General features: G+C 68.3%; 47 protein-coding genes and 1 pseudogene. 31 read left to right on the plus strand and 17 right to left on the minus strand.

From position 1 onward, the window contains the following. Window positions 1-538 precede the first annotated feature (538 nt). On the minus strand, window positions 539-2119 hold the full coding sequence (locus ABZS66_RS27155) for a helix-turn-helix domain-containing protein (protein WP_354762333.1): 1581 nt from the start codon (window positions 2117-2119) through the stop codon (window positions 539-541). A gap of 177 nt (window positions 2120-2296) precedes the next feature. Here ABZS66_RS27155 and ABZS66_RS27160 point away from each other — a divergent pair, with 177 nt between their 5' ends. From ABZS66_RS27160 to ABZS66_RS27195, 8 genes are all read left to right on the plus strand, one after another. After that, window positions 2297-4126, plus strand: a complete 1830-nt coding sequence (locus ABZS66_RS27160; RefSeq protein WP_354762335.1) for a siderophore-interacting protein — start codon at window positions 2297-2299, stop codon at window positions 4124-4126. A gap of 38 nt (window positions 4127-4164) precedes the next feature. Next, a complete protein-coding gene (locus ABZS66_RS27165; protein ID WP_354762337.1) occupies window positions 4165-5148 on the plus strand; it encodes an ABC transporter substrate-binding protein in 984 nt (327 codons plus the stop codon). A gap of 74 nt (window positions 5149-5222) precedes the next feature. After that, window positions 5223-6188 (plus strand): iron chelate uptake ABC transporter family permease subunit, encoded by a 966-nt coding sequence (locus tag ABZS66_RS27170; RefSeq protein ID WP_354762339.1) that lies wholly within the window; start codon window positions 5223-5225, stop codon window positions 6186-6188. A 68-nt stretch (window positions 6189-6256) separates the two neighbouring features. Then, on the plus strand, window positions 6257-7294 hold the full coding sequence (locus tag ABZS66_RS27175; protein WP_354762341.1) for an iron chelate uptake ABC transporter family permease subunit: 1038 nt from the start codon (window positions 6257-6259) through the stop codon (window positions 7292-7294). 35 nt (window positions 7295-7329) lie between these two features. Next, window positions 7330-8145 carry an ABC transporter ATP-binding protein gene (locus ABZS66_RS27180; RefSeq protein ID WP_354762416.1) on the plus strand — a complete coding sequence of 272 codons (816 nt, stop codon included), beginning with the start codon at window positions 7330-7332 and terminating at the stop codon, window positions 8143-8145. Then, window positions 8142-9899 carry an ABC transporter ATP-binding protein gene (locus ABZS66_RS27185; protein WP_354762343.1) on the plus strand — a complete coding sequence of 586 codons (1758 nt, stop codon included), beginning with the start codon at window positions 8142-8144 and terminating at the stop codon, window positions 9897-9899. The genes ABZS66_RS27180 and ABZS66_RS27185 overlap by 4 nt, the downstream gene beginning before the upstream one ends. After that, a complete protein-coding gene (locus ABZS66_RS27190; RefSeq protein WP_354762345.1) occupies window positions 9896-11665 on the plus strand; it encodes an ABC transporter ATP-binding protein in 1770 nt (589 codons plus the stop codon). The genes ABZS66_RS27185 and ABZS66_RS27190 overlap by 4 nt, the downstream gene beginning before the upstream one ends. A 169-nt stretch (window positions 11666-11834) precedes the next feature. Continuing rightward, the gene (locus tag ABZS66_RS27195; RefSeq protein WP_354762347.1) at window positions 11835-12137 is read left to right on the plus strand and encodes a hypothetical protein; all 303 of its coding nucleotides are present in this window, start codon (window positions 11835-11837) and stop codon (window positions 12135-12137) included. A gap of 152 nt (window positions 12138-12289) precedes the next feature. Here ABZS66_RS27195 and ABZS66_RS27200 read toward each other — a convergent pair whose 3' ends face one another. The 3 genes from ABZS66_RS27200 to ABZS66_RS27210 all read right to left on the minus strand — a co-directional run bounded on the left by ABZS66_RS27200 (window position 12290) and on the right by ABZS66_RS27210 (window position 14124). Continuing rightward, entirely contained in the window at window positions 12290-12604 is a 315-nt protein-coding gene (locus tag ABZS66_RS27200; RefSeq protein ID WP_354762349.1) for a hypothetical protein, read from the minus strand. Beyond that, on the minus strand, window positions 12601-13449 hold the full coding sequence (locus ABZS66_RS27205) for an alpha/beta fold hydrolase (RefSeq protein WP_354762351.1): 849 nt from the start codon (window positions 13447-13449) through the stop codon (window positions 12601-12603). Before ABZS66_RS27205 ends, ABZS66_RS27200 begins: the two co-directional genes overlap by 4 nt. Before the next feature lie 483 nt (window positions 13450-13932). Further along, window positions 13933-14124 carry a hypothetical protein gene (locus ABZS66_RS27210; RefSeq protein ID WP_354762353.1) on the minus strand — a complete coding sequence of 64 codons (192 nt, stop codon included), beginning with the start codon at window positions 14122-14124 and terminating at the stop codon, window positions 13933-13935. Window positions 14125-15021: 897 nt separating this feature from the next. Here ABZS66_RS27210 and ABZS66_RS27215 point away from each other — a divergent pair. Beyond that, entirely contained in the window at window positions 15022-17877 is a 2856-nt protein-coding gene (locus tag ABZS66_RS27215) for a COR domain-containing protein (RefSeq protein WP_354762355.1), read from the plus strand. A gap of 326 nt (window positions 17878-18203) precedes the next feature. Here ABZS66_RS27215 and ABZS66_RS27220 read toward each other — a convergent pair. Then, a pseudogene (locus ABZS66_RS27220) lies at window positions 18204-18338 on the minus strand (phosphotransferase); the annotation flags it as partial. Between the two features lie 391 nt (window positions 18339-18729). After that, a complete protein-coding gene (locus ABZS66_RS27225) occupies window positions 18730-19920 on the minus strand; it encodes an acyl-CoA dehydrogenase family protein (protein ID WP_354762357.1) in 1191 nt (396 codons plus the stop codon). A gap of 120 nt (window positions 19921-20040) precedes the next feature. On the opposite strand from ABZS66_RS27225, the gene ABZS66_RS27230 reads away from it, so the two are divergent. After that, the gene (locus ABZS66_RS27230) at window positions 20041-20625 is read left to right on the plus strand and encodes a TetR/AcrR family transcriptional regulator (RefSeq protein ID WP_354762359.1); all 585 of its coding nucleotides are present in this window, start codon (window positions 20041-20043) and stop codon (window positions 20623-20625) included. Between the two features lie 284 nt (window positions 20626-20909). On the opposite strand, the gene ABZS66_RS27235 is transcribed toward ABZS66_RS27230, so the two are convergent. Continuing rightward, entirely contained in the window at window positions 20910-21743 is an 834-nt protein-coding gene (locus ABZS66_RS27235; protein ID WP_354762361.1) for an MBL fold metallo-hydrolase, read from the minus strand. A gap of 19 nt (window positions 21744-21762) precedes the next feature. After that, a complete protein-coding gene (locus ABZS66_RS27240) occupies window positions 21763-23547 on the minus strand; it encodes an NAD(P)/FAD-dependent oxidoreductase (RefSeq protein ID WP_354762363.1) in 1785 nt (594 codons plus the stop codon). Window positions 23548-23780: 233 nt separating this feature from the next. On the opposite strand from ABZS66_RS27240, the gene ABZS66_RS27245 reads away from it, so the two are divergent. Then, window positions 23781-24518, plus strand: a complete 738-nt coding sequence (locus ABZS66_RS27245) for an SDR family NAD(P)-dependent oxidoreductase (protein WP_354762418.1) — start codon at window positions 23781-23783, stop codon at window positions 24516-24518. Here ABZS66_RS27245 and ABZS66_RS27250 read toward each other — a convergent pair. Genes ABZS66_RS27250 through ABZS66_RS27270 form a run of 5 tightly spaced genes read right to left on the minus strand, consistent with a single transcriptional unit; the run spans window position 24508 to window position 28671 of the window. Continuing rightward, window positions 24508-25608 (minus strand): phosphotransferase family protein, encoded by a 1101-nt coding sequence (locus ABZS66_RS27250; protein WP_354762365.1) that lies wholly within the window; start codon window positions 25606-25608, stop codon window positions 24508-24510. The genes ABZS66_RS27245 and ABZS66_RS27250 overlap by 11 nt on opposite strands. Then, a complete protein-coding gene (locus tag ABZS66_RS27255) occupies window positions 25601-25777 on the minus strand; it encodes a hypothetical protein (RefSeq protein WP_354762367.1) in 177 nt (58 codons plus the stop codon). The genes ABZS66_RS27250 and ABZS66_RS27255 overlap by 8 nt, the downstream gene beginning before the upstream one ends. Beyond that, window positions 25774-26226, minus strand: coding sequence for an acyl-CoA dehydrogenase family protein (locus ABZS66_RS27260; protein WP_354762369.1), 453 nt, complete (start codon window positions 26224-26226; stop codon window positions 25774-25776). Before ABZS66_RS27260 ends, ABZS66_RS27255 begins: the two co-directional genes overlap by 4 nt. 25 nt (window positions 26227-26251) lie before the next feature. Then, window positions 26252-27016 carry an SDR family oxidoreductase gene (locus ABZS66_RS27265; RefSeq protein WP_354762371.1) on the minus strand — a complete coding sequence of 255 codons (765 nt, stop codon included), beginning with the start codon at window positions 27014-27016 and terminating at the stop codon, window positions 26252-26254. Then, window positions 27013-28671, minus strand: a complete 1659-nt coding sequence (locus ABZS66_RS27270; protein ID WP_354762373.1) for an AMP-binding protein — start codon at window positions 28669-28671, stop codon at window positions 27013-27015. The genes ABZS66_RS27265 and ABZS66_RS27270 overlap by 4 nt, the downstream gene beginning before the upstream one ends. A gap of 110 nt (window positions 28672-28781) precedes the next feature. On the opposite strand from ABZS66_RS27270, the gene ABZS66_RS27275 reads away from it, so the two are divergent. From ABZS66_RS27275 to dmpG, 5 genes are read left to right on the plus strand one after another with little or no spacing between them, the layout of a single operon-like run. Continuing rightward, window positions 28782-30431, plus strand: coding sequence for a bifunctional 3-(3-hydroxy-phenyl)propionate/3-hydroxycinnamic acid hydroxylase (locus ABZS66_RS27275; protein WP_354762375.1), 1650 nt, complete (start codon window positions 28782-28784; stop codon window positions 30429-30431). Next, complete coding sequence (locus tag ABZS66_RS27280) at window positions 30428-31276, plus strand: alpha/beta fold hydrolase (protein ID WP_354762377.1); 849 nt, start codon at window positions 30428-30430, stop codon at window positions 31274-31276. Before ABZS66_RS27275 ends, ABZS66_RS27280 begins: the two co-directional genes overlap by 4 nt. After that, window positions 31273-32055, plus strand: coding sequence for a fumarylacetoacetate hydrolase family protein (locus tag ABZS66_RS27285; protein WP_354762379.1), 783 nt, complete (start codon window positions 31273-31275; stop codon window positions 32053-32055). Before ABZS66_RS27280 ends, ABZS66_RS27285 begins: the two co-directional genes overlap by 4 nt. Beyond that, window positions 32052-32990: an acetaldehyde dehydrogenase (acetylating) gene (locus ABZS66_RS27290; protein WP_354762381.1), complete on the plus strand. Its 939-nt coding sequence runs from the start codon at window positions 32052-32054 to the stop codon at window positions 32988-32990. The genes ABZS66_RS27285 and ABZS66_RS27290 overlap by 4 nt, the downstream gene beginning before the upstream one ends. After that, window positions 32990-34003, plus strand: a complete 1014-nt coding sequence (gene dmpG / locus ABZS66_RS27295; RefSeq protein ID WP_354762383.1) for a 4-hydroxy-2-oxovalerate aldolase — start codon at window positions 32990-32992, stop codon at window positions 34001-34003. The genes ABZS66_RS27290 and dmpG overlap by 1 nt, the downstream gene beginning before the upstream one ends. Window positions 34004-34005: 2 nt before the next feature. On the opposite strand, the gene ABZS66_RS27300 is transcribed toward dmpG, so the two are convergent. After that, the gene (locus tag ABZS66_RS27300; protein ID WP_354762385.1) at window positions 34006-34899 is read right to left on the minus strand and encodes an LLM class F420-dependent oxidoreductase; all 894 of its coding nucleotides are present in this window, start codon (window positions 34897-34899) and stop codon (window positions 34006-34008) included. A gap of 100 nt (window positions 34900-34999) precedes the next feature. Between ABZS66_RS27300 and ABZS66_RS27305 the strand changes: the two genes are divergently transcribed. The 8 genes from ABZS66_RS27305 to ABZS66_RS27340 all read left to right on the plus strand — a co-directional run bounded on the left by ABZS66_RS27305 (window position 35000) and on the right by ABZS66_RS27340 (window position 44298). Next, a complete protein-coding gene (locus ABZS66_RS27305) occupies window positions 35000-35710 on the plus strand; it encodes a helix-turn-helix domain-containing protein (RefSeq protein WP_354762387.1) in 711 nt (236 codons plus the stop codon). A 152-nt stretch (window positions 35711-35862) separates the two neighbouring features. Continuing rightward, entirely contained in the window at window positions 35863-37068 is a 1206-nt protein-coding gene (locus ABZS66_RS27310) for an ABC transporter substrate-binding protein (RefSeq protein WP_354762388.1), read from the plus strand. A gap of 97 nt (window positions 37069-37165) precedes the next feature. Beyond that, window positions 37166-38794, plus strand: a complete 1629-nt coding sequence (locus tag ABZS66_RS27315) for an FAD-dependent oxidoreductase (RefSeq protein ID WP_354762420.1) — start codon at window positions 37166-37168, stop codon at window positions 38792-38794. Beyond that, window positions 38791-39648, plus strand: a complete 858-nt coding sequence (locus tag ABZS66_RS27320; RefSeq protein ID WP_354762389.1) for a branched-chain amino acid ABC transporter permease — start codon at window positions 38791-38793, stop codon at window positions 39646-39648. Before ABZS66_RS27315 ends, ABZS66_RS27320 begins: the two co-directional genes overlap by 4 nt. After that, complete coding sequence (locus ABZS66_RS27325) at window positions 39649-41463, plus strand: branched-chain amino acid ABC transporter ATP-binding protein/permease (protein WP_354762390.1); 1815 nt, start codon at window positions 39649-39651, stop codon at window positions 41461-41463. After that, window positions 41460-42200, plus strand: a complete 741-nt coding sequence (locus ABZS66_RS27330) for an ABC transporter ATP-binding protein (protein WP_354762391.1) — start codon at window positions 41460-41462, stop codon at window positions 42198-42200. Before ABZS66_RS27325 ends, ABZS66_RS27330 begins: the two co-directional genes overlap by 4 nt. Before the next feature lie 2 nt (window positions 42201-42202). Next, window positions 42203-42712, plus strand: coding sequence for a nuclear transport factor 2 family protein (locus ABZS66_RS27335; RefSeq protein ID WP_354762392.1), 510 nt, complete (start codon window positions 42203-42205; stop codon window positions 42710-42712). Continuing rightward, window positions 42709-44298: an NAD(P)/FAD-dependent oxidoreductase gene (locus tag ABZS66_RS27340; protein ID WP_354762394.1), complete on the plus strand. Its 1590-nt coding sequence runs from the start codon at window positions 42709-42711 to the stop codon at window positions 44296-44298. The genes ABZS66_RS27335 and ABZS66_RS27340 overlap by 4 nt, the downstream gene beginning before the upstream one ends. Before the next feature lie 43 nt (window positions 44299-44341). On the opposite strand, the gene ABZS66_RS27345 is transcribed toward ABZS66_RS27340, so the two are convergent. Together ABZS66_RS27345 and ABZS66_RS27350 are read right to left on the minus strand one after the other, a co-directional pair. After that, window positions 44342-45145, minus strand: coding sequence for an SDR family oxidoreductase (locus tag ABZS66_RS27345; protein ID WP_354762396.1), 804 nt, complete (start codon window positions 45143-45145; stop codon window positions 44342-44344). Continuing rightward, complete coding sequence (locus ABZS66_RS27350; protein WP_354762398.1) at window positions 45142-46962, minus strand: NAD(P)/FAD-dependent oxidoreductase; 1821 nt, start codon at window positions 46960-46962, stop codon at window positions 45142-45144. Before ABZS66_RS27350 ends, ABZS66_RS27345 begins: the two co-directional genes overlap by 4 nt. A 195-nt stretch (window positions 46963-47157) precedes the next feature. Between ABZS66_RS27350 and ABZS66_RS27355 the strand changes: the two genes are divergently transcribed. The 5 genes from ABZS66_RS27355 to ABZS66_RS27375 all read left to right on the plus strand — a co-directional run bounded on the left by ABZS66_RS27355 (window position 47158) and on the right by ABZS66_RS27375 (window position 52714). Then, window positions 47158-48282: an LLM class flavin-dependent oxidoreductase gene (locus ABZS66_RS27355; protein ID WP_354762400.1), complete on the plus strand. Its 1125-nt coding sequence runs from the start codon at window positions 47158-47160 to the stop codon at window positions 48280-48282. A gap of 6 nt (window positions 48283-48288) precedes the next feature. Next, complete coding sequence (locus ABZS66_RS27360; RefSeq protein WP_354762402.1) at window positions 48289-48891, plus strand: NADPH-dependent FMN reductase; 603 nt, start codon at window positions 48289-48291, stop codon at window positions 48889-48891. Between the two features lie 11 nt (window positions 48892-48902). After that, entirely contained in the window at window positions 48903-50885 is a 1983-nt protein-coding gene (locus tag ABZS66_RS27365) for an alpha/beta hydrolase (RefSeq protein ID WP_354762404.1), read from the plus strand. Window positions 50886-50918: 33 nt separating this feature from the next. Next, entirely contained in the window at window positions 50919-51623 is a 705-nt protein-coding gene (locus ABZS66_RS27370) for a helix-turn-helix domain-containing protein (protein ID WP_354762406.1), read from the plus strand. A gap of 149 nt (window positions 51624-51772) precedes the next feature. Next, window positions 51773-52714 (plus strand): 3-carboxyethylcatechol 2,3-dioxygenase, encoded by a 942-nt coding sequence (locus ABZS66_RS27375; RefSeq protein WP_354762408.1) that lies wholly within the window; start codon window positions 51773-51775, stop codon window positions 52712-52714. A gap of 230 nt (window positions 52715-52944) precedes the next feature. Here the strand turns inward: ABZS66_RS27375 and ABZS66_RS27380 are convergent, their stop codons facing one another. After that, a complete protein-coding gene (locus ABZS66_RS27380) occupies window positions 52945-53844 on the minus strand; it encodes a LacI family DNA-binding transcriptional regulator (RefSeq protein ID WP_354762410.1) in 900 nt (299 codons plus the stop codon). Between the two features lie 112 nt (window positions 53845-53956). Between ABZS66_RS27380 and ABZS66_RS27385 the strand changes: the two genes are divergently transcribed. Beyond that, window positions 53957-54970, plus strand: a complete 1014-nt coding sequence (locus tag ABZS66_RS27385; protein ID WP_354762412.1) for a zinc-binding dehydrogenase — start codon at window positions 53957-53959, stop codon at window positions 54968-54970. After that, complete coding sequence (locus tag ABZS66_RS27390; protein WP_354762414.1) at window positions 54963-55604, plus strand: isochorismatase family cysteine hydrolase; 642 nt, start codon at window positions 54963-54965, stop codon at window positions 55602-55604. Before ABZS66_RS27385 ends, ABZS66_RS27390 begins: the two co-directional genes overlap by 8 nt. The last annotated feature ends 883 nt before the right edge of the window (window positions 55605-56487 follow it).

Below are 56487 nucleotides of genomic sequence, written 5' to 3' on the forward strand. Positions count from 1 at the left end.
CGGCACCATCCATGGTGGCTGCTCGCCCTTCCGCACGGTCGACACTGTAGATCACAGTCTACAAAGGACGGAAGTCCCTAGATCATTCTGTTAGGACTTGTTAGGCCGTTCGGGCGGTGCACCAGTCGCGTCGGTACCCAGGTTCGGGTCGCCTTCGCTGATATCCATAGTCGGACGCTATCCAATGAGCCGATCATCCTCGGCCAATCAGCGGAATTGCCTGCGCGCTTGGCGCCGCGGTTCCACCCGACCGAGCCAAGGCACCAGAACCGCCATGAGATCATCGAACGCCGACATCCGACCAGGCATCGCTTGAATCGACGCCAGTAGACAATCTACATAGGACGATCAACACTCCCGGAGTGGATCATCCTGTCTCGCCCGGCAGTTGGCTCACATCTCACGCACTACGGCGGTCTAGCTCGATCTTGACAGAGAGTGTCCTGCCGCTACAAGCGGCCGCAGCTCTGCGTTGGGATTGAGCGTGCTCGCGCCGCTCTCGATGAACGAGTGGCAAGGCCGCCAACGAAACCCGAGGCTAACGCTTCTCGCCTTCCTGGTATTCGCGTGGCGAGAGCCCGTGGAAGCGGGTGAAGGCAGCACTGAACGTTGGCAGATGTGCGTAGCCGACGCGGCATGCGACCGCGCTGGGTTTGGCGCCGCCGGCGAGCAGGTCGCGGGCTATGCGCATGCGAGTGGCGTACTGCCAGCGGGCAAAGGTCATGCCGGTCTCGTCGCGGAAAGTGCGGTGGATGTCGGCGGGCATGTCGGATGCGGCCGATTCGCCGGACGCGCTGATGTGGCGCAGGTAGTGCATGGCCGCCTCTCGTGCGCGGGGGTCGGTCGGCATCGGTACCGACAGCGCTCGCTGCGCGGCGACTTGATCGGCGAACAGATCAAGGATGTGGCTGGGGTTGTAGTCGTCCGGCCGCACTGGGGTGCGGGCGCTTACAGAGGAGAACATCAGGTAGTCGTCCCAGGCGGGCGAGAACTGGGCCTGCAGCGGCTCGGTCAGTTGCAGGTCCCCGGTACTGGCGTCGCCAAGCGGTAGGGAGATGGAGTTCTCGCGAACACCCGTGACATGCTCCACGCCCGCTGGGATCCAGGTCGCGACGCCCCTGCCCCATTCGTAACGGCGATCGCCGACGTCCAGGTAGCCGCTGCCGCGGTACGCCCAGCACAGCACATGGACATCGTTGGCGTGCGAGGTTGTGCGGGTCGCTGGAAGCAACTCAGGTGCATCAGGCGCGACCTGGCCTTCCCGCACCATCCTGACGAGGTCGTCGGCCTGACGCGCAGCAGTCGCGCGCGAGAGATCACCGATGGCATGGTGCGCCGAGAGCGCACGGCTGAACTCGTAGGGAGTTGACCCGAATTGCTGCCTGAACGCGCGGCTGAAGCCGTTGCGGCTGGCGAAGCCGACCCGTGCGGCCACGTGGTCTCCGCCGTAGCCGGCTGCAAGGTACTCGACGGCAGCGTTCAGTCGGCAGCGCAGCCGCCATTGCTCGAAAGTCAGCCCGGTGTCAGCGCGGAAGTCGCGGAGCAGGGTGCGCGGACTGGACAGCACCCGTGCCGCCCATTCGGCGACGGTGAGGTCGAGCGCGGGATTCCGAAGCAGTTCGTTGGCCACTGCTCGGGCCCCGCTGGCTCTCGGCATGGCCAGCGGATCGACCGGGCACGGCTGGGTGTCTCCGCTTCGCGCAGGCGATCGCCGACCGAGGCCGCGGAGAAGGTCGACGAGGACATCCTGGGAATATCCGTGGCCGGTGAGCGGCGTGATCCTGAGGTTGAAGTGCTGGATCAGCCAGTCCTGCCAGCCATCGGGAATCACGAACTGCCTCGGCTCCGACAAGGCCTCGGCTGCGATGCTCGGATGTGTCAACAACGGGAAGGCGACCGTGCCTGGCTCAGTGACGATCGTCCAAGAGTTGCCGATGTCCGCCGGAATCCAGACGCCCTCGCCTTTGGCGAGCCGAAACTCCGGATTGTTCGCCAACCGGACGCGCGCCGAGCCTGTACGGACCCAGAGCAGGAGATGCTCGGTCTGATCCCATGAGCCGCTCGACCGCACCTGAGGAATCGGTGGCGGTTGGCTCGTGCCCAGCGGAGGTAGATCCACTTCCAGTGCCTCCTAACTATATGGCGATCTGCGCACACCGCTGGAGGTGAGGCTTGCCTAACCTTACCAGCGGATCTCCTGCTGATGGCCGCGCGCGGCCCTGGCCACCCTCGAAGCGATCCGGAAGGACTGTTCCTCAGCATGCCGAAAACCTCACGCCAACTCACCGTGCGTCCCGTGACCCTGCGGGAGGTCGAGGTCGTCCGGGTGGTGGACCTGACGCCGGGGATGCGGCGGGTCACGCTGGCCGGTGCGCAGCTCGGCGAGTTCACCTCGGCAAATGGCTTCCCCCAGCCGGCATTCGATTCGACAGGCTTCGACGACGACATCCGGCTGGCGTTCTGCTACCCCGGCCAGACCGAGCCGGTGCTGCCGGTGCAGCGGGAGAAGAGCATCGACGTGCCAAGAGACCCCCGGCCACTGTCGAGGGTCTACACCGTGCGTCGCTGGGATCCCGAGGCCGGCGAACTCAGCGTGGACTTCGTCAAGCACGGCGTGGGCACGGCGACGACCTGGGCGTACCGCGCCCAGCCAGGTGACCGCATCCATATCGCCGGCCCCGGCAGTTCCAAGGCATTCCCTGCGGGGGTGGACTGGCTGCTTGTGGCAGGCGACGACACTGCGCTTCCCGCAATCGGCCGCCTGCTCGACGAGATCGCCTCGGATACCCGGGCACAGGTGTTCATCGAGATCGCTGCGCACGATCATCGTCAGGAGTTGCATGAACCGCCCGGCGTCGAGGTGACCTGGCTCGTGCGCGACGGCGCAGAAGCGGGTACCACGCCCCTGCTGTTGGATGCGGTCAGGAACTGCGGTTGGTGGGACGGCAGGCCCTTCGCGTGGCTCGCCGGGGAACAGACGACGGTGCGAGACATCCGGCGCCAACTGGTCGAGGACCGGGGCATGCCGAAAGAGGACATCGAGTTCACCGGGTACTGGCGTCGCGGCGAGGTCGTCGCCCTGGAGACCGACAAGGCGGTGCCCGACCCCGAGAAGACGAAAACGCCGTTCGAGAAGCTGCATAACCTGACCGAACTGATCGCGCCGATCGCGATCCGCACCGCCGTCGAACTGGGAATTCCCGAGCTGATCTCCCGCGGCGTGACCGGCGTCAAGGACCTGGCCATCAAAGCGGACGCCAATGAGCGGGCGCTGGGCAAACTGCTGCGCTACCTGCACACCCTGGACGTGGTAATCGAGACTGAACCGGGCCACTACGGCCTGACGCCAGTAGGTGAGGTCCTGACCGTCGAGTTCATGGCCGACCTCCTACATCCCGCCGGGGTGGCGGGGCGCGAGATGCTCGGCATCCACGGGCTCACCGAGTCGATCCGCACCGGCCAGCCGTCATACGCCTCGGTCACTGGCCAAACCTTCACCGAGGTACGGGCCGAACAGGAGTACGAGGACCGCTACCTGGAACGCCTCGCGAAGTTCCAGGCCGCGCTGGCCGAGCCGATCGCCAAGTCGGGACTGCTCGCCGGAGTCCGGCACCTGGTGCTGCACTCCGGCGGTGCCGGGGCCCAGGTCCGGGAGTTCGCCGCCGCCCATGAAGACCTGCGCGTGACGATCTGCGCGTTGCCCGCACAGGCGGACTGGCTGCGTCGCGACCTGCCCGACACGATCCCCGACGAGCAGCAGCGCGCGCGGGTCAATGTGGTCGAGCAGTCTATCTTCGAACCCAGCCCCGCTGCCGACGCCGTGTTCATCATCCGCGCCTTCAAGACCCTGGCCGATGCCGATGCTGCCCATGCGCTGCGCCGAGCAGCCGAGAACCTCCTGCCGGGAGGCCGGGTGCTGCTGGTCGAAGACCTCTTCGACACCGACGACCTCGACGAACACGACGGCGAAGCAGACCTGCTCGCCCTCACCGCACACGGCTCCGGCCTGCGCACCGCCACCGAACTCGACGCGGTCATCGCGCAGGCCGGTCTCGTCCGCGCCGCGCAGCACACCGTCGGCTGGGGCACCAGCGTTCACGAACTCATCCCCGCCGACACCCACTGACGTTCAGCCCAACGAAGCAGAGGAAAACGAATACATCTATGACCACGACACCACTGAGACGCCGCGTCGCGGCCCTCGCCGCCTTGTTGAGTGCCGCGCTCGTCCTCACCGCCTGCGGCAGTGGCGGCGACGACGCCGGCGACAAGGCCGCCAAAACCCGCACCGTCAAGGCCGGCAACGGCACCATCGAGATTCCCGCCGACCCACAGCGAGTGGTCACACTCGGCAACACGAGTCAGCCGTTCATCGACATCGGCGGGAAACCGGTAGGCGTCACGGAGATTTCCGCTTCCGCGTTGGACCTTCTTCCCGCAGCGCAGAAGGCTACGTTCAAGGCCGCCACAGGCCTCGGGGCCGACACGGGTGAGGTCGACCTGGAGAAACTCGCCAGCCTGAAGCCGGACCTCATTCTGATTCAGGTGCCCGACAGTGAGTTCAAGACGATCGAGAAGCAGCTGGGGGCGATCGCCCCGACGGTCTTCTGGGGGCTCGACACCGAGTGGAAGGCCTTCGCAGACGCGCTCGCGGAGGCCGGCAACCTAACGGATGCGGTGAGCAAGCAGAAGGCGGAGTTCAAGGACAAGGTCGCGAAGATCCAGGGGACCTACCGCAAGATCATCGCTGACACCTCGTTCGTCGCGGTCGACCGCTGGGATTCCTCCGATCCCGGGACGTTCGTCATCACGGACATCGGCTGCGTCGAGATCGCCACGGACGACGTCGGCCTGAACACCCCAAAGGCGGCCAGCGGCAACGATCCCTTGGCCTGGACGGACTTGCCGTTCGAGAAGATCGCCGAGCTGTCCAAGTACGACGTGATCCTCTACCCCGTCGGCGCCGAACGACAGCCGAAGAAGGCCTTCGCGCCGGTGGTCGAGACCAACACCTGGAAAGCGCTGCCTGCCGTGAGTTCCGGTCATGCGCTCGGAGTCTTCTGCCCCGGCAACAACTCCTACGGGCCCGTCCTGCAGTACCTGGACTCGCTCGACAGTGCACTGGCGTCCCTCCCCGCTAAGGCGTGACAGCCCTCGCCCTGCGACGACGCGGTCCGGGCACCGTGACGGTGCCCGGACCGCGTCGCCGTCTACTCGGCCTGGTGACAGCGCTGCTGGTGCTTCTCGCCTTGCTGGTGCTGAGCGTCATGATCGGATCGACGGCGATCCCGCTGTCAGTGGTGTGGGACGCGCTGTTCCATCCATCGGCCGATATCGACCAGTTCGCGATCCGCGACTACCGGCTGCCGCGCACGGTCGTGGGTCTGGTCGTCGGTGTCGCGCTCGGCCTGTCGGGCGCGTTGATCCAGGCGCTCACCCGCAACCCCTTGGCCGATCCGGGAATTCTCGGCGTCCATGCCGGTGCGTCCTTCGCGGTGACGGTCGCCGTGGGCGTGCTCGGCGTCCGCGACATTCAGGGCTACATGTGGTTCGCCTTCGCGGGGGCGCTGATCGTCACGCTCATGGTGCTGGCCCTCGGGTCGACGCGGCAGGGGCAGTCGCCGGTGGTCATGGTGCTCGCCGGTGTCTGCGTCGGCGCGGTGCTCGGGGGCGGCAGGGAGGCGCTCCAACTGACCAACCCGGACGCCTTCGACGCGATGCGATCCTGGAACGCCGGTTCGATCGTGGGCCGACCACTCGACCTGGTGTGGCCGATCCTGCCGTTCTTCGCGGTGGCACTCGTTCTCGCCCTCGCCGTGTCGGGCCCGCTCAACGCCATGGCCCTGGGCGACGAACTCGCCGCCGCCCAGGGCGTCCGCCTGGCGCGCACCCGCGTCCTCGCGATCATCGCGCTCACCCTGCTCGCGGGCGGCGCCACCGCGATCGCCGGACCCATCGGCTTCGTCGGACTCATGGTCCCGCACGTGGCGCGCTGGCTCGTCGGGCCGCACCAACGCTGGATCTTCGCCTACAGCATCCTTCTCGCCCCGAGCCTGCTGCTGTCCTCCGACATCCTCGGCCGCCTCATCCTGCAGCCCGGTGAGATTCCCGTGGGCATCGTGACAGCCTTCATCGGTGCCCCCGTGCTCATCGCGATGGTGCGGCGGAAGAAGGCGAGCGGACTATGAGGACAGGCATTTCGTCTCGGTCACGGTTGACTCGCAGTCACTCGACGGGCGGGGCTCCCAGGGAGCGGGTGGACTTCGGGCGGCGCGTGCTGACGTTACGGCGCTGGAGGATCGCGGTGCGGCTTGAGTGGCGCGCGGTCATCGTCTGCGCGGCGCTCGCCCTCGCAGTTGCCTGCATGGCGGTGCTCGCGCTGATGACCGGCTCCTACCAGCTCAGCGCCGGGCAGGTGGTCTCCGCGCTGACCGGCGGTGAGACCGGACTGGTCCACGACATTGTCGTCGAGTGGCGGCTCCCCCGTGTGGCTGCGGCACTGGTGTTCGGTGCCGCACTGGGGGTGAGCGGGGCGGTCTTCCAGTCAATGTTGCGCAACCCGCTCGCGGACCCCGGCATCATCGGATTCTCCCAGGGCTCCTACACCGGCGCGCTGATCGTGATCCTCCTCATCAACGGCACCTACATGCAGTTGGTCGGCGGGGCGTTGCTGGGCGGCATGGCCACCGCCATCGTCGTGTACGTGCTCGCCTACCGGCGAGGCGTGCAGGGATTCCGGCTGATCATCGTTGGCGTCGGCGTCTCGGCGATGCTCGGCTCGCTCAACACCTGGCTAATCCTCGAAGCTGACCTGAAAGCCGCGATGGCCGCCGCTGCGTGGGGCGCCGGGTCACTCAACGGGGTGTCCTGGGATCAGGTGGTCATCGGCGGCGCCTGCATCGCTGTGCTCCTACTGCTGGCGGCGATGTTGAGCCGGCCGATGCGACAGATGGAGCTGGGTGACGATGCGGCCGCCTCCCAAGGAGTACGGGTCTCGCTGGTACGCCTCGGCCTGGTCGTCGCGGGGGTAGCGCTGACGGCGACGGTCACCGCCGCATCGGGGCCGATTGCATTCATCTCCCTGGTCGCCCCGCAGATCGCCCGTCGGCTGGCCCGCACGGCGGGGATCACGCTCGCGCCTGCCGCTTTCGTGGGCGCCCTGCTGTGCCTCGCGGCGGACTACATCGCCCAGCACATCGCCCCGACCCCGCTGCCGGTGGGGATCATCACCGTCATGCTTGGCGGCGGCTACCTCGGCTGGCTGTTGTTCACCGAAGCCAGGAGACACCTGTGAACCTGTCTGCCCCTTCCACCGAGGATCACGACCTCATGCCCGAGCACAACGTCATCGACGCGGCCCGGCTCCGCGTCGCGGGAGCATCCATCGGCTACGACAAGCGGATCATCTCCGAACACCTCTCGGTGTCCATCCCGGATGCGTCGTTCACAGTGATCGTGGGGCCGAACGCCTGCGGCAAGTCCACCTTGCTGCGGGGGCTGGCCCGGCTGCTCAAGCCGACTGCCGGGCAGGTGATCCTGGACGGGGCGGACATCCGGTCCTACAAGACGAAGGAGGTCGCACGACGGGTCGGTCTGCTGCCGCAGACCGCGGCAGCGCCCGACGGGATTACCGTCGCCGATCTGGTCGCGCGCGGCAGGTATCCGTATCAGGGGTTCATCCGGCAGTGGACCGAGGACGACGAGCGCGCGGTGCTGAGGGCGATGGAGGCGGCCGCCGTCACCGACCTGTCGGGCCGCCTGGTCGACGAACTCTCGGGCGGCCAGCGGCAGCGGGTGTGGGTGGCGATGGCACTCGCGCAGCACACCGACATCCTGCTGCTGGACGAACCCACGACATTCCTCGACATCACCCACCAGATCGAGCTCATGGAGCTGTTCACCGACCTCAACCACGTCGGCCACACCCTGGTCGCGGTCCTGCACGACCTCAACCACGCCGCGCGCTTCGGCACGCACCTCATCGCCATGAAGAACGGCACCGTCGTCGCCGAGGGGGCGCCGGCGGACATCGTGACAGCCGAGTTGGTCGAGGAGGTCTTCGGACTGGGCTGTCTGGTCGTGCCCGACCCCGTGGTCGGCACGCCGCACGTGGTGCCCTTGGGCAGGGACCGGAGACAGGCGTGAGGCGTCCCTCGCCCGTCGACCCAGCGGGACTGGGACGAGGACCGCTGACCCGCCGGCTGCCCGTCCTCCTGGACGCACCCGCCGAGCCGCTCGAGGCCCGGCCGTTCGAGGCCGCGGCGGGGATCACTGCGGGCAGGTTCCTGCTGCGCGTGATCTTCTCGGTGCGGCGGGTCAGCGTTCCCGCGATGCTGCTGGCGATCGTGTGGCAGGTGGGCGAGGCGGCGGTCCCGGTGGTGATGGGGCTCGCGATCGACCGGGCGCTGGCGACCGCAGACACGGGACAGCTGACGCTGTGGCTCGGTGCGCTGGTCGCCCTTTACGTCGCGCTGACGGCGGCGGCGAAGCTCGCGCTGCGGCTCACCGCCTGTGCGGTGCAGCTACTGCAGCACCGGCTCCGCAGCACCCTGTCCACCGGCGTGCTGCATCCGGTCGGCGGCACCGCCCATGCGCCAGACGGCAGCGTCGTCTCGGTGATGACGAACGACGTTGCCCGCCTGGCCAACGCGGTGATCCTGGTCATCATGCCGATCGCGAGGATCACGGCCATCGGATTCATCGCGGCATCGCTGTTGGCGACGCACTGGCTGCTCGGACTCGTGGTGCTGATCGGAGCGCCTGTCGCGGTCTGGTTGATGGGCGTGCTCAGCGAGCGGCTCTCCCGGGACACCCGCGAGTACCAGGAGCTGCTGGCCTCCACCGTCGGGCGGGCCGCCGACCTCGTCGCCGGCTACCGCGTCGTCAAGGGGATCGGTATCCGCGCCGAGGCGGAAGCGACGAGGCGGTACCGGCAGGCAAGCCAGCAGACCCTCGCCGGCGCCAACCGCAATGCGGGGCTGCTGGGGAGGCTCCTCGTGGGCTCGGGGGTGGTCACCGGCGTGTTCGTCGCTGCGGTGATGGGGTCGGCGGGCTGGTTCGCCGTGGACGGGCAGCTGAGCATCGGCGAGCTGATCGCCGCCGTCGGCCTCACCCAGGCACTCCTGCCGCAGATCGAGTCCATCGCGAACGCGTCCATCCCCAACCTGGCCGGAGCCCGCGCCTCGGCCGCGCGCGTCCTCGACGTGCTGCGGGACAACGACACCCGCACGGCTGGACCCGGCGACGCGACCCGGTACGAGGTCGCGCCACTACCCGTGCTGGAGATCTCTGTGCCGAGCATCTCTGGGCACGGCACATCGGTCAGGGTGGAGCCGGGCGAGCTCGTGGGAGTCCGTGCCGACGATCGGACCGCGGCTCGCATAGTCGACACATTGCTGGACCCGCGGGCTGGCGGCGAGGTCCAGGTCCGGCTCGACGGACGCTTAGCGCGGGAGCTGTCTCCGGCCGAGTACCGATCCCGGGTCACCGTCGCCCCGCACCGCGCCACGCTGTTCAGCGGCACGCTCCGCGGCAACCTCACCGTCACCACTGATGCGCCCGAGCGGGTGGACGCCGCGGTGCGAGCCGCCGCGTGCGACGACTTCGCAGCCGACCTCGACGTCCCGGTCGGTGAGGGCGGCAACCGCCTGTCCGGCGGCCAGCGCCAGAGGGTCGCGCTCGCCCGCGCCCTGGCGAGCACAGCGCCCGTGCTCGTGCTGCACGACCCGACCACCGCAGTCGACTCGGTCACCGAGCATGCCATCGCCAGCCGACTGCACGATGTCCGTCAGGGGCGCTCAACGCTGCTGATCGCCTCGGCCCCGGCATTGCTCGGTGCCTGCGACCGCGTCATCGAGCTGCTCAATGACGTACCAGCGGACCCAGGGAGCGTACAGTGAGCGGCGAATCCGCGGCGACCTGGAGCACACCAGCCGATACCGGTCTGCCGGTTGCGGGCGGCCGGGCGACCGCCAGGGAGGTGTGGCGACTCAGCCGCGGGCATCGGCTCCGGCTCGCCGCGACCGGCGTGCTCGGGATCGCCAGCACCGGCGTCGACCTGATCCCATCCATGGCGATCGGGTACCTCGTCGACCGCCTGCAGGCAGGCACCGCCGACCTCGGCACCGTGCTGACCATCACAGCAGCGATGGCGTCCGCGGCAGTCCTCAGCGCGGCGGGCACCGCGCTGACGATCGTGCTCGCCACCCGCGCGTACCACACCATCCTCGCCACATTGCGCGAACGACTCGTGGGCCGCGCCATGACAATCCCGCAGCACATTGTCGAACGCGCCGGGACCGGAGACCTGATCTCCCGGTCCAGCGACGACGTCACCGCCGTGGCCGATGCCGCCCCCGCGGTGATCCCGGCGCTCACCGTGACCGCCTGCACCATCGTCGTGTCACTGGGCGGGCTCGCGGTGCTGGAATGGCCCTACGCCGCCGCCTTTGCCGTCGTGCTGCCGGTCTACGTGCTCGCCATGCGCTGGTACCTGCGCACCGGGCCGCAGGTGTACCGCGACGAGCGCACCGCGATGAGCGCACGTGCTCAGCAGATCGTCGAGTCCCAGCACGGCTACGCCACCGTCCTCGGGTTCGGGCTCGCCGAACAGCGGCACCGCGCCGTGATGCGTGCCTCCTGGGGTGTCGCGGTGCAGTCGCTGCGCGCCCGGATCGTGCAGAGCATGCTCAATGCCCGCCTCAACCTCGGCGAGTGCCTGAGCCTGGCCGCCGTACTCGTCGTCGGCTTCGTCCTCATCGACCACGGAGACTCGACCGTCGGCGGCGCCACCACAGCCGCGCTGCTCATCCTGCGCCTGCTCGGACCCGTCAACCAGCTGCTGTTCGTCCTCGACACCCTCCAGTCCGCCCTCGCATCACTGAACCGCATGATCGGCGTCGTCACCATCCCAGCAGCGGACAACGCCGAGGATTCGTTGACACCGGCAGACACGGCGACCGCCATCCGGCTCCACAAGGTTGCATTCCGCTACGGCGACGGTCCCTGTGTGCTCGACGACATCACGCTCGACGTCCCGGCCGGTCAGCGCGTCGGCGTCGTCGGCGCCTCGGGCGCCGGCAAGACCACGCTCGCCGCCGTGATTGCCGGCATCCACCGACCTGAGACCGGGAGCGTCGTCCGGCCCGACCGTACGGCAGTCATCACGCAGGAAGCTCATGTGTTCGCGGGGACTCTGCGCGAGAACTTCACCCTCGCCGCGCCTGATGCCACCGACTTCGACATCCGCGCGGCGCTCGACACTACCGGCACAGCCGGGCTGCTCGACCTGCTTCCCGACGGCCTCGACACTGTAGTCGGCACCGGCGGACACCGACTCACCGACGCACAGGCACAGCAACTCGCCCTGGTCCGTCTCTTGCTCGCCGACCCGGAACTGGCAATCCTTGACGAAGCGACCGCCGAGGCCGGCTCGGCCCACGCCGGCCTGCTCGACCGTGCAGCCGACGCAGTGCTGGCGGGGCGCACCGGGTTGGTGATCGCCCACCGGCTGTCCCAGGCCGCTACCTGCGACCGGATCGTCGTGATGGAGCACGGCCGTGTGACCGAGCAGGGCACCCACCACGACCTCGTGGCACGGGGCGGCACCTACGCCGATCTGTGGAGCACCTGGAGCGCCGCTCGTGGTGAGGATCTGGTGCGGTGAGGTGCAGTTCGGCCGCGATCTCCGCGAAAAGTGGCGCTGTTTGGTGTCTTGGTGGGTGCGGCGGTTGGGCAGCGGTGGGAGGCTGCCAGGAGCAGGGCCGGCGGGCTGCTGAGGCGTCGTCGTTCCTTGCTGTCGCGGGCTGGAATCCGTCGCGGGCAGGGATGGCCAGGTGATCATCGAAGGGAGCATTGCGGTTACCAATGGCGGCCCGATGCCGGTCGAGGTCGCCGGCGCTGGAAAGGCGGCTGACGTCATGGTCTGGGGTCAGCAGTGGATTGCGCCGGCTGCCACCGGCTGGTTTGCGGTGAGCGCGACCGTCACCTGTGCGGACAACGTCGCGGCTATGGCTGTGCCGGTCGACCTTTCGGTGGCCACTGCCGACGGCTCGCGCCGGATGATGACGCTGGAGCTTCCGTTGATCGGCAGCCGCTGGTACGAATTCGTGGTGCAGGATTGCGCGATGGCACGCTGAACAGTGCGGTATCTAGGGCTTCGCCGTCAGTTGGGGTGAACCGGACCGGCGTACAGGCCAGCCTGGGCAGCGACCTCAAGGTGCGCCGCCAGGTGTAGCTCTGCGTTGGCGAGACCCAGCCGAGTTACTGGATACGCGCGCACGTGGCGTCATCATCGGTTCCATAACCCTGACGAAGATCTACCCTCGCGCCGGTTCGCCATGGCGGAGCGATTGACGGTTTCGTCGAGCACTTTGAGGATCCAGTCCCGGTAAGCCGTCCCGATCGCGGCGCACTCAACGTTGCCGATCCGGACCCGCTCGATGGTGTAGTGGTGCCGTTCGTGTGCGGTGTTGTCATCACCGATCATGACCCGCGACCGTCTGATGCGCAGGACGTCAGCTCCGTCAGTGCTGATCATGCCCGTGCCGTGGATCGGCGCGTACACCCGAACCGGTTGGTCGTATTCGTCCTTCCGCCGTGTCATCGCAGATCCTCGTCGCCGTCCGGCCGCCCGGAGTGCTGCACGATGGTGTTGTGGTCGCCGACTACGACGTTCCTGCTGTTGTTGACCGTCACCGATGGCCGTCGCCCATTCGGCGGCCGCGGCGGGAGGCGGTTGTGGGCCGACAGATCGGTCAGCAGATGGTGCCGAACCGTCTCGGCGGTGCTGCCGCCCGGTGATTCCGGGTCGAGGATCGAGTAGTGGTTGCCCGCGATACTGCCGGCGCCCGGGAACGTGGCTTGCGCGGACGCGGCCGGGACGACGCCGTCGGCGATGCCGGCGTAAACGTGCACCGGTATGCGACACCGGTACTCGCCGATGCCGCTGGCGTTGACGATGTCCTGCAGTACCGCTCGCTGGGTGTCCGCGACCTCCCGGTTCAACGTCTCCAGCTCGCCCGCCTGGGGATGGCGGCGGTAGCCCAGATAGCGGCGCAGCGAGCGCAGGTAGTCGGCGCCGTTGTTCGGGCAGACCAGGGTCACCACCGAAGCGATCCGGGCGAGTTCGCGGCCGCGGTGCTCGTGCAGCATCCAGACGAGGAAGCGCTGCAGGATTAGGCGGCCCTGGCTGTGGGTGACGAACACGACGGCGCCCGCATCAGCGAGCCGCACGCTGTACTCGTTGGCGAGGGCCTGTGCGATGTCCTCGTAGTCCGGGATCCGAGTGGGCGAGAACGGTAGCCGCGGCGCCTTGGGCGACGGATACCCAAAGTGGTGGATGCGCAGTCCCGCGAGGCGCTCGTCGTGGGCCCACACGGAGGTCAACCGGTCCCAAGTCCGCGGCGAGGACCAGAAGCCGTGGACGGTCACCAGAGTCGCGTCGATCATCACCCACCCCATCGACGTAACGGAAAGTGATCACAGCAATACAGGTCAATGTATGGGCGCCACTTTCGCCCCGGCAACCGTCGGCTACGACTGGTTTCCGACAGGACGCCCTGGGCGGTATTGAGGATTCTCGCGGACGTCGCGTTCGACGTCGACCGCGCCGCCGACAGGGCATTTTGGACATTGGCGGCGGTCGAAGTGCTGCGCCGAAACTGCGTCCGGGTCGAGCGATGCTGGGGCTGACCCATCTGAGCATCCGGTAGCATCAGGCCCGGCCGGGGACACGGTGGCGCTGATGCAGATCACCCCTCCAGGGCGGACCGCAAACGGGTTGATCCAGCCCGACCCGACCTGATCGCGTCCTGGCCCGAATCGTCCGCCGCGTCAAGGATGTCACTGGCACCGTTCCGCTGCTCAGTCGGTACGACGCGCATGAGCGCACGGTCGGCCCACAAAGCTGCCCCATCTGTTCCGGCGGGTGAGTTATGCCTCCTTGAGGTCATGAACGCGGTGTTCCTGCGTGACCGGATCGCCGAACTGGTCGAGCGGGCGGGCATCGTCGGCGTGGACGGCAGTGCGCTGCGGTTCACGCCGGACGACTTCTTGGCGCATCTTCTCCACCGAGGCGGGCAACGGGGACTGCCGATCGGAATCGCCGCGAAGCTCCTCGGCCACCTTGACCTCAACACCACCTGCGGCCGTCTAAGCCGAGCAGGTCATCGCCCACTACCGCCACCAGGTCGACGCGCCCGCCGCGGAAGCTGGCCCGCAAGTCACGATCGTCGGCGACCGCAGCGAAACTGCCTGGCGTCGGACAGATCAACCTGGCGCAACTCGTCGCCGAAGTCGGGCTGATCCTCAACTGGGTGGAGTCCGCCGAACAGGCTGCCGCCGAGGGTGGCACCATACCCGATGGTCACTGACCGCGGCGCGCGTATTAGCTGCCTGTCAGCCCTCCGGCGATCCCTGCTGCGCCGACCGGAATGGACCACTCCGCCTGCGCAGCGGGTTGCGCTCCTCCGGCCAGCTGCAGACTCGGCCGAGGGGCCGGGTCGTGGCCCGGCCGCGTCCCGGCGGCGGCAGGCCCGGCGTCAGCCGGAATCAGACCCGGAGAGCATCCCGCCGGTGCCAGTGCATTCGCCTGGCACCTTCCAAGATCCGGGCCAGCCAGTACGGACGGATCCCCGCCAGCACGCGCCGACCTGGACCGTTGCCAAACGGCGGATCCCTTTCGGAACACAAAGGTCCACCGTGGACGAGATCGAGTGTGGCGGTTGATCTATGTTTCCGCAGGCCAGCCAGCTCTTGATGGCCAGAGTCTTGATAGGTGCTGTTCTACAGGCCCGATTGCGTCTGATATCCAGCGAAACATCCGTCCACTATGGAACGACGTTGGAGTCGCGTCCGTCGACCGACGTCTGGTTGGACGACACGTTCGCGCGATACGACCGGCTCTCTCGAGTCCGCCCGGGTCGCGGCCTGGTAACGCTTGCGCGGTTGGGATACGAACGCCCCACCGCTCGGCTACCCTGCGGTCGTACCCAGACATGACGACACTGCGGCGAGAGCGGAGTGCCCACGTTGACCTCACCCGGAAAACGCGGCCAGCCCTTTGCCGCGGCCGGCGACCTAGACCTGGGGGGCCTTGATCTGACCGAGCTGCTCGACACGACGATCGGCGACAATGGCATGCGACCGAAAGACGTGCGGGTGCTGCGGCTACACGGCAACCAGCTGCGTGACTTGAGCCCAGCGGTCATGGCTGGGTTCGTCAACCTCCACACCATCGACCTGTCGAACAACGAGTTCACCGAGTTCCCGGCTGCGTTGCGCGCCTGCCGGCACCTGACGAAGGTGAACTTGGATCTCAATCGGATCCACAGGTTGCGCTTCCCGTCGGGGCACCCGGTGTTCATACGGTCGCTGTCGCTGCGCCGCAATGGCCTCATCGCAATCGAGCCGGACCTCAACAACCTGCAGTACTTGGAGGACCTCGACGTCGGGGACAACCTCCTCGGCGGACTGCCCGGCTGTTTCCTCTCCGAACTACGCGAATTCCGGCTCGACCGCAATCCTGGCCTGTCGGTCGGCGGGGAAGTGCTTGGCCTGCCACGGCTGACACTGCTGGACCTGTCGAGCAACGGACTCACGAACCTGGACCCGCAACTGGCGAAGCTGCCGCCAGGCGTGGACCTGCGCGTCGACGACAACTTCCTGGATCCGACACTGGCCAACGCGCTGGAGCATGGCATCGACGCGGCCCGGCTCTTCATTCACAGCATCGCCCGCGACGGTGTGCGCCACTACGAGGCCAAAGTGGTCCTAGTCGGTGAGGGCAACGTCGGGAAGACTTCGCTGGTGGAGGCTCTTCGCGGCAATCCGTTCGTGGTCAACCGGCCCACCACCCACGGAATCGAGATCAACACGATGGTGGTGGAGCATCCCGACCCGGATGTGCCCGACCCGCTGACGCTGCGGACGTGGGACTTCGGCGGCCAGGAGGTCTACCGGGTCACGCACCAGTTCTTCTTCAGCCCGAATACGGTTTACCTCATCGTGTGGCGGCCCCGCGAGGGCCAGGAGGAGAATGCCGTTGCCGACTGGATCCGCCGCATCCGCCTGAGGATCGGGCGCGCGGCCCGGATCCTGGTCGTCGCCACGCACGGCGACGAACGGCAGCCCGAGCTGGACTTCGCGTCGCTGCGTCAGGCATTTGGTGACGTACTGGTTGGCACGCTCACGGTCGACAGCGCAAGCGGCCTTGGCATTCAGGAGCTGGCCAGCGCCATCCGGATCGCGGCGGCCGGCATGCCGCACATGGGCAGCCCAGTCAGCGAACGGTGGCTGATCGCCCGCGATCAGATCACCGCGATGGACCGGGCGTACCTGACGCGGGAGGAGTTCGACCGCTGCTGTGCGGACTACGGTGCGCTGGAAGACGACGAGATCGACGTCTTCCTGTCGTTTCTGCACCAGTTGGGCTACGTCGTCTACTTCGGCGACGACGACGGCCTGCGCAACTTCGTCGTCCTGCAGCCGGAATGGTTGACCAAGGCGATCAGCTACGTCCTCGAGGACCGCGCAACCAGGTTGAACGGCGGCATGCTCGATCACAGACGCCTGGAGTACATCTGGCTGGGCGGCGCGCCGGGCTATCCCCGCTCGCTACATCCGTACTTCCTGCGCCTGATGGAGAAGTTCGACGTGTCCTACCGCGTCGAGGGAGCGGAGGAGAGCCTGGTCGCCCAACTGCTGCCGTACGAGCGGCCCGACTTCGACTTCCCGTCCGTGGCGTGGGATCTCCCGGCCGGCATCTCGGAGTTGCGGCTGCAGTGTCGATTCTCCGATGACCCGCTCGGCCTGATGCCCTGGCTGATCGTGCGCAATCAGCGGTTCGCCGACGGTGTGCGTTGGCGGCGTGGGATGGTGCTGCGTCATCCGGTGTACGAGACGGAGGGCCTGATCGAACTGGGCCGCGACCGTACGCTCACGATCACCGTGGTCGGTGAGGCGCCCCGGTTCTTCTTCAACACCCTGCGCGACACCTTGGAATACCTATGCGCGACCCGGTGGCCCGGCCTCCAGTATGAGATCGTGGTGCCGTGCAAGGGTGGCAGCGAGCGTCACGCGACGGTCGCTCGGTGTACCGGCCTGTTCCCGGTCCGTGCGCTGGAGAAGCTGCAGGCCCGCGGCACCATGACGGTTACCTGCCTGTCATGCGTCGAGAACGTGAGCATCAGTTCGCTGCTCGACGGGTTCGACTCTGCGTCGAACCCGATCAACGAGCTGCGTCGCGAGGTCGGCGGCCTGCGGCGCGAGATCACCGACCAGGCGGCCGCGATGCGATCGGTCATGCGTGCCTTCGACCAGGAGGTGACCGACTGCCCACGCCTGGTGAGTATTGCCCCGACGGACCCGGCCAAGTTTGACCCGCGCAGGGCCTGGCAGTCGAGATGGCGGCTCGCCCTGTGGTGTGAGGAGCACGGCAGCCAGCACGAGGTTCCGCCGGCGTACACGTTCACTCGGCCGCGGGAGTGGTTCGTTGACGTGGCCCCGTACCTACGGATCGCCGTGCGCATCGTGGGCGTGGTCGCCCCCATCGTCGGCGGCGGGGCGAAGCTGATAACCGACGATCAGACCACCAGTAACGTATCGGCGCTGATCAAGTCGCTGGGCGACGCGGTGTCAGTCGACGCCACCGATCGCGATGTCGACCAGTCCGGTCTGACCCGGGCCGAGGGCGCAGCACTGCGGCGGCTGCGCGAACTGCTGCTCGAATTGGACCCGAACCGGGGCTTCGCCGACCTGCGGCGGGTTCGATCTCCCACTGGCCAGTACCTCTGGCTGTGCCCGGAGCACTTCGCCGTGTACGAGCCGAACCTGCCGAGCCTGCCGTACCCGACCGGCCCGGTGACGCCCAGCCGTTGAGTAAGCGAAAGGCGAGGCCATCGGGCCCACGGACCGACGCAGGCCCGTTCGCGGACGCGACACCGACGGCGGCTGTGCCGGATCGCACAAACTTCCGGTCGGTGTTTCGATCGCGTCGCTCTTGCTGGGACCAGGGGCGGAGTTGGCCATAAACATGGGCGACGACGACGGGGGAAGGCCTCTTCGTATCCCATGGAATCGGATGGGTTACGAGCGAGGGAGGTGGCTGTGAGGAGATAGCGCTGCGCGAGATCGGCTGTGGCGGGAAGCCGGGGTCTGGTGGAGGCGGCCGAACCGGCCAGCACAGGTTCGAACTCGGGGGCGGCATAGACCAGATGGAGACCGAGGTTGGCTATGGGATCGCCCAGAGTAACCATTTCCCAGTCGACGACAGCACGCACGATCGCCGGGTCGACGGGATCAATGACGGCGTTGTCGATCCGGAAGTCGCCATGCACAATCGCGGCCGCTTTCCGCGGGACATTGTTCGGCGAGCCGGGGATGGAGTCTGTCTACGTCGTTGATGTGACGGGTGTGGACCCGGTGCCACTGGTCGTTTCAGCGACGGACCTGCCGGGGCGAGATACCCTTCCGCCCTGCCGAACTCGGCGAGCCCGACACCGGAGGGGTCGACGGCGCGCAGCCGGGCAAGCACATCGACCAAGCTGTGCCCGCAGCGGTGGATGTCCCCCGCGGGCAGCGTGTGCAGCTGTTCCTGGGTCCGGATGACCACGCCGTCCACGTGCTCCACCACCGTGAACGGTCCGCCGCGGAACACGGGGACGTGCTCGGCGAAGAACCGCTCCAGCGCCGGCAGGTCGAGACCGTCGACCGCGCCGTTTCCAGAGCCCGTCATTGTGTCGTCCGCTCGTGGTGCCGGACAGCGCGGCGAGCGATGGCCCAGCGATGGGTCTCGGAGGGACCGTCGTAGATCCGGAAGGGACGGACCTCGCGGAGGAACCGGCCGAGCAGGATGTCACCGGAGACACCGAGCGAGCCGCAGATCTGTAGCGACCGGTCGACCACCCGCCAGACCGCTTCGGCGCAGAACGTCTTGGCGATGGAGGTGGCCTGTGCGGCGGACCGACCCTGATCGAGCTCCCAACAGGCGCGGAGGATGAGGCCACGCGCGGCGGCGATGTCGATCTCGTTGTCGGCGATCATCTGCTGGACCATGCCGAGCTCCGCGAGCCGAGAGCCGAACAGTCGGCGTTCGGCGGCTCGGCCCACCGCGATGTCGTGGGCGCGACGCGCGATGCCCAGCCATCGCATGCAATGCGTCATACGCGCCGGGCCAAGCCGGACTTGGGCGTACCGAAAACCCTCGTCAACCTGGCCGAGAACGGTCTCGTCGCCGACCATGCAGCCGTCGAACACCAGCTCGGCGTGGCCTCCGTAGAGGCTTTCGTCGAGTGTTTCGATGTGGCGGACCTTTTTCATGCCGGGGTTGCCGGCGTCGATGAGGAACATCGTCGCGCCGCCGTTGTCGCCTGGCTCGCCAGAGGTTCTGGCCATGCAGATCGCGAAGCTTGCGCCGTCGGCGCCGGTGATGAACCACTTGCGTCCGTCGATGCGCCAGCCGCCAGGGGTCTTCTCCGCGCGAGTGGTCAGCGCGCTCGGGTCAGAACCGGCCCCGGGTGCGGGTTCGGTCATCGCGAAGCACGAGCGGATCTCACCGGAGGCGAGTGGACGCAGATAGCGGTCCTTCTGCTCGGCCGTCGCGATGGCTTCCAGCATGTGCATATTGCCTTCATCGGGCGCGGCGATGTTCAGTGCCAGTGGCCCCAGCAGCGAGTAACCGGCCTCCTCGAACACGGCGGCCCGCCCGCGCATATCCAGTCCGTGCCCACCGAACTCAGCGCCCACGTGCGGGGCGAACACACCGGCTTCCTTCGCGGCCCACTGCAGCTCGGTCCTGATCTCCTCCGAGCGCGCGACACCCTGGCACCGTTCCTCGATCGGTATCACCGTCTCGCGGACGAACTCGGCGGTCCGGCGTACCAGGTCATCGACGACCGGCTCCGGGGTCAGGTCGATGCCCATGTCTTGGCTCCAAGTGGCTAATTACTATTAGCCGCGACTGTAGCGGCCTGTTACCCAGGTATCAAGGAATCTTGCGTCGTGGGCTATGGTTGATTAGCTCGCCGTTGTGGAGGAGGCGTTATGGCCAGGTCTGCTTCGTCGCGGGCAGGCGACATCCGAGCTGCCGCACTCGAGTTGTTCACCAGGCTCGGATACGAGGCGACAACGATGGCCGACATCGGTGCCGCCGTGGGTATCCGGGGACCGAGTCTGTACAAGCATGTGGCGTCCAAACAGGAGCTGCTGGCGCAGATCATGACCAGCACGATGGAGGGCCTGCTCGCCGCGCACCTGGCAGCCGTCGCGACCACCGAGGACCCGACCGAGCGCCTGCGCCGCGCCGCCGAGGCGCATGTGCGCTACCACGCCAGGCACCGGCTCGAAGCATTCGTCGGCAACCGTGAGATCCGCGGCCTCGTCGAACCGCATCGCGGAGAGGTGCTGGCACTCAGAGCCGAGTACGAGGCCTGCTTCCGCGAGCTGGTCAACGCCGGGATCAGCGCAGGCCGCTTCGGCGTCGGCTCCGCCCGCCTCGCCTCCTACGCCATCCTTGACCTGGGAATGGGGGTTGCGGTCTGGTTCCGCGAAGACGGCGAACTGACCGAGGACACCGTGGTATGGCAGCACGGCGAGTTCGCGCTCCGGATTGTCGGTGTGAAGGCGTAGACCCTTGGTTGCGAAGGCACTGCTAACCCGAACTGAGGGCCATGCTGTCCGGCGCTCCACAGGGCCTCCCCTCCCCACTCTTGTCCAACATCTACCTGCGCACGCTGGACGAGTTCGTCGAGACAGTTCTGATTCCGCGCTGCGTCGTAGAGACCTCCATGCTCAAGACCTGGCAGGCAAACACCGCTCGTCGATGTCAAAGATGGGCGCCAAATACAAGGCCAAGATCCGGACACTGCACGGGGTGCGCACCTGCTTCGAACCGCCGCCCAGCCAACATTCGGTCAACGGATGGGCAGATCGACGATGGTGTCATTCCCTTCGAAGCGCCCCCAGCGCATGCCCGGGAAATGCGATCCGACGAACGGGACCTGGGTGTCGGACAGCAACTTCCGGTAGTGATAGACCACCGCGAGGGCCTGTTCGTCGTTCTCGTGGGCGTCGAGGTGCCAGTCGTCGGCGACGAGTTCCATGTAGCCGTGCACGACGTCGCCGAGGATCAGGCCCTCCTCACCGCCGTCGGTAAGGCGGAGCACTGTCGTACCCGGCGTGTGCCCGGCAGCGTCGAGGGTCTCCAGGCCCGGGAACAGTTGCGAGTCGCCGGTCCAGCACTCGATCCGGTCGGCGATCGGGCCGAGCCGCGGCTGCGGCGCGTCCAACTCCGGCTTGGCCAGCACGTGCTCCCAGGCGGGGATCTCGTAGTCGGTGGCCATGAAGTGTTCCCAGTCGCGCTGGTCGCAGCGGTAGGTGGCGTTGGTGAAGAACGGCTTGCCGTAGAGGGAGGCCCAGCCTATGTGGTCGAAGTGCAGGTGGGTGAACAGCACATCAGTGATGTCGTCCGGGTGGACGCCGAGAGCGGCCAGCCCGGAGCGCAGGGCACCGCCGGCGAACGGGAAGGTCGGGTTGTTGCCGACGCCGGTGTCAACGAGGATCAGCCGGTCGGGAAGGCCTTCGATGAGGAAGCTGCCGACGGTCTGCACCGGGTTGCCGGTCGAGTGGCACATGGAGGCGGTGAACTCCCGCCATTGATCGTTGGTGTGTCCGGCGTAGTACGTCTCGGTGGGGATCGCCACTTCACCGTCGACGACCGAGGTGATGTTCAGACTGCCGATGCGCATGGGGTGTGGTCCGTCCTGTTCAGAGCGGTGTGCGGCTGGGGTGTCCGGGGGCGGTGAACCCGGCGGGGACGCGGTGCTCGAGTTCGGCCTGAATCTCGAGTGCGACGAGCGGGGCGTACCAGCGTCCGGCGCAGATGCCGCTGCCGGCGATGGCCAGGCGCGGCTGGGCCGGGATCGGCTTGTACTGCTGCCGTTCCGGCTCGCCGCCGGCGTCGAAGCCGGCGACGTCTCCGATGGAGTCGGCGACCGCCTTGCCGAAGAACCGTTCCAGGATGACCCGCTGGTTCTCGTATCCGGTGGCCAGTACCACCGCGTCGAACTCGAGGATCTCGCTGTTGGTCAGCTGGACCCCATTGGGCACGAACCGGTCGATCTCGTCGTACTGCCGAACCTTGATGTCGCCGCTGATGACCGCCTCGGACGCGCCGACGTTGATGTAGTAGCCGCCGGCGACTTCGAAGTATTTGGCGAACCAGCCATACGGCGACCAGTCGATCTGGAAGCCGGCGGACTCGAGTCCTTCGTGCAGTTTGCGGTCCAGATCGTTGCCCAGCGCGGTGACGAACTTGAAGTTCTCCATCATGGTGGGCCGGACCTGGGTCGCCAGCCACCGCTTGTCCAGCACGTCGGTCGGCACGTCGCGGGTGTTGAAGGCGCCGTAGTTGATGTTTGCGGTGGGCAGGTCGACGATGCAGATCGGCCCGCGCTGGAACATCGTCGGGGTGCCGCCGTGCACGGCGACGTCGAGCGCGATGTCGTGGGCGCTGGTGCCGGCGCCGACGACCATCACCTTCTTGCCGGTGTAGTCCGCACCGGAGCGGAAGCCTTCGCTGTGGGTCACCGTTCCGGCGAAGTCGCCGAGGCCGCGCAGTGTGGGGATGCGGGGGGTGCCGCTGCCGCCGGTTGCTAGGACAAGGAACTTGGGGTGCATGACCCGTTCGGAGCCGTCGGCCAGCTGGATGCGGGCGGTCCACTGCTCAGTCTCGGGGTCGTAGCTGCCGTCGAGGAAGGACGTGGAGTTCCACAGGTTGAGGTCCAGGGCCTTGACGTAGACCTCGTACCAGTCGGCGAGCCGATCCTTGGAGATGTAGTCGGGGAAGCTGATGGGGAAGGGTAGGTGCAGGAACTGCATCATGCCGTGGGGCTGGTGCAGCACCAGGGATTCGTAGCGTTTGCGCCAGCTGTCGCCGGGCTGTTCGTGCTTGTCGATGACCAGTGCGTCGATGCCCAGCCGGCCGAGGGCTGCAGCGACGAAGACGCCGTTGTGTCCGGCGCCGACGATGAGGACCTCCGGCTCGCGGTCGGTGTAGCTCTTGCGGTGCGCCTGCGATCGTCGTTCGTTGACCAGTTCCTGGTGGTTGTAGCGGCCGAACTGGGGCCACTTCGGTTTCCGGTCGCGCAGGCCGGTCAGCCGGGTGAACAGGACGGTAGCGCGCAGCCCGGCCGGTGAGTCGTCATCGGAGACCACATTGACCAAGCCGTCGGCGAAACCGGCCGCGGTGTCGAACGTGAAGTTGATTTCGTACGTCTCGGTCGGTGCGGTGGTGACCGCGGAGACCGGATCGACCTCGAAGTTTTTGTCGATGGCGAAGTTCGCGGGCTCGATGTCCTGGACGGTGGCCCACAGGTAGGCCTCGATGGCGTCGCGGTCGTGGAACTGGCGGAAGTTCCAGGTGAAGGCCAGCAGGTCCCGCCAGACGGCGCCCGGCGTGAATAGGCGTTGGAACAGGCTGTTGTCGTGTGTCGCGAGGGCCGTCTCGAAATGGGTCAACCAGGTGGCGGCCTGCTCGTCGATGTCCGGCATGATCGTCCCACTCTCTCAGTGGCGTTCGATATCTGCACATCGGAGTTCGATAACTGGTTGGACACTAACGGCGGGCATGCCGCCAGTCAAGGCTTCCCGTCCTTGACCCGATAGGCGCCCCTCACTACGCTGCCGAGCATGTATCGAGCCGCCGAGTGCAAATAGAGCACACCGATACTTCGAAGGATGAGCGTATGTCAAACGAATCCAAGACAGTGGACGGGCGCGTGGCGATGGTCACCGGAGGCGGTGCCGGCATCGGCCGGGCCGCTGCCCTGATGCTCGCGCGCGAAGGCGCGGACATCGTGGTGTGCGACCTCAATGCGGACGCCGGCAAAGCCGTTGCCGAGGAGGTCGAGGCGCTGGGCCGGCGCGCGGTCGCCATCCCAACCGACAGCTCCGACCCAGTCCAGGTGGCGCACCTGGTCGGCGAGGCCATCCGTCGGCTCGGCAAAATCGACATTCTGGTGAACAACGCCGGGATCGTCACCACCGACACGATCCTCGAACTCACGCCCGAGACCTGGGACCGGGTGGTCGCCGTCCACCTGAAGAGCATGTTTGTGTGCTCCCAGGCCGTCGTTCGCGACATGAGCGGGCGAGACTGGGGCCGCATCATCAACATCACCTCGCGGGCGGCCTATCGGGGCCGCGCCGGCGTCGGCCCCTACTCGGCGGCCAAGGGCGGCATGCTCGCCTACTCTCGGGTGCTCGCCGCCGAGACCGCCCAGTGGGGCATCACCGTCAACAACGTCGCCCCCGGCACGACCCTGACACCGATGGTCGAGCGAGCCTTCCCGACCACGGACGGCCAGGCTCAGGAGGCGCGCTCCTCCGGCGTCATCACCGCACCCGTCCGCCTCGCCGAGGCCGACGAGATCGCCGGCGCGGTGCTGTACCTATGCGGACCGCTGTCCAGGCACACCACCGGCACCACGATCCACGTCAACGGCGGCAGCTTCATGCCGTGACCGCGACCGCCCCGGCGGCTTCTAGCAATCGCGGCACACCGGTCTCCAACGCCGGCGCGAACGTGGTGTCGTCGGGGCGCTCGCCGTTGAGCCAGCGGGTGTAGATGGCCTCGCAGAAGATCGCCGACTTCCACAGTGCGAGGGCCTGGTACCACGGCAGGGCCGAGACGTCGGCGCCGGTGAGCTTGACGTAGTGCTCGACCAGGCCCTCGCGGTCGAGGAATCCGGGCAGCGCCGTCACCGGCGACAGTTCGATCGGTGTGGGCGCGGCGGCCGCGGTCGACCACGTGGCGGTGAGATAACCCAGATCGGCGAGCGGATCGCCGAGCGTGGCCATCTCCCAGTCCAGCACCGCCGCGATATGGGTTGCACCGTCGGCGAACATGATGTTGCCGAGCCGGTAGTCGCCGTGCACGAGCGCGGCGCCACGACTCTGCGGCAGGTGCGCGCCGAGCCACGCTGAGAGCCGCCGCACCTCGGGCAGCACGCGGGTCGAGGAGATGTCCCACAGCCCGGTGAACCGTTCGACCTGCCGTCGCAGATAGCCCTGCGGACGGCCGAGCGACGCGAACGACTCCCGGCCGACGTCGACAGCGTGCAGCGTGGCGAGCCCTTCCACGGCCAGCTCGCTGATCCGCAAACGGTCGGCCGGCGCGGTCAGCTGTACCGGCAGCGCTCCGGTGATGATGTGTCCATCCACATGATCCATGAGATAGAACGGCACCCCGAGCACCGACTCGTCCGTACAGACCGCCCGGATCCGCGGCACCGGGATCCCGGCCCCGGCCAGCATCCGCTGCACTGACGCCTCGCGCCGCATGTCATGCGTCGAGCGGGGCAACGGAGGGCGCGGCCCGCGCCGCAGCACGACCGTGGCATCGCCGCGACGCAGCAGGTAGGTGACGTTGGACTGGCCCTCCCCGATCCGCCGCCACGAGATCGGCCCGAGCCCGATGTGCTGCGCGTCGAGATAGCCCCGCAGCCTGTCCAGCACGAGCAGCGGCGGCGCATTGCGCGGATCCGCATCGCCGGCCGTCGCCACCACCTCGATCCCATCGGCGACGGCGTGCATGTCCTCGGGGTCAAGCATGATCGTTCACCGCGTCCATTCGTCGTTCGAGGCCCGATTCGATTTCGTTCGTACGGGCCCGGGTGGCCCGGTGCGCAGTCACCCACTCATGCGTCTCGGTCGACCCGTCGTACACCCGGAACGGCGGCACTTCATTGAGGAACCAGGCCAGTGGCAGCGCTTCGGTCATGCCATCGCCGCCACAGCTGCATCGCCCGGTCGATCACCGCGAACACCGCCTCCGAGTAGTACACCGTGGCCACCGACGACAGCGCGGCGCCGGCGCGGGGATCTTCGGCCAGGCCCGAGCGGTCTTGGCGATGTCAGGTACCGCTCCTGCTGGTCCGTGGTCGCAACGAGTTCGAGCAGATGCATGTTGTCCTCGTCGGCCGCCATGCAGTGCAGGGCGGCCGACCCGAAGGCGGAGCAGCCGGCCTCCTGGAACACGGCCGGCCAGTCCTGGACGCCGAGCCCGCGTCCACCGAGCTCGGTGCCGACGTGCGGGGCGAAGACGCCATACTCCTCGGCGGCGTCCAGCAGACGACGGCGGGCGTCGGCGGCGAGGTGCTGCCCGGGTGGCGGTTCGCCGGGCAGCACGACGTCGCGGACGAAGCGGCGGGTGGCCTCGGCCAGAGTCATCGGTGCTCTCCCATGTTCGGGTGTGTTATGCGGTGCCGCCGGCGCTGAGCAGGCCGCCGTCGATCACCAAGGTCTGACCGGTGATCCAGGACGCGTCGTTGGAGGCGAGGAAGGCCACAGCCGCGGCGACGTCCTCGGGTACGCCGAGCCGGCCGAGTGGGTAGGCGGCTACAGCCTCGCGCTCACGATCCTCGTAGAGCGCGCGGGCGAACGCCGTCTTGATGACCGCCGGGGCGACTGCATTGACCCGTACGGCCGGCGCCAGTTCTACCGCGAGGGTGCGGGTGAGGTGGGTCAGCGCGGCCTTGCTGACGCCGTAGAAGCCGATGCCGGGCGAGGGAACGAGGCCGGTCACCGACGACACGTTGACCACCGCACCGCCCTCGGCGAGCGGCGCGCCCTCGTGCCGGCGGGCGGCCTGCACCCATTGGAGGCCGCCGAGTACGTTGACCTCGGCGATCTTCCGGGCGACTGCCGGGTCCAGGTCGAGCAGTGGACCGTACACCGGATTGATGCCAACGTTGTTGACCAGGATGTCCAGGCGCCCGAAGCGTTCGGCCACCGTGTTCAGGACCGCAGCGCGATGCTCGGCGTCATCGGCCTTGCCAGCCACGCAGATGGCGCGGCCGGAGGGCAGCGTCGCTGCTGCTTCCGCGAGAGCCTCGGGGCGGCGGGCGGTCAGGCAGACCCGGGCCCCCTCGGCGGCCAGCCGGTGGGCGATGGCTAGGCCGATGCCCCGGCTCGCACCGGTGACGATGGCGACCCGGCCGTCAAAACGCGGGCGATTCACTGGGCCTCGGATTGTTCGCGAAGCGCCGCGCGCTGGATCTTTCCGGTGGCGGTCTTGGGCAGTGCGGGCACGATCGTGACCTGCCGTGGGTACTTGTAGGCGGCCAGCCGCTGGCGGGCGAAGTCGATGAGCTCATCGGCCGTGGCGCTCGTTTCCGGCCGGAGCGACACGTAGGCGACGACCTTCTCGCCCCGATAGTCGTCAGGCAGTCCGATCACAGCGGCCTCGAAGACGGCCGGGTGCTCGTAGAGCACGTCCTCTACCTCCCGCGGCCAGACTTTGAAGCCAGAGGTGTTGATCTGGTCCTTGATCCGATCGACGATGTAGATCCAGCCATGTTCGTCCATGACGGCCACGTCACCGGTGTGCAAGTGCCCGCCGGGCAGGGTGTGCGCGGTCGCCTCCGGGTTCTGCCAGTAGCCGGGGATGACCTGCGGGGCGGTGAACACCAGTTCGCCTTCTTCGCCCGGCGGCTGCTGCGCGCCAGCGGCGTCGACGATGCGCACGTCGGCGTTCTGCATCGGTACCCCGACGGAGAGGGTGCCGCTGGGCTGATGGACCGGCGCCACGCTGCCCGGTGGCACGGCGATGCCACCGGCTGTGGTCTCGGTCATGCCCCAGATGTTGTGCAGGTACGGACCGAATCTGACCCGGAAGGCCTCGATGGTGGCCGGTGGGATCGGCGCGCCGCCGGAGTACAGCAACCGTACGGTCGTGAATTGTTCCGGACCGGCGGCGGGAAGCTGGAAGAACGTGTTGAAGGCGGTGATCGAGCCGATCGTAGTGGTCACCGCATGCTCGGCGAAGGTGTCCAGCGCGACCGCGGGGTCGAACCGGCCGCTCATGCTCAGCGTGGCGTCGTTGAGCAGGGCGATGCCCGCGTTGAGCGACAGGCCGGTGATGTGAAACAGCGGGGCGATGGCATACACGACGTCGCCCGGGCGCAGCGACAGCCATCGGCCGTAGTTCAGCACCGAGTGCAGGTAGTTGCGGTGGGTGTTGAGCGCGCCCTTGGGCGGTCCGGTCGTGCCGGAGGTATAGGTGATGAACGCGATGTCATCCAGGGCGGTCGGAACCGGGTCGGGGTGCTGTCCGGCCCGCTCGCGCAGGATGGCGGCAACCTCACCGTCGGGGGAGGGCGGTGGATCGCCGGGCGCGAAGACACGGGGATCGTCGCGGGTCTGGAAGTCGCGCGGGGACGCGGACAGCAGCCAGCCGACGGTGCTGCCGTACAGGGTCTGCCGAGTGTCGGCGTCGGTGCCCTGCGTGACAATGATGCCCTTGGTCCCTGAGTCGTCGACCAGGCGGCGCAGTTCGCGGTTGCGATACATCGGGTTGAGCGGCACGGCGATGGCGCCGCTCTTCCAGATCGCCAGCAGGCTGATCGGGTAGTGCGGCGTGTTCTGCAGGTAGATGCCCACCCGGTCGCCGTGGCCGACGCCCCGGGCCTGTAATTCCGCGGCGAGCGCGTCGGCATGCGCGTCCAGTGCCGCGGCGGTGAGGGTGCCGTCGAAGTAGCGGACCGCGGCGCGGCCGGGCGCGCCCGCCACCCGGGCCTGCCATGCGGCGCCGATCGAGGCGTGCTCGATGACCGGCGCGGAGTCGATCCGCGGTGGGTAGGCGGCGAGCCACGGGCGGGCGGCATCGTTTGTCATATATGGCTTTCCCCACTCTCGGCGGCCGTCGTGCGGTCTTGACACCCGCGAGAGCACCTTACTAGCCTCTGAGCGATTGTTGAATAGGCATGTAGCAAATAGTGCACGAGGTGACGGTGTCGAAGCAGGTCAAGTCGCGCGATGTGGTCGATGTCGCCGTGGTTGGTGCCGGGCCGACTGGCCTGATGATCGCCAACCTGCTCGGTGTCCACGGACTGCGCGTGCAGGTATTCGAAGCGGGCCAGGATCTCATCGATTTCCCGCGCGGCGTCGGCATGGACGACGAGACGCTGCGCACCTTCCAGGCCGCCGGCCTGGTCGACAACGTCCTGCCGCACACCATTCCGCACCAACTGCTCGTCTTCGTCGACGCCAAACAGCGCGACCTCGCCCGCCTCGCCCCGCCCACCGCGGAGTTCGGCTGGCCCCGACGCAACGGCTTCGTCCAGCCCCTCGCCGACCGTGTCCTGCTCGAAGGCCTGGACCGCTTCGACGCCGTGGACGTGCACTGGAACTGCCGGGTTACTGGCCTCGCGCAGGACGCCGATCGCGTCGAGCTCACCGTCACTACACCCGAGGGTGAGCGCACGGTCCGGGCCAGCTACGTCGTCGGCGCGGACGGCGGGCGCAGCGACACCCGCAAGGCGCTCGGCTTCGCCTTCGCCGGCACCTCGGCTCCCGCCGACTGGTTCGTCATCGACATTCGCAACGACCCGCTCGGCCGCCCCGGCTCGTACGTCGTCGCCGATCCGCACCGCCCCTACGTGTCGATCAGCATCCCGCACGGCATCCGCCGCTTCGAATTCATGCTCAAGCCCGGCGAGACCGAAGCCGAGGCGATGACCGACGAGTTCGTCCGGCGCCTGCTGGCCCCCATCGTGCCCGCATCGGCCAAGGTGGACATCATCCGGCGGCGGGTCTACACCCACCACTCCCGCATGGCCGAACACTTCCGCTCCGGCCGGGTGTTCCTGATCGGCGACGCTGCCCACGTCATGCCGGTCTGGCAGGGGCAGGGCTACAACAGCGGCATCCGAGACTCGCTGAACCTGTCCTGGAAACTGGCGATGGTGCTGCGCGGCCTGGCCAGCGACCAGTTGCTGGACAGCTACGAAACCGAACGCCGCCGCCACGTCCGGGCCATGATTGACCTGTCGACCTGGGTCGGCCGGGCCGTCTCGGTGACCAATCGGCTCGGGGCCGCCGTCCGCAACGGCTTCTTCCGTACGATCTCCGCGGTACCCAGCGCGAAGAGCTACATCGTGACGATGCGGTTCAAACCGATGCCGACCATGACCGACGGCGCGCTCACCAAGGTCGGCGTGCACAGCGAGCCGAGCCCGGTCGGCCGCATGTTCATCCAGCCGACCGTCAGCACCCGCACTAGCCCGTCGGTCAAGCTCGACGACGCGCTCGGCCCGTGGTTCGCGCTGATCACCTGGAACAACGACCCATGTGCGATCCTCGACGACGACGCCCGGGCCCGGCTGGCCCGCACCGGCGTCCGCCTCGTCTGGGCGCGGCCCGCCGTGCAACTGCACTGGACCGAAGTTGGCCCGGTGAACCCGGATGTGCTGGTGATCGGCGATCTCGACGGCTCCCTGAAACGCTGGTTCGACGCCCGCCCCGAATCGGTCTTGCTGATCCGGCCCGACCGCATCGTCGGCGGCGCCGGCCCGGCCCACGCCGCGTCGGACATGGTGCGCGGCTTCGACCACGCCGTGGCCGCACCCGACCCGTCAACCTGGGAAGTGCAATGACGCTCTGGACTGACCTCGCCGGCCTGGACTACACGATCCGGCACGTGCCGGTCGGCGCGTGGTCCACCCGCGTGCTTGACTGCGGCGACGGCCCGCCGTTCATCCTCATGCACGGCACTGGCGGGCACCTCGAGGCCTTCACCCGCAACCTGCGCGCCCTCGCCGCCCACTACCGGGTCATCGCCTACGACTTCCCCGGCCACGGCTGGACCACCACCGCGCACACCGATCTGGAGATCGGCGACTACATTGCCCACCTTGTCGGCTTGATGGACGCCCTCGGCATCGACCGCGCCCACCTGTCCGGCGAGTCGCTCGGCGGCTGGGTCGCTGTCAAATTCGCCGCTGCCCACCCCGGGCGCGTCGGGCGCCTCGTGCTGAACACCCCCGGCGGCACCATGGCCACACCCGAAGTCATGGAGCGCATCCGGGCACTGAGCCAAGCTGCCGCCGACAACCCGACCGACGAGCGCATCCGCGCCCGTCTCGAATGGCTGATGGCCGACCCGCGGTCGGTGACCGACGAACTGGTCGCCATCCGCCAGGGCATCTATGCCCGGCCCGGCTTCGCCGAATCGATGCGGCACATCCTGTGTCTGCAGGACCCGGACGTCCGGCGGCGCAACCTGGTCACCGACGACGAACTCGCCGCCATCACCGCCCCGGCACTGGTCATCTGGACCAGCGACGACCCGTCCGGACCGGCGAAAGCTGGGCTGGACATGGCCAAACTCCTGCCCGCCGGGGAGTTCCAGCTCATCGAACGGGCCGGCCACTGGCCCCAGTGGGAGCAACAGGAGTATTTCGACCAGATCGTGCTGAAATTCCTGGACCGGCCCGCATGAGTGCGATCGAGAGGGCCGCCGACCGGTTGGAGACCGCCGCCCGCACCGGCATCGCCTGTGGCGGCGTCGCGGACCTGCTCGGACCCGACGACATCGACGCTGCCTACCAAGTCCAGCAACTGCTCACCCAGCGCCGGTTGGCGACAGGCGCCCGCATCGTCGGGCGGAAGATCGGGCTGACCTCACAGGCCGTGCAACGGCAGGTCGGCGTCGACCGGCCCGACTTCGGAGTGCTCTTCGACGACATGCACTACGGCGACGGCGCCGAGATCCCGATCGGCCGTTTGCTGCAGCCCAAGGCCGAGGCGGAGGTAGCGTTTCTTCTCGGCCACGACATCCGGGATCCGCACGACGTCCGGGAGGCTGTGACATACGCCTATCCCGCCCTGGAGATCGTCGACAGCCGCATCGCCGACTGGCGCATCGGCATCACCGACACCGTCGCCGACAACGCCTCCTCCGGCGTGTTCGTCATCGGCACGACCGGCACGCCGATCGTCGCCGTGCAGCCGATCGACGTCACGATGACAATGCGCCGCAACGGCGAGGCCGTGTCCCAGGGCACCGGCCGGGACTGCCTCGGCGACCCGCTCAACGCCCTGGCCTGGCTGGCCGCCACCGCCATTGACATCGGCACCCCACTACGTGCCGGCGACCTCGTCCTGTCCGGTGCGCTCGGCCCGATGGTGCCGGTCACTGCGGGCGACGTGTTCGAGGCCCTCATCGCCCCGCTGGGCAAGGTGACCGCGCGATTCTCCGGAAGGACCACACAACCATGAGCACACGTACAGGAGTCGCGATCGTTGGCTCCGGCAACATTGGCACCGACCTCATGTTCAAAATCATGCGCAGGGCCGAGCACCTGCGGGTCGTGGCGATGGTCGGCATCGACCCGGACTCCGACGGGCTCGCCCGGGCCGCCCGGCTAGGCATCGCCACCACCGCCGAGGGCGTGGACGGTCTCATCGCCATGCCCGAATTCGCCGACGTCGAGATCGTGCTCGACGCGACCAGCGCCGCCGCCCACGCGGCGAACGCACGGAAGCTGGAGCCGCACGGCCGGCGCCTGGTCGACCTTACCCCGGCGGCGATCGGCCCGTTCGTGGTGCCGCCGGTCAACTTCGACGAACATCTCGACGCCCCGAACATCAACATGGTCACCTGTGGCGGGCAGGCCACCATCCCGATCGTAGCGGCGGTGTCCCAGGTGACCGAGGTGCCATACGCGGAAATCGTCGCCTCCGTCTCCTCCCGCTCGGCCGGCCCGGGCACCCGGGCGAACATTGACGAGTTCACCGAGACCACCGCGCACGCCATCGAAGCCGTCGGCCGAGCCCGCCGCGGCAAGGCCATCATCATTCTGAACCCGGCCGACCCGCCGCTCATCATGCGCGACACCGTCTTCTGCCTCATCGGCGCCGCCGACCACGACGCGGTGCGCCGGTCCATCGAGCGAATGGTCGCCGAGGTAGCGACCTACGTGCCCGGCTACCGGCTCGTGCAACAAGTACAGTTCACCCCGGTCGACCCGCACGAGGTGGCCATTCTGCTGCCGATCGGGGCCGGGCCGGTGGACACCAAGGTGTCGGTGTTCCTCGAGGTCGAGGGGGCCGCCCACTACCTCCCCGCTTACGCCGGCAACCTCGACATCATGACCTCCGCGGCGATGCGGGTCGCCGAGCGGATCGCGACCCGGGACAAGGCGGCCGCCTGATGACAACCGAAATCTACGTCCAGGACGTCACCCTGCGCGATGGCATGCACGCCATCCGCCACCGCATCACGCCCGAACTCGTCGGCCGAATCGTCGCCGCCCTCGACCAGGCGGGCGTCACCGCCGTGGAGATCAGCCACGGCGACGGCCTGGCCGGCTCCAGCCTCAACTACGGCCCCGGCAGCCACACCGACTGGGAATGGATCGAGGCCGCGGTCGCCAACGCCCGGCGCACCGTCATCACCACGCTGCTGCTTCCCGGCGTCGGCACCATCGCCGAACTGCGCCGAGCCCACGAACTCGGTGTTCGCTCGGTGCGAGTCGCCACCCACTGCACCGAGGCCGACGTGGCCGCGCAGCACATCGCCGAAGCCCGCAATCTCGGTATGGACGTGTCCGGCTTCCTGATGATGAGTCACATGATCGGCCCCGCCGAACTGGCGAAGCAGGCGCTGCTGATGCAGTCCTACGGCGCGCACTGCGTGTACATCACCGACTCGGCCGGCCGGCTGACCGTCGATGACGTCCGCGATCGGGTGCGCGCCTACCGCGACGTGCTCGAGCCGGGTACGGAGGTCGGCATCCACGCCCACGAGAACCTCTCGCTCGCCGTGGCCAACTCGATGGCCGCCGTGGAGGAGGGCACCTACCGGGTGGACGCGTCTCTCGCCGGGCAGGGGGCCGCCGCCGGCAACACCCCGATCGAGGCGTTCATCGCCGTCGCGAACTTGCGCGGCTGGCAGACCGGCTGCGACTTGTTCGCCCTTGAGGACGCTGCAGACGATTTGGTACGGCCACTGCAGGACCGCCCGGTCCGGGTTGACCGGGAGACACTGACGATCGGGTACGCCGGCGTCTACGGCAGCTTCCTGCGGCACGCCGAGATCGCCGCGGCGACCTACGGTGTCGATGCGCGGCGGATCCTCATCGAGGCCGGACGGCGCAAGCTCGTCGGCGGCCAGGAGGACATGCTGACCGACATCGCTCTCACCCTGCAGGCCCAAGCAAGCTGAGGCTACTGAAGGGCCCCGTCCGCGCGGCCCTTCAGCTCGGTGATAAATGCGATGTGCTCCTCCACCGTGGACAGACCATTTCGTGCACTGGTCAGCGCCACATCGGTAACACCGGCGTCGCGCAGTCGCGGCAGCGCGGCGACGGACTGCTCCAGCCAGGTGCCGGGCCCGTCGGGCAGCATGTTGAACAAGACCCGGAACCCGTCGGGGGAGCGGCCGTGTTCGCGCAGCAGGTGCTGGACTCGCTGCCAGGCGGTGACCGCCTCCTCGCGCAGTCCGTAGCCGAAGATGAAGCCGTCGCCGAGCCGGACGGCCCGCTGGTAGGCCGCCTCGGACGAGCCGCCGAGCCAGATCGGGATCGGCCGGGCCGGTGGCGGGAACACCGCCGCCCGGTCGATCCGGTCGAACCGGCCGGTGAAGGTGAGCGGTTCGCCGGTCCAGAGCCGGCGCAGGAAGGGGATCTGCTCGTCGAGGCGGCGGCCGCGAGTGGTCCAGTCCGCCCCGAGCGCGTGGTACTCCACCGGGTTGTAGCCGATGCCGACACCCAACCGCAGCCGCCCGCCGGAGAGCAGGTCGACGTCGGCCGCCTGCTTGGCGACTAGGACGGTCTGCCGCTGCGGCAGGATCAGAATGCCGGTTACGAGCTCGATGCGCGTGGTCAGGGCGGCGAGGTGGCCGAACGCCACGAACGGATCGTGGAAAGGATCCCGTTCGTGATACGCGCGGACTGGCATTGGTGGATACCGGTCGACTCCGGCGACCGCGCCGACCACATGGTCGTACATCAGCAGATGCTCGAATCCGAGTTCCTCGGTGGCAATCGCGAAGCGCCGCAACGCCTCCGGATCGCCGCCCAGTTCGTTCTGTGGATAGGTGACGCCCAGCCTCATCGCCATCGCTGCTCCCTCGGCAGTGCCGACCCGTGTCGCACAAAATACACGCCCGCGATCGCTATTTGAAACAGAACGAGCCCGCGAATGCCGCTATCGTGGCCGCATGCTGGAGATGAGCGACGCCCGCCCGGCAAAGACGCGAGACGGCAACCAGACCCTCGCCCGTGGGCTTCGCGCGCTGCTGGCCATCGCCGACGCCGACCATGGCCTGACCGTCCAGGAGGTCGGCGAACGGCTCGGCGTGCACCGGTCCATCTCCTACCGGCTGCTGCAGACGCTCGTGGACTTCGGGCTCGCCACGCGCACGCAGCACAGGCGCTACATCCCCGGCGCGCGGCTGGCTACCCTCTCCGAGGCCTACCTGCCAGGGCTGCGCAGCGTGGCGAACCCGGTCATGCGGACCCTGGCTGATCGGTTCCGCTCGACGGTCTCCCTCTTCGTCGAACAGGGCACCGAGGCGGTTCTGGTGACGGCGGTCGAACCGACCACGGCGTCGCTGCACATCGCGCTGCGACCCGGCACCCGCATGCCGGCGGCGCGCGGCGCCGTCGGTTCTGCGATGCTCGCGGCTCGGCCGGCCGAGGCAGGCGAGCCGCCAAGGGTGAGCGTGGCCCGCCGCCGCGGCTATGCCCGCAGCGATGCCGAACTCGAGGCGGGCCAGCACGCGGTCGCGGCGTGGATTCCGGACCCAGACGCGGGTGTGCGGGCCTGCCTCAACCTCATCACCTACAGCGTGGCCGTCGCCGACGGTGCCGGCCCAGCCGTGCGCCGGGCGGCCGATTCGATCGGCCTGCTGCTGCGCCGCCAGCAGTAGCAAAACCTCTCCACCCAGCCGTTTGGCCTCGTCGAACGGCCATATTGCCTGCTTGCGGTCGACTGCGGTGGTGAGTACTCTCGGGTGCACTCTCGGAACACGAGAGTGCATTATTAGCACAGGCTCGATGGTAGTCAGAGGAGTCTGCCAACGTGAGACACCCCTTTTCTAAGCTCGCCGCCGCCGGTGCCGCCGCCGCGCTGCTGCTGACCGCCTGCTCCACCGACGACGGCGCGGCCGGCGGCGACTCGAACGGCAAACCCATCAACCTCGCCATCGTGTACGGCATCACCGGCGCCTACTCCGGCACCGGCGCGGTCTACATGAAGGGCTTCAACGCAGCCGTCGACGACATCAACGCGCACGGCGGCATCGCCGGCCGCAAAATCAAGGTGAACCTGATCGACGACAAGAGTGACATCACCTTCGCCGTCTCGCAGATCACCCAGCTGCTGCACGGCAAGGACAAGCCCGACGTCGTAGTGCCGGGCGGCGTCAGCACCGAGACGCTGGGCATGCTGCCGGTCGTCAGCGATGCCGAGCTGTTCTCCGTGTCGGTGGCCTCGTCCGTCGCCGCCAACGACCCGAGCAAGTACCCCAACCACTTCGGCGTCTCCTCCACGCAGGCCAACCAGCTCGCCTCGATCGGCAAATCGATGGCGGCCAAGGGCGTGAAGAAGCTGGCGGTGCTGGCCGGGGCCGACGCCTTCGGCGACACCAACGTCACCGGCATCAAGGCGGTCGCTGAGGCCAACGGCATCAGCATCGTGGCCACCGAACGACCGGACCCGAAGGCCCTGAACTTCGATGTCGCCTTCCAGCGGCTCGCCGCCGCGAAGCCGGATGCCATCTACGCCGACTTCGCAGCCTTCGACGCCATCGGCCGAGCGTTCACCTCCCGCTTGACCGTCGGCGCCACCGACATCCCCTACTACGCCGGCACCGCCTCTGCCTCGACGGTCCCGACCACCCTGACCGACAAGAAGGCACTGGTGAACTGCGAGCTGCCGGAGTTCGCCTCGATGGTGCAGCAATCGCCGGCACCGACCTACTTCACGCCCCTGCTGAACGCATTCAAGGGCAATCCCGGCAGCGCCTACTCCGGCGCCCTCGGCTACGACACCGTTCAGCTCATCGCCCTAGCCATAGAACGCACCAACGGCGACACCGACGCCGCCAAGCTGACCCAAGCCCTGATCGGTCAGCCCATCCCGGCCAACCGGCTCGCGCTGTACCCGGAGGGCTACACCCTCAGCAACTCCGACCACTTCCCGAAACCGACCGAAAAGACGTTCAAGGCGATTCCCTGTGACTCGTCCATTGTGGACGGTATCTGGGTGCCGAGCGCGCAATCCTGAACGAATGCCGGGTCAGGCGCACCACCCGGTGTTTGCCTGACCCGGCAACCGCCAGCCGCCGGCCGACCGGCCTGCGAAACTCGAGTACGTGGGTGAGATGGAAGAGAACTACGACGTCGTCGTGCTCGGCTCCGGCGCCGCGGGCCTGACCGCCGCGCTCGCCGCCGCGGTGCAGGGGGCACGGGTCGCCGTCTTCGAGAAGGCCGAGCTGATCGGCGGTACCACCGCACTGTCCGGCGCGGGCATCTGGATCCCCGGCAACCAGATCGCGGCCCGCGCCGGCATCGAGGACTCCCAAGAACAAGGCCTGAAGTATCTGCTCAGCCTCTCCAACGGCATGATCCTGCCGGAACTAGCCGAAGCGCTCATCGACGGCGGCCCCCAGCTGATCGACTTCCTCGAGGCGCACACCGAGATCCGGCTCCAGCTCGTCCCCGGGTATCCCGACTACCACCCCGAGCACCCCGGTGGGCTCGCCGGCGGCGGCCGCACCCTCGAACCGGCGCTGGTCTCCTTCTCCGGGCTGGAGGACTGGACCGCGCGCATCGCCGGCGACATCCAACGCATCATGCTTGTCGAAATGCCACTGGGCGGAGGCACCGGAGTGGTCGCAGCCGAGGTCCTGGCCGAACGCGCCGCCGCCAACCTCGAAGGACTCGGCCGGGCGCTGGTCGGCGGCTTACTCAAGGCCTGCCTCGCTCGCGGCGTCACGGTGGCCACTGGCGTCCGCGGCTTGCGCTTGACCACCCGCGACAGCGAGGTGACCGGTATCCGGGTAAACACCGCCGGCGGTGAACGCGTCGTGCCGGCCGGCGCCGTCATCCTGGCTACCGGTGGCTTCGACTACGACCCCGACCTCGTCCGCGACTTCCTGCGCGGACCGCTCAGCCGCGGCGTCGGCGCCCCGAGCAACACCGGCGACGGGCTGCGCATGGCCATGCGCGTCGGCGCCCAACTGGGCAACATGCGCGAGGCCTGGTGGTCACCAGTGCTCACCACACCCGGCATCCGATCCGACGGCGGGCGCCGCGGCCTGCTCATCTCCCGTGAACGGGCCCTGCCCGGCTCGATCATGGTCAACCGCTACGGTCGGCGCTTCGCCAACGAGGCCGCCAACTACAACGCCTTCGGCGGCGCGTTCCACCACCTCGACGAGTCCAAACTGGACTACCCGAACATCCCGGCCTACCTCATCTTCGACCACTCCACCGTCGAGCGGTACGGCGTCTTCGGCAACCCGCCGGGTGGAGAGGTGCCGGACTGGGTCATCCGGGCCGCCACCCTGGACGAGCTCGCCGATCGGCTCGATCTGCCCGCCGACGCACTGCACGCGACCGTCGACCGGTTCAACACCCACGCCCGGGCTGGTATCGACCCCGACTTCACCCGGGGCGTCAGTGCCTACGACCGGTTCCCCGGCGGACGGATGGGCGACCCGGACTCGCCGCATGCCACCCTCGGACCGGTGGCGACCGCTCCCTTCTATGGCGCCCGCGTGGAAAGCTCGGCGCTCGGCACGAAGGGCGGTCCGCGAACCGACCGCGACGGGCGCGTCCTGGACGTCGATGGCGACCCCATCCGTGGCCTCTACGCCGCCGGCAACGTCATGGCCAGCCCGAGCGGCATGGTCTACGGCGGCGCCGGCGGCACCCTCGTCATCGCCGGTGTCTGGGGCATGTACGCGGGACGGGCGGCGGTCCAGGATCAGGGCAGGAGCGCCGGATGAGCACCGCGGTCTTCGCCGGCCTCTCCACCGGCGCGATCTACACCCTGATCGCCATCGGCTACAACGTCACCCTGACTTCCGCCGGCGTGCTGAACTTCGCCTACGCCAACACTCTCGTCCTGGGCGGCTTCATCGCCCTGAGCGCCACCGGCTGGGGCTTGCCGCTACCGCTGATCCTGCTCACCTGCGCCGCGATCTGCACCCTCGTGTCCGTCGGTGTCGAGCGGGCGGCCATCCGCTTCCTGCCCAGCGGCGGGCACGCCGAGCTGATCACGACCCTCGGCGCCGGCACGGCGATCACCGCCATCACCGTCCTCATCTGGGGACCCGATCCCCAACGCCTCGCCCTCTACGAACAGCATCCGATCGACCTGCTGGGCGGTCGCGTCGTGCCCAACAATCTCGTCCTCATCGCCCTGCCGGTCGTCTTCGGCGTCGGCCTGCACCTGCTGATCCGCGGCACCCGCTTCGGCCTCACCAGCCGCGCCCAAGCCTTCGACCGGGAAGCCACGATGCTGCGCGGCGTGAACGTGCGCTGGCTGTCCATCGGCGCATTCGCCATCACCGGCGCGTTCGCCGGCCTGGTCGGGCCGTTCGTCCTCGTGTCGACCGCGGCCAGCCCGTGGCTGGCTATCACCATCGCTCTCAAGGGCTTTGTCGTGCTCGCGCTCGGCGGCCTCGGCAGCCAGCTCGGCACCGTTATCGCCGGCTTCCTCCTCGGCCTCGTCGAATCCTTGGTCGCCCTGTGGATCGGACCGTTCTACGGCGACTACTCCGTCTTCGTCGTCTTCGTACTGGTCCTGCTGCTGCGACCGCAGGGCCTGTTCGGCAGCCGCAGTCTGAGGCTGGTCTGAATGAGCATCCAAAGCATCGCCACCGGCCGTGCCCGACCCTGGCTGCTGCCGGCCGGATGGTTGCTGGTGACCGCCGTCGTCGCGAACCAGCCCGGCCTCGGCCTTGACGCGTTCTGGACCCGGCAGATCGTCCTGGTCTGCCTGTCGGCACTCCTGGTCAGCGGCCTCAACCTCAGCCTCGGCTGGGCCGGCGAGCTCAACATGGGCCTGCCCGCCATGTACGCGGTCGGCGCTTACCTGACCGCGTACGTGTCCAGCAAGGTCTTCAACGACCTCGCCGTGTGCCTCGTGCTGTCCGCCGCCGCTGCGATCGTCGTCGGACTTCTCGCCGGCGTGCCGGGACTGCGGCTCGGCGGCTGGATGCTAGCCGTGTGCACGTTCCTGCTCGTCGGGCTCATCCCCGTCACCCTGCAGGTCATCCCCACCTCGATCCTCGGCGGGCAGTCCGGCTTCGTCGGCATCCCCCGCCCGCAACTGTTCGGCCACCCGCTGCGGGAAGAGGCGTTCTACGCCGTCGTGGTCGTGGTCACCGCACTGTGGTTCGCGCTCTACCGCAACGCCGTCCAGTCCCCGTTCGGCAACTCGCTGCTGGTCCTGCAGCACGGCCCGGTGCTCGCACCGTCGCTCGGCTTGTCCCGCTACCGGCTGAAACTCATCACCTACGCGTTCGCCTCGGTGCCCATCGGCGTGGCAGGCAGCCTGTTCGCCTACAACGACCGCTTCGTCGCACCGGAAAGCCTTGGCCTCAACCTGATCCTGCTCACCCTGGTGGCGCTGATCATTGCGGGCCGGCGCAGTATCTACGCGATCTTCGTCGGGGTCGTCGTCGTGCAGTACCTCAACAACCTGTCAACCGAGTTCGACGAGTGGAGCGACGTCGCCTTCGGCGCCTTCCTGATCATCGGCGGCCTGGCCTTCGGCGGGGGAATCGCCGGCATCGCCCGCCGCATCGCCCGCCGCTTCATCCCGGCCACCACCGCCAATGCCGCGGCCGGGGCCGTTCCCCACCTAGCCGGCGCCGACCTCAGGCTCGACGCGGTCCGCAAGACCTTCGGCGGCGTCCACGCCGTCGCCGAAGTGTCGCTGCTCGCCCGGGCCGGTCAGATCACTGCCCTGATCGGCCCCAACGGATCGGGCAAGACCACCACGCTCAACCTCATCAGCGGACTGCAGCGGCCGACCGCCGGCCGCATCCTGCTCGGTGACCGCGACCTGACCAGGCTGCCGGCGATCCAGGTGGCCCGCTGCGGCGTGGCGCGCACCTTTCAGACGCCGGCGATCCCGATCGAGCTGACCGTGCTCGACGCCGTGGCCGCCGGCCGCATCCAGCGTCGGCCCATCTCTCTGCTGTCCGCCGTGCTCCGATCACCCAAGTACCGGCGGGTTGTCCGGGAGAACCGGGAAGCCGCCGCGCAGTGGCTGGCCGTGGTCGGGCTCAGCCCGGTCGCCGGCGAGCCGGCCGCGGCGATGGCCCTCGGCACCCGCCGGATGATCGAACTGGCCCGCGCCTTGTGCGCCGATCCGTCCCTGCTGCTGCTCGACGAAGTCGCCTCCGGTCTCGACCGCGACGAGGTAGAGGAGCTCGCCACCGTGCTGCGCAAGGTCCGCGACGCTGGCGCGACTATTGTCCTCGTCGAGCACAACTTCAGCCTCGTGCAATCCCTCGCCGACTATGTTGTCGTCCTCGCCGAAGGCGCTGTGCTCACCGATGGCGACCCACGTACCATCGCCGAGCATCCCGAGGTCCTCGAACGGTTCCTCGGCACCGGCGCCGGCGTCTCCGGCACCACCCTGCAGGAAGGTCGCCGGGCATGAGCGACATTCTCGACGTCCGCAACCTTGCGACCGGCTACGGCGACCTGCGCGTCGTGTGGGACGTGAGCTTCACCGTCCAGGCCGGTGAAGTCCTCGCCTTGCTTGGCCGCAACGGCGCCGGCAAGACCACCGTGCTGCGCGCGATCACCGGCCTCAATCGGTTGCACGCCGGCCGGATCGAATTCGACGGCCACGACCTCGGCCGCACCCCGCCATACAAGCGCATCGCCCGGGGCATCGGCATCGTCCAGGAGAACAAGCGACTCATCGGTGACCTCAGCGTCGAGGAGAACCTGCGCCTCGGCGCCCACGTGCGGCGATGGCGCCGCCCGGCCCTGACCAGCCGCCTCGAATGGGCCTACGACATGTTCCCGGCCCTCGCCGACCGGCGTGGCGCTCCGGCCGCCATGCTGTCCGGCGGGCAGCAGCAGATGCTCGCGATCGCTCAGGCCCTCATGCCAGAACCGCGGCTGCTGCTGGTCGACGAACCGTCCGCCGGACTCGCCCCGGCGATCGTCGGCGACGTGCTGTCCTCACTCGCCCTGCTGCGCGAGACCGGTATGGCGATCGTCCTGGTCGAGCAGTCGGTCGACTTCGCCCTCGCGCTCGCCTCGCACGTCGTGGTCATCGACCTGGGCCGGGTGGTGCTCGCCGCACCCGCCGACGACCGCGACGAGCTCCGCGCCCAGGTCCGTGACGCCTATCTTGGCCTCGTCGAGGCACCGGCCGGCCGCTGACCGTGAGGAGATATTCTGCCCTCGAAGCGCAGGTTCGCGCACTGACGGCCCGCGTCGCCGCGCTGGAGGACCGGCTCGAGATCGCCCGGCTGATGGCCGCGTACGGCCCGGCCGCTGACAGTGGCTCGGCTCGGGCGACCGCGGCGCTGTGGGCCGAGGACGGCCGCTACGACGCTGGCATCGTCACCCTCGAAGGCGCGCCCGCCATCGCCGAGATGATCGCCACCGATCCGCATCAGCGCTTCATCGCCACCGGCGCCGCGCACATCGTCAGCCCGCCGCACATCGAACTGCACGGCGACCGGGCCACCGCGACCTGCTACCAGCTGGTGCTCCTCCGAAACGCCGATACCGACGACTACCGCACCTGGCGGGTCAGCGCGAACCGCTGGGAATGGGCCCGAACCCCGACCGGTTGGAGGATCACCGCACGGTACAACCGGCTTCTGGACGGCAGCGACGCGGCCCGCGCACTGTTTCGCACCGCATTCGAAGAAGGGAACCAAGCATGACCGGTCAGCCCGACATCGTCATCGTCGGCGCGGGAATCGGCGGCATCTACGCGATCATCCGGCTGCGCCGCCTGGGCTTCTCCGTCGTCGGACTGGAATCGGCGGATGAGGTCGGGGGAGTGTGGTACCACAACAACTATCCGGGCTCCCGGGTCGACCTGGAGAGCGACACCTACTGCTACTTCTTCGACGAGGAGCTCTACCGGGACTGGTCCTGGAGCGAACGTTACGCGGCCCAGCCGGAGGTCCTCGACTATCTCAAACACGTCGCCGACCGCTTCGACGTCTACCGCAGCCTCCAGCTGGGCACCCGGGTCGTCAGCGCCCGGTGGCAGCCCGCCACACAGCGCTGGTTGGTCGAGACCGACCGCGGACCGGTCCTCGAACCACGGTTCCTGGTCATGGCGACGGGGCAGCTGTCTCGGCCTCGCGACCCGGATTTCGCCGGGCTGCACGATTTCCAGGGCGAGTGGTACCAGACCGCGCAGTGGCCGAAGCACGACGTGAACCTCAAGGGCAAACGCGTCGGCGTGATCGGCACCGGCTCCTCGGGCGTGCAGACCATCACCGCGGTCGCCGCCGAGGCCGGCCATCTCACAGTCTTCCAGCGCACCCCGAACTACTCCATCCCCGCTCAGAACCGGCCGCCGGACGGCTACCGGCGGCGCCGCCTGCTGTCCCGCTTCCCGCACCTGTGGGACGACATCCTGAGCACCGGAGCAGGCACGTTCATGCCGCCACCGGCCGGCAAGGCCGCCGACTTCCCGGTCGAAGAGCAGTATCAGCTGATGCAGCAGCGCTGGGACTTCGGCAGCCAGTCGATGCTCGGCGTCTTCACCGACCAGCTCACCGACTGGACCGCCAACGAGCTGGTCTCCGAATTCGTCCGGGATAAGGTGCGCGACGCCGTTCGTGATCCGCGGCTGCGCAGCGCGCTGGTGCCGGACTCATACCCGATGGGCACCAAGCGGTTGATCCTGGACACCGGCTACTACGAGGTGTTCGGGCAGGAAAACGTCGAGCTGGTCAATCTGCGGCAGGACCCGCTGCGACGGATCACGGCGGCGGGAGTCGAGACTCACGACCGGCATGTCGACCTGGACGTCATCATCTTCGCCATCGGGTTCGAGGCCTTCACCGGCGCACTCGACGACGCCGATCTGGCCAACGACGCGGGCATCGCGCCCACCTCGCTGTGGCAGCAGGGTCCGCAGACCTACCTCGGCCTGCAGACCCATGGCTTCCCGAACCTGTTCTTCCTTAGTGCCCCGGGCAGCACCTCGGTGCTGGCCAATCTGTACGCCGGCAATTCCTACCAGGTCGACTGGATCGGTGAGCTGCTGCTGCACATGCGGTCGAACAATCGCGTGCAGGTGCAGGCCACCCCGGAAGCACAGGAACGGTGGGGTGGCATCCAGGCGGCCGCCGCCGAGCACCTGATCCGCCGGCAGGTCAACAACTACATGGTCCGGGTCAACGACGACGGCTCCCGCGTCTATATTCCTTACGGCGGCGGGCTGAATAGCTACGTGGCGCATTGCGTGGCGGAGACGGCGTCCGGCTACCGCGGATTTGCCTTCGCATAAAAAAGCAGGGGGTGGCGCTCAGCGCCACCCCCTGGAGCCGGTGTCAGTGCTGCAATGCGGTGCTGACGTCGGCCGCCGTCCAGGCCGGCCGTTCCGCGACCAGGTTCCGGACGTTCTCATAGGTGCTGAGCGTTGTTCCGTCGAAGCGCAGCAGCTTGCCGTTGACGCGGGCGGTGGCGTCGGACAGCAGCGCGACGACGAGCGGAGCGATCGCATCCGGTGCCGGGAAGCTCGCCGGGTCGGCGTGGCTTCGATCCAGATGCTCGGCCGTCATTGTGGTCATCGCCCACGGCGAGACGGCGTTGACCCGGATGCCGTGCTCGGCTCCCTCGATGGCCCAGTTCAGCGTCATCGCGTTCACCGCGCCCTTGGTGGCACCGTACGCGCTCATGCCGCGGATGCCGTGCTGGGCACCGGACACGATTGTCACGATCGAGCCGCCGTGACCGGCCTCGACCATCGCCCGCATGGCGTGGCGGACACCGAACATGACGCCGATGACGTTGACCTCCACGATGGCCCGCAGCCGCAGCTCGGTCTCTTCCCACGGTGCGGCCATGTGCATGATGGCGGCATTTGCAACGAATCCGTCGATTCGCCCGTACGTCGACCGGCAGATGTCCACCACATGTTCCGCATCGGCCCAGTCGGCGACCGACCCACCGACCGTCGTCGCGGTGCCGCCCTCGGCGTTGATGGCCAGCACCGTGTCATCGGCGGCGCCGGCGTTGACGTCGTTGACGACGATCCGGGCGCCGGCCTTCGCACACGCCAGCGCGTAGGCCCGGCCGAGCCCCTGCCCGGCACCGGTGATGACGACGGCCTTGCCGTCCAGGTCGGCGCTCATGCGGCGGTGCCCGGCTGGTCCGGCTGGTCCGGCTGGTCCGGGTCCATCGGCTCGATGCCGACTTCGATGGCCTTGATGAGCAGCGCGGTGAACTTGGTGTAGAAGCGGGCCATGCGGATGAAGCCGGTGCCGAACCACAGTCCGGGCTGGGCCGAGCGGCGCCAGGTGTTGGCGTACTCGCCGTCGTCGGCCCGTCCGTAGGCCTTGTCGATGCGGTCGGCGATGTGGCCGAGCGTCGGCTTGATGTGGCCCCAGAACTGGTGGTAGCCAGTGGCGAAGATGATGAGGTCTACGCCGGTCAGCTGCGAGCCGTCAGTGAACGTCACCACGCTGTCGGCGACCTCGGCGACCTCGACACCTTGCTTGAGCCGGATCTTCCCGTCGGCCACCAGCCCGGACGCCCCGATGTCGATCTGGTACGCGTCCTTGCCGGACATGTGCGCGCCGAGGATGCCGGTGCCGTTGGGTCCCCAGTTGAGCTTGAACCCCACGTTGATGAGACTGTCCAGCAGTTCCTTGTCGTACTCGGCGGCCCGTTTCACCAGCTCCCGGTTGATCGGGTCGGTCCGTACGTTCGGCACGGCGTAGGCCATCTGGTCGGCGAAGTCCGCCGTGTAGGTCATGTCCTCGATGAACAGCGGGTTCCAGAACTTGTGGTTGGCGTCGAAGCTGACCACGTACGTGGAGCCGCGCTGTAGCAGGGTGACGTCGGCGCCGTGCTCGCACAGGTCGTGGGCCAGTTCGTGACCGCTGACGCCGGCCCCGATGACGAGGGCCCGCTTCCCGTCGTAGTGTGCGCCGTCCTGGAAACAGTCAGAATGCGACGAGACACCGGTGAAGGTGTCCATGCCCTTGATGTCGGGGATTTTCGGCCCGGCGAACAGGCCACCGGCGACGAAGAAGTGCCGGGGCCGCAGTTGCTGGATCGAGCCGTCGCCGCGCTGCACCCGGATCGTCCAGCGCTGTTCGTCCTCGGCGTACTGGCCGTCGAGGAACGTCGTGCTGGTCCACACGTTGAGATCCAGCAGGGTCGCGTAGGACTCCAGCCAGTCGGCCCACTTGTCCTTGGGCGTGTGCGCCGTCCAGGTCGCCGGCAGAGGAAGATAGGGCATGTGGTCGCCGTGCACGACGCTGTGCAGTGCCAATGAGGCGTAGCGGTTGCGCCACGTGTCGCCGACGCGTTGCTCCCGATCGATGACGAGTGTGGGCACGCCGAGGGCGCCGAGCCGGGCCGCCACGGCCAGGCCGTTGTGCCCGGCGCCGAGAACGAGCACCGTGGGGTCGGTGCCGGCGAAGGAGGACTCCTTCTCCCGATCGGCGTTCCAGCGGCTGCGCCCCGGCACGTAGCCGTAGACCTTGCCGTCCTTGCGCCGGTGGCGGACCAGCTCCGGATAGTCCTGCAGCTGCTCGACCTGGGTCTGGAAGAGGTAGGCGACGTAGCGGCCTTCGCGGGGCACCAGCATGATGTATCCGCGGTTGAGCCGGTCCTTGGTGGTGAAGTCGAAGAAGGCGTTGATGTCGCCGTTGCCGGTAGGCACCGGCGGCTGTTCCTGATTGACCGCGAAGTCGGCCGCCCTCCAGCGCTTGGCCAGTTCGAGCAGCTTCGGGATCAGCTCGTGGCGGCCGATCGCGTTGTGGAAGTCCCATGGGAACGCCATGAAGTCGCGCCAGGTGGCGTCGGCGTCGAACAGCGGCTCGAGGTCCATGGAGGAGTCGCGGTCGAGGGCGTCGGTGAATGCGTCGAGCCAATCGGCGAGGATCGTCGCGGCATCCTGGTCGGTGAGTTCGCGGCCACGAGACTGGACGGTGTCTGTCACGGCGGTTCTCCTAGAACGTTGTGCATATAACGCACAAGGCATGCCAGTATGCGCACGCTAGCGCGGCGTCTGAGGTACGTCAAGAACGATCGACGACCGCGGCGCCGAACCCTTGTGACCCGCTGAACTCTGGCCGTAACATGAATCCGTTCGCTATCAGCGCGAACGTGTGCACTATTAGCACGACACTCCTGTTTGCAGCCTCACCTGACGAGAGCTTTGAAGGACACCCCCATGCAGCTCGGAATGTTCATCATGCCGTCGCACCCGCCAGAGCGCGTCCTCTCCGAGGCCTATTCGTTCGACCTCGACGTCGTGGAATGGGCCGACCAGCTCGGTTACTCGGAGGTCTGGTTCGGCGAGCACTTCACCGCCCCCTGGGAGCCGGTCCCAGCACCGGACCTGCTCATCGCCGCGGCCATCAACCGCACCAAGCAAATCAAGCTCTGCCCGGGCGCACACCTGCTGCCGTTCCACCACCCGGCCGCGCTGGCCCACCGGCTCGCCCAGCTGGACCACATGTCCGGCGGCCGCATGCTCGTCGGCTTCGGCGCCGGTTCGGTCCCGACCGACTTCCCGCTCTTCGGCATCGACTCCAGCACCGGCGTCCAACGGCAGATGATGGCCGAGGCCCTGGAAATCGTCCTCAAAATCTGGACCGAAGATGGCCCATGGCGCTACGAAGGCGAATTCTGGACCGTCGAGCTCGCCGAAGAGGTCCTTGGCTTCAAGCCCTACCTCAAACCGCTGCAGCAGCCCCACCCGCCCCTGGCCGTCGCCGGGCTCAGCGAACGTAGCTCGAGCCTGCGCTTCGCCGGCACCCGCGGCTACATCCCACTCAGCCTCCTGTTCAACCCCACCTACCTGAAGGGCCACTGGGACGCCTACGAAGAGGGCGCCGCAGCAAGCGGGCACACCGTCACCCGCGACGCGTGGCGCATCGTCCGCGACGTTTTCGTCGCCGATACCGACGACGAGGCCCTCGATATCGCCCGCAACGGCAACCAGGCCCGCCAGTGGGTCGAAGGCAACCTCCCGCTGAACCGCGCGGCCGGCTGGACCAAGTTCCTCAAGCACGACCCGGCCGTCGCCGACGAGGACATCGACGTCGAATACCTCGCCCGCCACCTGTGGCTGGTCGGCTCACCCGACACCGTCGCTCAGAAACTGCTCGACGTGTACGACGCGGTGGGCGGCTTTGGCACCCTGCTGGTCGAGGAATACGACTTCGTCGACCAGCCGCACCTGTGGCGCCGGTCCATGGAGCTGCTGGCCACGGAGGTCATCCCGCGCTTCGACAAGCTCCTGGCCAAGCGGTAGAACCCGATGAGGACCGTCCGGATCCTCGGCATCGGCGGCACGCACCGGCCCGAATCGGCGAGCGAGCTCAGCGTGCGCCACGCGCTGACCGCCGCCCAAGCGGCCGGCGCGACCGTCCGCCTGCTGCCAGCCCGCACACTGGACCTGCCGTTCTACGGTGAGCCCGCCACCGGCGCGGAACCGGCCTTCATAGACGCGGTGCGGTGGGCCGACGGCCTCATCATCGGCTCGCCCGGCTATCACGGCACCGTGTCCGGCCTGCTCAAGAACGCCCTGGACCATCTGGAAGCGCTCCGCGACGAGCCCCGGACGTACCTCGACTCGATGGCGGTCGGTCTGATCGCCTGCGCCTACGGCGATCAGGCCGCCGCCTCCACCCTCGCCACGCTGCGCACCATCGTGCACGCCCTGCGCGGCTGGCCGACGCCGCTCGGCGTCACCATCAACTCGGCGCTCTGCCGCTTCGGCGCCGACGGCGAACCGAACGATCCCGCCGTCGGCGAGCGCCTGACGCTCCTCGGCCGGCAGACCGTCGAATTCTGCCGCCGCCACCGCCGGGCCGGCTCCGGACCGGCGCGAACCGAAGCGCTCATCGACACCGCTTGGTGAAAGGGAGAAACGTGACCCAAACGACCGAGCTGCGGGGTCCGCTCGACGCCGACGCCGCCCGCTTCCTCGAGCGCTTCGCCGCCGCCCTCACCTTCCCGCTGGCCGACAATGCCGACCTGGCCGCCACCGACGCGTACCTGGCGGGCGAGCGATCGAGGCTCACTATGACCCCGGGCGCCACGCTGCTCGGCCCGGACGCCCTCGCCGTAACCACCGAGGACCATGTGATCGCCGAGGGCGTAAGGGTCCGCAGCTACCGACCGGCCGGCGCCGCGGACCAGCCGCGACCGGTCGCCCTCTACCTCCACGGCGGCGGCTGGGTCTCCGGCAGCATCGAGCTGCATGACAGCACCTGCCGGATCCTGGCGGCCGACGGCGGCCTTGTCGTGTTCAGCGTTGGCTACCGGCTCGCCCCCGAGTATCCGTATCCGGCGCCACTGGACGACTGTGATCGGGCGCTGCAGTGGGTGCGCTGTGTGGCCGGCGAGCGTTTCGGCGCCGACCCGCGCCGGCTGGCCGTCGTCGGGACCAGTTCCGGCGGCAACCTCGCCGCCGCGCTCGCCTTGCGGGCCCGGGACCGGGCCGAGTCCGAGATTGCCGCCCAGGTCCTCATCTACCCGGCCCTGGACGCCGGCATGACCGGCGCCTCCTACCAGCCGGAGGTCAACGGCCGCGACTACTTCATCTCCGCACCGCACATGCGCTGGTACTGGCAGCAGTATGGCGACGCGCCCACCGACCCGTACTTCTCACCCCTGGCCGCCACCGACCTGACCGGACTGCCGCCGACGGTGCTCGTCAGCGCCGAGTTCGATCTGCTCCGCGACGACGCGATCGAGTACGAGCGGCGTCTGCTCGCCGTCGGCGTGCCTGTCCGGCGCCGGCACTATCAGCAGATCCACGGCTTCCTGACCCTTATGGATGACATCGGTGCCGCCCAAGGCGAGGTGGCGTCGCTGGCGCGGCTGACCGGCTCAATCCTCGCCGACCTCGGCATTTCCGGTGAGGTGGCGGCGGCCCGGCCGGCGATCGACGTGACGCGGCAGATCGAGCCAGGGACGCGGGCGCGGCTGGACCGGCTGGCCCGCTGGGACACCACCTCCGTCGAGTCCATCCGGTGGACCTATCGCGTCGTGCACCCGGCCCCCGTACCGCCGCATCCGCGGGTGCGGCGCAGCGACGAGACGATCCCGGGAACGGACGGGCGATCGGACGTCAAGGTGCGCTGGTACCGCCCGGTCGGGGCGGAGGGTTTGCGTCCCGGGTTGGTCTACTTCCACGGCGGCGCATACATCATGGGCACGCTGGAGGAGAACGACGACCGGCTCGACCTCATGGCCGACGAACTGGGCTGTGCGATCGTCTCGGTCGGCTGGCGGGTCGCCCCGGAGCACCCGTATCCCGACGGACTGGACGACGCCGAGACGGTGTGGCGCCACGTCGCCGGTGATCCGGCGGCGCTCGGCCTGGACGGTGACCGGCTCGTCATCGGTGGCTCCAGTGCAGGCGCCGGCCTGGCCACCGCCGCGTGCCTGCGGCTTAAGGACGAACCGATCCCGCAGCCGGCGCTGCAACTGCTGATCTACCCGATGCTCGACGACCGCGAGGTCACCCCGTCGATCCGGGCACTCGCCGGCGGACCGGGACATTGGGGACTGTGGCATTTGCGGGCCCAGCGGCTGGCCTGGCAGGCCTACCATCGGGCCATCACCGACGGTGACGTTCCGCCCACAGCCGCCCCGGCCCGCGCGTCCGCCGAGGACCTGCGCGGCGTGCCACCGGCGTTCATCGGCATCGGCGATGTCGATGCCTACGTCGATGAGAACGTCCGGTACGCTGCCACACTGGCCGAGGCCGGAGTGTCGGTCGAGCTGCACGTCTATCCCGGAGTGATCCACGGCGGCTTCGTCGCCCGCCCGGCGACGCCGCGGACCGAGCAGTTCCTCCGCGACGCCTACGCGGCGCTTGCCAGCGTGTTCAATCCGGTCCTATAGGCGCCCGCGGAGCGCCGGTACTATGCTGGCGGTGTGCAGGAATGGAACGCGAGTGCGCAAACTAAGGTACGTGACGGGAACCAAACCCTCGCGCGTGGCCTGCATGTGCTGCTCGCTATCGCCGACTCCAAGGAGGGCATGAGCGTCCAGCAGGTCAGCGAACTGCTCGGGGTGCATCGATCGATCGCCTACCGGGTGCTGCAGACGCTCGTCGATTTCGACCTCGCCGTGCGAAGCAGCGACGGCACCTACATCCCAGGCGCCCGGCTCGCCACGCTCGCCGATGCCTACCTGCCGGCCCTGCGCGACGCCACCGGTCCGGTGATGCGCTCACTCGCCGATCGCCTCCAGTCCACGATCTCGCTCTTCGTCGAGCAGGGCAACGAGGCCGTTGCCATCACCATGGTCGAGCCGACCACCGCGTCGCATCACCTCGCCTTCCGCCCGGGCATGCGCACCCCACTGACCCGGGGCGCCGCCGGCTACGCGATCCTCGCCTCCGGCCCGCCGTCGCCCGGCGAACCTGAACAGGTCACGGTGGCGCGGGAACGGGGTTACGCGCGCAGCCACGCGGAGATCGAGGCCGGGCAGTACGCCGTGGCGGCCTGGATTCCGATGAGCGGTACCGGCACCCGGGCTTGCCTGAACCTGATCACCTACCGCCAGGACATCGCCGATTCCGCCGGGCCGGACATGCGCCGGGCCGCGGACAAGGTCGGCAAGCAACTGCGCCGGTAATCGCTCGCGTCCACTGTGGACAAGTCCGTGGGTCCTTGACCCACGGGCTTTTTTGTGTCGCGGGCCGTTGACTGGGCGTGGCGCCGTTACTACGCTCGCACACAGATAATGCACTGAGATGTGCAAATAACGAGACGCAGGGAGTTGTCATGTCAGTCGCGTTGTGTGCGACCTCCCATTCGCCACTGATCGGACTGCACGACCCGGAACCCAGCGTGCGCGCGGAGGTCGACGGCGTGCTGAGCGCCGCCCGGGCGTTCGTCACGGAATTCGACCCCGAACTCGTCGTCGTCTTCGCCCCCGACCACTACAACGGCTTCCTCTACGAGCTGATGCCCTCGTTCTGCATCGGCGCCGCGGCCACCTCGGTCGGCGACTACGGCCTGACCACCGGCCCCCTCAACGTCGACCAGGACGCGGCCCAGACGATCGCCGAAACGGTCCTAGCCGCCGGTGTCGACGTTGCGCTCTCCCTGGACATGCAGGTTGACCACGGTTTCGTACAGCCCCTGACGTTCCTGTTCGACTCCCTCACCCAAGTGCCGATCGTGCCCATCTTCATCAACTGCGTCGCCGAACCCCTCGGCCCCGCCACCCGCGCCCGGCATCTCGGCACCGCCGTCGGCACGGCCGCCGCCGCCCTCAACCGGCGCGTGCTGATCGTGGGCTCGGGCGGACTGTCCCACGATCCGCCAGTGCCCCGGCTGGCGGAGGCCACCCCCGAGGTGGCGCTGCGGCTCACCCACGGCCGCAACCCCACTCGCGAACAGCGCGCCGTCCGCGAGTCCGGAACGGTCGCCGCCGCAGGCGAGTTCGCCCGCGGTAGCGCCGCCTACCGTCCCTTGAATCCGGCCTGGGATAATCTGGTGCTGCGGAGCCTCGCCAGTGCCGACTTCGCCACACTCGACGAACAAAGCAACAGCTGGTTCGTCGAAGAGGGCGGCCACTCGGCCCACGAGGTCCGCACCTGGATCGCCGCCTACGCGGCACTGGCCGCCCAGGGACCGTACGAGGTCATCTCCAGCTACTACCGTGCGATCCCGGAATGGTTCGCCGGCTTCGCCACCACCTGCGCGGTGCCGCGCCAATAACGCCAACAACGCCACGTAGTTTGTCGGGTGCTGCCGGCCGGAGTCGCACCAGCGCAGATACGCGCTCCTGCCAGTGCAGCGCTCTCGCTCCCAGCGCTCTCGCTCCACGCGACCACCCCTGTTGTCCACGGCCGCAAATGCGGTGGATCGTCTCGGTGGGGGACTGGTGGGGCACCTGTGTGGAGCCGGGGATCGAAAGGTTTGGGTGCTCGGGACCAGTGAGTCCAGCCTCAGGCTGAGGCTCGTTGGATCACCCGTGCCGGTGTTGGCTGGGTATCGTCGGCGGGGAGTCCGAGTGTGTTCCGGGCGGCGCGCCGGCCGAAGGCTCGAGCGTCGATGTGTACGGTGGTGAGTGCCGGCCGCCAGAGCGCGCCGTGCCGGGTGTCGTCGAAGCCGATCACCGCGAGGTCCTTCGGAGCGGTCAGGCCGAGGTCCGTCATCGCGGCGAGTATGGCAATTGCCAGGTCGTCGGTGAGGGCGGCGACCGCGGTAATCCGGTGGTCTTGGGTGACCGCCCGTAGGCGCCGCGCGGTGGTATCGGTCTCGCCGACCCGTACCGACCGGGGTCGGGGCATGCCGAGCTCGCGTGCAGCCGCGCGGACGTGCCCGGCCAGTAGCGCCACGACCGGGTCTGGCCGGTTGGGCTCCGCGACGGCGACCGCGAGGTGGCCGCGGGAGCGCAGGAAGGAGACCTGCGTCATGGCATGGGCGGCGAGACCGTCGATCCAGCCGCCGTCGGCAACGTCTCGATCCGGTCGGGAATAGAGCGCGGGCAGATCGATGACGGCCCGGGGCGAGACGGCCTCGAGTAGGGTGCCGGTGGACTCGAGAGATCGGTCGCCGTAGGAGACGAGCAGCCCGTGCCCGGCCGCGGCGAGTTCCTCGTCGAGGCCGTCGATGAAGCTTTCCAGGGCGTGGCCGCGAGGCAGCCCGCCGACCTGAAGCACGACGATTCGGGACGCGCCCTCGCGCAGCGCACGGGCGATCGAGTGGGGCACGTAACCAAGTTCGGCGACGGCGAGGCGTACCCGGTCGCGAGTGGCCTCGGAAATGGTCTGGTTGGCCGTCCCGTTCAGCACGAAGCTGACGGTCGCCCGGGACACCCCGCTGGCCCGGGCGACGTCGCTCATCGTCGTGCGCCTCGTGCCCGCCATCGACGGCACCTCCTCACACATTCTCGCATGTGTAGACTAACGCACAGCGCCACTAACACGATTTAGTAGATGGGTGCCGGGAATGTTGATGAAGTCTGTGGTGGTTTCCGGGCCGGGCCGCACGGCGGTGGTGGACGTGGACCAGCCCGAGGTCGGGCCGGGCGACGTGCTGGTGAAGATGCGCGCCTGCGGCATCTGCGGCTCGGATGGGCTCTACATCGCAGTTGGCGGCATTCCGCCGCGGCAGGGCGCCACGCCGCTGGGCCACGAACCAGCCGGCGAGGTCGTCGAAGTTGGCGCGGCGGTCGGGGGCTTGGAGGTGGGCGACCACGTCGTCCTCAATCCCATGGCTGCCAGCGACGGCATCATCGGCAGCGGCGGCGCGCAGGGCGGCCTCTCGGAGTACGTCGTGGTCAAGGAGGCGAAGGTCGGCCGCCACTTGCTCACCATCCCGAAAGACGTTCCGTTTGCCGTCGCCGCGCTGAACGAACCGATGGCGGTCGCCCGACATGCCGTCAACCGCACCCAGCCCAAGCCCGGCGACAAGGTCGCGGTCTTCGGTGCGGGCCCCATCGGCCTGGGCGCGGCGATCGGCTACAAGCTCTGCGGCGCCCACGTCGTGGTCGTCGATGTCGTCCCCAACCGCCTGGAGAAGGCGCGCAAGATCGGCGCGGACGCGGTCATCAATTCCGCCGAGGAGGACGTCGTCAAGCGGCTGATTGAGCTACACGGCGAGGCGCCGCCGAGCTTCGCGCACGGAGATCGATCGGGCACCGACATTTACCTCGACGCTGCCGGGGTGCCCGCCGTGATCCAGACCGTGACGGCCACGGCCCGACAGGGTGCCACGCTCGGCATCGTGGCTGTGCACAAGAAGCCGGTCGAGTTGGACCTCGGCTCGATCCTCACCACCGAGCTGACCATCGTGCTCTCCATGGGCTACCCGACCGAGATCTTCGAGGTCACCAGCGACATTGTCGACAACTGGGAGAAGTACGCGCTCATCGTCAGCGACACCGTTCCGTTCGGCGAGGCCCAGCGCGCCCTCAGCCTTGCCTCCACACCCGGCGCGTCGGAGAAGGTTGTTGTCACCTTTGACTGACCGGACATCGCATCTGCACAACAACAAGGCGACCTGGATCTCGATCCAACGACCTGGCCGGGAGGGAACAGCAGTGCCGAAGAGCGCTCTACTCGTGATGGATGTCCAGCGGGCCGTTGTGGACCGCTACCCGGACCCCTACTATCTCTCGCGCCTTCAGGGGGCGACGCATGCCGCCCGGGCGGCCGGCCTAGCGGTCATCTACGTGGTGGTCGGGTTTCGCCCGAACTACCCCGAGGTCAGCGTCCGCAACAAGATGTTCGGCGGACTCACCCGCGGTGGCCAGATGCCCGGCCGTGACGATGCCATGCAGATCCATCCCGATGTGGCACCGCGACCTGACGATATCGTCGTCACCAAGCGCCGAGTCAGCGCCTTTGCCGGCAGCGATCTGGAGATGGTCCTGCGTGCGAGTGAGATTGACTGCCTGGTCCTGGCGGGTATCGCCACGAGCGGTGTCGTGCTGTCCACTCTTCGCCAGGCGGCCGATCTGGACTTTGGCCTCACCGTTCTGGCGGACGGTTGCCTTGATGGCGATGCCGAGGTGCACCGCGTGCTGACCGAGAAGGTTTTTCCTAATCAGGCGGACGTGATGACGGTGGCCGACTGGATGGCTGCCCTTGACACCCGGTGAGTCCGACGACCCCACGCGTCGAGCCGCACCCGTGGCCGGTGTGGGGTCGGCGAGGAGGCCGGAGACCATCGGACTGAGCTGAGTCGCCATAGGCGCTGGCTGAGGGGTCCATCGCAGCGTTGGCCGCGGTCTCGGCTCCGAGCACGCCCTCTCCGACGACGACGGTCGCCTGACAGTCGGAAGGCCCGAGCGCAGGACGAAGGAATCCTCGAGCGATACGAAGGACGTGGACCCGTTCAGTTCGGTGCCTGGGGGAACGGTCGGGGATGGCCCCGGTGGCCATCACAGATTCTCCGGTGGTCGCAACCGAATTCGCTCTGGCCCCCAGCGGCCCGCCAGGACCAGTTTCGACCGCGGTGACCGGTCGTACGGGAGGCACGATGCCGCACCCAGCACGGTGAGGCTGCCTGCATAGCTGGCGCTTCGCAGGCGCTCTGCCGTGGACAGGCCGGCAGCGAGGCATCGACGATCAGAATTTGGGCGGCACGCTCATTGTGTTGCTCTCCCAGGAGATCGTCGATTTGCTTGTGCGGCGCGGGTGATCGAGGCCGATCGGTGGCCGTGGCCGAACGTCCCGCCATCGGTCAACCGGCTCCGACGCGAACTCCTGACCGATCTGGCTGCATGACGGCGTGAGCCGGCATCCTCCGCCATAATGACGATGCGGCTGCCGTCGAGACCGCACTTGTTGCCGTGCTGGGCGATCCATGCGGCGGCGGCGTAGTTCTCCTCGAGCGCTACTGGGCAGCCAGTTTTCGCGGGTGGCTGTAGTTCACAAAAGACGCCCGCCACGGCACCCCAGCCCGGACCCGCCACCGAATCCCGTCAACAACGTCTCTACTGGCCCATCTCCGCGGACGCCCACGACCGGACCCCGCAGGCA

The organism is Dactylosporangium sp. NPDC005572 (assembly GCF_040605515.1).
GTDB lineage: Bacteria > Actinomycetota > Actinomycetes > Mycobacteriales > Micromonosporaceae > Dactylosporangium.

Bases quoted from the DNA above. Each gene is read 5' to 3' on its own strand.
- ABZS66_RS27325 (WP_354762390.1), top strand. From the start codon at position 39,649: ATGAGCATCCAAAGCATCGCCACCGGCCGTGCCCGACCCTGGCTGCTG.
- ABZS66_RS27345 (WP_354762396.1), bottom strand. From the start codon at position 45,145: ATGAGCGCCGACCTGGACGGCAAGGCCGTCGTCATCACCGGTGCCGGG.
- ABZS66_RS27250 (WP_354762365.1), bottom strand. From the start codon at position 25,608: ATGCTTGACCCCGAGGACATGCACGCCGTCGCCGATGGGATCGAGGTG.
- ABZS66_RS27200 (WP_354762349.1), bottom strand. From the start codon at position 12,604: ATGACACGGCGGAAGGACGAATACGACCAACCGGTTCGGGTGTACGCG.
- ABZS66_RS27385 (WP_354762412.1), top strand. From the start codon at position 53,957: ATGAAGTCTGTGGTGGTTTCCGGGCCGGGCCGCACGGCGGTGGTGGAC.
- ABZS66_RS27225 (WP_354762357.1), bottom strand. From the start codon at position 19,920: ATGGGCATCGACCTGACCCCGGAGCCGGTCGTCGATGACCTGGTACGC.
- ABZS66_RS27360 (WP_354762402.1), top strand. From the start codon at position 48,289: ATGAGGACCGTCCGGATCCTCGGCATCGGCGGCACGCACCGGCCCGAA.
- ABZS66_RS27245 (WP_354762418.1), top strand. From the start codon at position 23,781: ATGGTCACCGGAGGCGGTGCCGGCATCGGCCGGGCCGCTGCCCTGATG.
- ABZS66_RS27230 (WP_354762359.1), top strand. From the start codon at position 20,041: ATGGCCAGGTCTGCTTCGTCGCGGGCAGGCGACATCCGAGCTGCCGCA.
- ABZS66_RS27235 (WP_354762361.1), bottom strand. From the start codon at position 21,743: ATGCGCATCGGCAGTCTGAACATCACCTCGGTCGTCGACGGTGAAGTG.
- ABZS66_RS27330 (WP_354762391.1), top strand. From the start codon at position 41,460: ATGAGCGACATTCTCGACGTCCGCAACCTTGCGACCGGCTACGGCGAC.
- ABZS66_RS27165 (WP_354762337.1), top strand. From the start codon at position 4,165: ATGACCACGACACCACTGAGACGCCGCGTCGCGGCCCTCGCCGCCTTG.
- ABZS66_RS27315 (WP_354762420.1), top strand. From the start codon at position 37,166: ATGGAAGAGAACTACGACGTCGTCGTGCTCGGCTCCGGCGCCGCGGGC.
- ABZS66_RS27305 (WP_354762387.1), top strand. From the start codon at position 35,000: ATGCTGGAGATGAGCGACGCCCGCCCGGCAAAGACGCGAGACGGCAAC.
- ABZS66_RS27320 (WP_354762389.1), top strand. From the start codon at position 38,791: ATGAGCACCGCGGTCTTCGCCGGCCTCTCCACCGGCGCGATCTACACC.
- ABZS66_RS27260 (WP_354762369.1), bottom strand. From the start codon at position 26,226: ATGACTCTGGCCGAGGCCACCCGCCGCTTCGTCCGCGACGTCGTGCTG.
- ABZS66_RS27380 (WP_354762410.1), bottom strand. From the start codon at position 53,844: ATGAGCGACGTCGCCCGGGCCAGCGGGGTGTCCCGGGCGACCGTCAGC.
- ABZS66_RS27285 (WP_354762379.1), top strand. From the start codon at position 31,273: ATGAGTGCGATCGAGAGGGCCGCCGACCGGTTGGAGACCGCCGCCCGC.
- ABZS66_RS27375 (WP_354762408.1), top strand. From the start codon at position 51,773: ATGTCAGTCGCGTTGTGTGCGACCTCCCATTCGCCACTGATCGGACTG.
- ABZS66_RS27280 (WP_354762377.1), top strand. From the start codon at position 30,428: ATGACGCTCTGGACTGACCTCGCCGGCCTGGACTACACGATCCGGCAC.
- ABZS66_RS27290 (WP_354762381.1), top strand. From the start codon at position 32,052: ATGAGCACACGTACAGGAGTCGCGATCGTTGGCTCCGGCAACATTGGC.
- ABZS66_RS27180 (WP_354762416.1), top strand. From the start codon at position 7,330: ATGCCCGAGCACAACGTCATCGACGCGGCCCGGCTCCGCGTCGCGGGA.
- ABZS66_RS27340 (WP_354762394.1), top strand. From the start codon at position 42,709: ATGACCGGTCAGCCCGACATCGTCATCGTCGGCGCGGGAATCGGCGGC.
- dmpG (WP_354762383.1), top strand. From the start codon at position 32,990: ATGACAACCGAAATCTACGTCCAGGACGTCACCCTGCGCGATGGCATG.
- ABZS66_RS27255 (WP_354762367.1), bottom strand. From the start codon at position 25,777: ATGACCGAAGCGCTGCCACTGGCCTGGTTCCTCAATGAAGTGCCGCCG.
- ABZS66_RS27240 (WP_354762363.1), bottom strand. From the start codon at position 23,547: ATGCCGGACATCGACGAGCAGGCCGCCACCTGGTTGACCCATTTCGAG.
- ABZS66_RS27300 (WP_354762385.1), bottom strand. From the start codon at position 34,899: ATGGCGATGAGGCTGGGCGTCACCTATCCACAGAACGAACTGGGCGGC.
- ABZS66_RS27205 (WP_354762351.1), bottom strand. From the start codon at position 13,449: ATGATCGACGCGACTCTGGTGACCGTCCACGGCTTCTGGTCCTCGCCG.
- ABZS66_RS27270 (WP_354762373.1), bottom strand. From the start codon at position 28,671: ATGACAAACGATGCCGCCCGCCCGTGGCTCGCCGCCTACCCACCGCGG.